The organism is bacterium, from assembly GCA_031082185.1.
Classification (GTDB): Bacteria; Sysuimicrobiota; Sysuimicrobiia; order Sysuimicrobiales; family Humicultoraceae; genus VGFA01.
The window spans coordinates 55452-109777 of sequence record JAVHLI010000005.1 but is presented as its reverse complement, the minus strand read 5'-3'; the positions used below and the strand labels follow the sequence as shown (position 1 = coordinate 109777).

The 54326-nt window shown below is 67.3% G+C and carries 61 protein-coding genes and 1 tRNA gene (2 of these 62 cut by a window edge); 46 read left to right on the top strand and 16 right to left on the bottom strand.

Annotation, left to right across the window (positions count from 1 at the left end; genetic code table 11):
- A protein-coding gene (gene hisIE / locus RDU83_06675; protein MDQ7840697.1) for a bifunctional phosphoribosyl-AMP cyclohydrolase/phosphoribosyl-ATP diphosphatase HisIE crosses the window boundary here: on the top strand, window positions 1-424 show its 3' portion. Its footprint begins 224 nt before the window's first position; the window shows 424 of its 648 coding nt (coding positions 225-648); its start codon lies off the left edge, out of view; the stop codon is at window positions 422-424.
- A 4-nt stretch (window positions 425-428) separates the two neighbouring features.
- On the opposite strand, the gene RDU83_06670 is transcribed toward hisIE, so the two are convergent.
- The 6 genes from RDU83_06670 to RDU83_06645 form a co-directional block, all read right to left on the bottom strand.
- Window positions 429-1580 (bottom strand): BMP family ABC transporter substrate-binding protein, encoded by a 1152-nt coding sequence (locus RDU83_06670; GenBank protein ID MDQ7840696.1) that lies wholly within the window; start codon window positions 1578-1580, stop codon window positions 429-431.
- Window positions 1581-1669: 89 nt separating this feature from the next.
- On the bottom strand, window positions 1670-2530 hold the full coding sequence (locus RDU83_06665; protein ID MDQ7840695.1) for an ABC transporter permease: 861 nt from the start codon (window positions 2528-2530) through the stop codon (window positions 1670-1672).
- On the bottom strand, window positions 2523-3626 hold the full coding sequence (locus RDU83_06660; GenBank protein ID MDQ7840694.1) for an ABC transporter permease: 1104 nt from the start codon (window positions 3624-3626) through the stop codon (window positions 2523-2525). The genes RDU83_06665 and RDU83_06660 overlap by 8 nt, the downstream gene beginning before the upstream one ends.
- Window positions 3623-5179, bottom strand: a complete 1557-nt coding sequence (locus tag RDU83_06655) for an ABC transporter ATP-binding protein (GenBank protein MDQ7840693.1) — start codon at window positions 5177-5179, stop codon at window positions 3623-3625. Before RDU83_06655 ends, RDU83_06660 begins: the two co-directional genes overlap by 4 nt.
- A 27-nt stretch (window positions 5180-5206) precedes the next feature.
- Window positions 5207-5767 (bottom strand): hypoxanthine phosphoribosyltransferase, encoded by a 561-nt coding sequence (hpt, locus tag RDU83_06650; GenBank protein MDQ7840692.1) that lies wholly within the window; start codon window positions 5765-5767, stop codon window positions 5207-5209.
- Window positions 5767-6111 carry a hypothetical protein gene (locus tag RDU83_06645; protein MDQ7840691.1) on the bottom strand — a complete coding sequence of 115 codons (345 nt, stop codon included), beginning with the start codon at window positions 6109-6111 and terminating at the stop codon, window positions 5767-5769. Before RDU83_06645 ends, hpt begins: the two co-directional genes overlap by 1 nt.
- A 150-nt stretch (window positions 6112-6261) precedes the next feature.
- Here RDU83_06645 and RDU83_06640 point away from each other — a divergent pair, with 150 nt between their 5' ends.
- From RDU83_06640 to RDU83_06565, 16 genes are all read left to right on the top strand, one after another.
- Window positions 6262-7425 carry a HEAT repeat domain-containing protein gene (locus RDU83_06640; GenBank protein MDQ7840690.1) on the top strand — a complete coding sequence of 388 codons (1164 nt, stop codon included), beginning with the start codon at window positions 6262-6264 and terminating at the stop codon, window positions 7423-7425.
- A gap of 2 nt (window positions 7426-7427) precedes the next feature.
- Window positions 7428-7778, top strand: a complete 351-nt coding sequence (gene cutA / locus RDU83_06635; protein ID MDQ7840689.1) for a divalent-cation tolerance protein CutA — start codon at window positions 7428-7430, stop codon at window positions 7776-7778.
- 1 nt (window position 7779) lies between these two features.
- Window positions 7780-8625, top strand: coding sequence for an AmmeMemoRadiSam system protein B (gene amrB, locus RDU83_06630; GenBank protein ID MDQ7840688.1), 846 nt, complete (start codon window positions 7780-7782; stop codon window positions 8623-8625).
- A gap of 29 nt (window positions 8626-8654) precedes the next feature.
- On the top strand, window positions 8655-9419 hold the full coding sequence (surE, locus tag RDU83_06625) for a 5'/3'-nucleotidase SurE (GenBank protein ID MDQ7840687.1): 765 nt from the start codon (window positions 8655-8657) through the stop codon (window positions 9417-9419).
- A gap of 101 nt (window positions 9420-9520) precedes the next feature.
- Complete coding sequence (gene ftsE / locus RDU83_06620) at window positions 9521-10207, top strand: cell division ATP-binding protein FtsE (protein MDQ7840686.1); 687 nt, start codon at window positions 9521-9523, stop codon at window positions 10205-10207.
- Window positions 10173-11126, top strand: coding sequence for a permease-like cell division protein FtsX (ftsX, locus tag RDU83_06615; GenBank protein ID MDQ7840685.1), 954 nt, complete (start codon window positions 10173-10175; stop codon window positions 11124-11126). The genes ftsE and ftsX overlap by 35 nt, the downstream gene beginning before the upstream one ends.
- On the top strand, window positions 11123-12265 hold the full coding sequence (locus RDU83_06610) for a peptidoglycan DD-metalloendopeptidase family protein (protein MDQ7840684.1): 1143 nt from the start codon (window positions 11123-11125) through the stop codon (window positions 12263-12265). Before ftsX ends, RDU83_06610 begins: the two co-directional genes overlap by 4 nt.
- Before the next feature lie 85 nt (window positions 12266-12350).
- On the top strand, window positions 12351-13568 hold the full coding sequence (locus RDU83_06605; GenBank protein ID MDQ7840683.1) for a S41 family peptidase: 1218 nt from the start codon (window positions 12351-12353) through the stop codon (window positions 13566-13568).
- Window positions 13569-14474 carry a divergent polysaccharide deacetylase family protein gene (locus RDU83_06600; GenBank protein ID MDQ7840682.1) on the top strand — a complete coding sequence of 302 codons (906 nt, stop codon included), beginning with the start codon at window positions 13569-13571 and terminating at the stop codon, window positions 14472-14474. It abuts the gene before it with no gap.
- A 56-nt stretch (window positions 14475-14530) separates the two neighbouring features.
- Complete coding sequence (locus tag RDU83_06595) at window positions 14531-15802, top strand: Glu/Leu/Phe/Val dehydrogenase (protein MDQ7840681.1); 1272 nt, start codon at window positions 14531-14533, stop codon at window positions 15800-15802.
- Between the two features lie 11 nt (window positions 15803-15813).
- Complete coding sequence (locus RDU83_06590) at window positions 15814-16728, top strand: proline dehydrogenase family protein (GenBank protein ID MDQ7840680.1); 915 nt, start codon at window positions 15814-15816, stop codon at window positions 16726-16728.
- A 106-nt stretch (window positions 16729-16834) separates the two neighbouring features.
- On the top strand, window positions 16835-18082 hold the full coding sequence (locus RDU83_06585; protein ID MDQ7840679.1) for a branched-chain amino acid ABC transporter substrate-binding protein: 1248 nt from the start codon (window positions 16835-16837) through the stop codon (window positions 18080-18082).
- Between the two features lie 41 nt (window positions 18083-18123).
- Window positions 18124-19239: a branched-chain amino acid ABC transporter permease gene (locus RDU83_06580; protein ID MDQ7840678.1), complete on the top strand. Its 1116-nt coding sequence runs from the start codon at window positions 18124-18126 to the stop codon at window positions 19237-19239.
- Between the two features lie 20 nt (window positions 19240-19259).
- Window positions 19260-20945, top strand: coding sequence for a hypothetical protein (locus RDU83_06575; protein ID MDQ7840677.1), 1686 nt, complete (start codon window positions 19260-19262; stop codon window positions 20943-20945).
- A 1-nt stretch (window position 20946) separates the two neighbouring features.
- Window positions 20947-21732 carry an ABC transporter ATP-binding protein gene (locus tag RDU83_06570; GenBank protein ID MDQ7840676.1) on the top strand — a complete coding sequence of 262 codons (786 nt, stop codon included), beginning with the start codon at window positions 20947-20949 and terminating at the stop codon, window positions 21730-21732.
- 21 nt (window positions 21733-21753) lie between these two features.
- Window positions 21754-22464, top strand: a complete 711-nt coding sequence (locus tag RDU83_06565) for an ABC transporter ATP-binding protein (protein ID MDQ7840675.1) — start codon at window positions 21754-21756, stop codon at window positions 22462-22464.
- A 21-nt stretch (window positions 22465-22485) separates the two neighbouring features.
- Here the strand turns inward: RDU83_06565 and RDU83_06560 are convergent, their stop codons facing one another.
- Entirely contained in the window at window positions 22486-22890 is a 405-nt protein-coding gene (locus tag RDU83_06560) for a DUF2231 domain-containing protein (protein ID MDQ7840674.1), read from the bottom strand.
- A gap of 110 nt (window positions 22891-23000) precedes the next feature.
- On the opposite strand from RDU83_06560, the gene tdh reads away from it, so the two are divergent.
- The 18 genes from tdh to RDU83_06470 all read left to right on the top strand — a co-directional run bounded on the left by tdh (window position 23001) and on the right by RDU83_06470 (window position 38506).
- Entirely contained in the window at window positions 23001-24032 is a 1032-nt protein-coding gene (tdh, locus tag RDU83_06555) for an L-threonine 3-dehydrogenase (protein MDQ7840673.1), read from the top strand.
- A complete protein-coding gene (locus tag RDU83_06550; GenBank protein MDQ7840672.1) occupies window positions 24022-25212 on the top strand; it encodes a glycine C-acetyltransferase in 1191 nt (396 codons plus the stop codon). The genes tdh and RDU83_06550 overlap by 11 nt, the downstream gene beginning before the upstream one ends.
- Window positions 25213-25225: 13 nt before the next feature.
- The gene (locus RDU83_06545; protein ID MDQ7840671.1) at window positions 25226-26464 is read left to right on the top strand and encodes a molybdopterin molybdotransferase MoeA; all 1239 of its coding nucleotides are present in this window, start codon (window positions 25226-25228) and stop codon (window positions 26462-26464) included.
- Window positions 26461-26967, top strand: a complete 507-nt coding sequence (gene moaC, locus RDU83_06540; GenBank protein MDQ7840670.1) for a cyclic pyranopterin monophosphate synthase MoaC — start codon at window positions 26461-26463, stop codon at window positions 26965-26967. Before RDU83_06545 ends, moaC begins: the two co-directional genes overlap by 4 nt.
- A complete protein-coding gene (locus RDU83_06535; protein ID MDQ7840669.1) occupies window positions 26964-27497 on the top strand; it encodes a MogA/MoaB family molybdenum cofactor biosynthesis protein in 534 nt (177 codons plus the stop codon). Before moaC ends, RDU83_06535 begins: the two co-directional genes overlap by 4 nt.
- 46 nt (window positions 27498-27543) lie before the next feature.
- Window positions 27544-29256: a succinate dehydrogenase/fumarate reductase flavoprotein subunit gene (locus RDU83_06530; protein ID MDQ7840668.1), complete on the top strand. Its 1713-nt coding sequence runs from the start codon at window positions 27544-27546 to the stop codon at window positions 29254-29256.
- A gap of 26 nt (window positions 29257-29282) precedes the next feature.
- Window positions 29283-29747 carry a succinate dehydrogenase, cytochrome b556 subunit gene (gene sdhC / locus RDU83_06525; GenBank protein MDQ7840667.1) on the top strand — a complete coding sequence of 155 codons (465 nt, stop codon included), beginning with the start codon at window positions 29283-29285 and terminating at the stop codon, window positions 29745-29747.
- A gap of 17 nt (window positions 29748-29764) precedes the next feature.
- Window positions 29765-30127 carry a hypothetical protein gene (locus RDU83_06520; GenBank protein MDQ7840666.1) on the top strand — a complete coding sequence of 121 codons (363 nt, stop codon included), beginning with the start codon at window positions 29765-29767 and terminating at the stop codon, window positions 30125-30127.
- A 13-nt stretch (window positions 30128-30140) separates the two neighbouring features.
- Window positions 30141-30989, top strand: coding sequence for a succinate dehydrogenase iron-sulfur subunit (locus RDU83_06515; protein MDQ7840665.1), 849 nt, complete (start codon window positions 30141-30143; stop codon window positions 30987-30989).
- Between the two features lie 51 nt (window positions 30990-31040).
- The gene (locus RDU83_06510) at window positions 31041-31529 is read left to right on the top strand and encodes an adenosine-specific kinase (GenBank protein ID MDQ7840664.1); all 489 of its coding nucleotides are present in this window, start codon (window positions 31041-31043) and stop codon (window positions 31527-31529) included.
- A 245-nt stretch (window positions 31530-31774) separates the two neighbouring features.
- Window positions 31775-31849: transfer RNA gene (locus RDU83_06505), tRNA-Ala, on the top strand.
- A gap of 113 nt (window positions 31850-31962) precedes the next feature.
- Window positions 31963-32889, top strand: a complete 927-nt coding sequence (locus tag RDU83_06500) for a branched-chain amino acid transaminase (GenBank protein MDQ7840663.1) — start codon at window positions 31963-31965, stop codon at window positions 32887-32889.
- A 16-nt stretch (window positions 32890-32905) separates the two neighbouring features.
- The gene (leuS, locus tag RDU83_06495; protein MDQ7840662.1) at window positions 32906-35359 is read left to right on the top strand and encodes a leucine--tRNA ligase; all 2454 of its coding nucleotides are present in this window, start codon (window positions 32906-32908) and stop codon (window positions 35357-35359) included.
- A gap of 44 nt (window positions 35360-35403) precedes the next feature.
- Window positions 35404-35994 carry a ComEA family DNA-binding protein gene (locus RDU83_06490; GenBank protein ID MDQ7840661.1) on the top strand — a complete coding sequence of 197 codons (591 nt, stop codon included), beginning with the start codon at window positions 35404-35406 and terminating at the stop codon, window positions 35992-35994.
- Window positions 35995-36058: 64 nt separating this feature from the next.
- Window positions 36059-36646, top strand: coding sequence for a sigma-70 family RNA polymerase sigma factor (locus tag RDU83_06485; protein ID MDQ7840660.1), 588 nt, complete (start codon window positions 36059-36061; stop codon window positions 36644-36646).
- Complete coding sequence (locus RDU83_06480; protein ID MDQ7840659.1) at window positions 36643-37140, top strand: zf-HC2 domain-containing protein; 498 nt, start codon at window positions 36643-36645, stop codon at window positions 37138-37140. The genes RDU83_06485 and RDU83_06480 overlap by 4 nt, the downstream gene beginning before the upstream one ends.
- Window positions 37137-38174, top strand: coding sequence for a sigma-E factor regulatory protein RseB domain-containing protein (locus RDU83_06475; GenBank protein ID MDQ7840658.1), 1038 nt, complete (start codon window positions 37137-37139; stop codon window positions 38172-38174). Before RDU83_06480 ends, RDU83_06475 begins: the two co-directional genes overlap by 4 nt.
- Window positions 38171-38506 (top strand): MazG nucleotide pyrophosphohydrolase domain-containing protein, encoded by a 336-nt coding sequence (locus RDU83_06470; protein MDQ7840657.1) that lies wholly within the window; start codon window positions 38171-38173, stop codon window positions 38504-38506. Before RDU83_06475 ends, RDU83_06470 begins: the two co-directional genes overlap by 4 nt.
- Here RDU83_06470 and speB read toward each other — a convergent pair.
- Genes speB through RDU83_06455 form a run of 3 tightly spaced genes read right to left on the bottom strand, consistent with a single transcriptional unit; the run spans window position 38408 to window position 40608 of the window.
- Complete coding sequence (gene speB, locus RDU83_06465; GenBank protein ID MDQ7840656.1) at window positions 38408-39271, bottom strand: agmatinase; 864 nt, start codon at window positions 39269-39271, stop codon at window positions 38408-38410. The two genes, RDU83_06470 and speB, sit on opposite strands and share 99 nt — an antisense overlap.
- Window positions 39272-39277: 6 nt before the next feature.
- Window positions 39278-40138, bottom strand: a complete 861-nt coding sequence (speE, locus tag RDU83_06460; GenBank protein ID MDQ7840655.1) for a polyamine aminopropyltransferase — start codon at window positions 40136-40138, stop codon at window positions 39278-39280.
- A 5-nt stretch (window positions 40139-40143) separates the two neighbouring features.
- A complete protein-coding gene (locus tag RDU83_06455) occupies window positions 40144-40608 on the bottom strand; it encodes an arginine decarboxylase, pyruvoyl-dependent (GenBank protein MDQ7840654.1) in 465 nt (154 codons plus the stop codon).
- A gap of 142 nt (window positions 40609-40750) precedes the next feature.
- Between RDU83_06455 and RDU83_06450 the strand changes: the two genes are divergently transcribed.
- From RDU83_06450 to RDU83_06400, 11 genes are all read left to right on the top strand, one after another.
- Window positions 40751-42415 (top strand): hypothetical protein, encoded by a 1665-nt coding sequence (locus tag RDU83_06450; protein MDQ7840653.1) that lies wholly within the window; start codon window positions 40751-40753, stop codon window positions 42413-42415.
- Between the two features lie 94 nt (window positions 42416-42509).
- A complete protein-coding gene (gene lysA, locus RDU83_06445) occupies window positions 42510-43850 on the top strand; it encodes a diaminopimelate decarboxylase (protein MDQ7840652.1) in 1341 nt (446 codons plus the stop codon).
- The gene (locus RDU83_06440; protein ID MDQ7840651.1) at window positions 43850-44467 is read left to right on the top strand and encodes a site-2 protease family protein; all 618 of its coding nucleotides are present in this window, start codon (window positions 43850-43852) and stop codon (window positions 44465-44467) included. Before lysA ends, RDU83_06440 begins: the two co-directional genes overlap by 1 nt.
- Window positions 44467-45210, top strand: coding sequence for a ScpA family protein (locus RDU83_06435; GenBank protein MDQ7840650.1), 744 nt, complete (start codon window positions 44467-44469; stop codon window positions 45208-45210). Before RDU83_06440 ends, RDU83_06435 begins: the two co-directional genes overlap by 1 nt.
- Complete coding sequence (scpB, locus tag RDU83_06430) at window positions 45211-45759, top strand: SMC-Scp complex subunit ScpB (protein ID MDQ7840649.1); 549 nt, start codon at window positions 45211-45213, stop codon at window positions 45757-45759. It abuts the gene before it with no gap.
- Complete coding sequence (locus RDU83_06425; protein ID MDQ7840648.1) at window positions 45756-46604, top strand: D-alanyl-D-alanine carboxypeptidase family protein; 849 nt, start codon at window positions 45756-45758, stop codon at window positions 46602-46604. Before scpB ends, RDU83_06425 begins: the two co-directional genes overlap by 4 nt.
- A 29-nt stretch (window positions 46605-46633) precedes the next feature.
- On the top strand, window positions 46634-47218 hold the full coding sequence (locus RDU83_06420; protein MDQ7840647.1) for a methyltransferase domain-containing protein: 585 nt from the start codon (window positions 46634-46636) through the stop codon (window positions 47216-47218).
- Window positions 47215-48090, top strand: coding sequence for a helical backbone metal receptor (locus RDU83_06415; protein ID MDQ7840646.1), 876 nt, complete (start codon window positions 47215-47217; stop codon window positions 48088-48090). Before RDU83_06420 ends, RDU83_06415 begins: the two co-directional genes overlap by 4 nt.
- Window positions 48080-49369, top strand: a complete 1290-nt coding sequence (locus RDU83_06410; GenBank protein MDQ7840645.1) for an ABC transporter ATP-binding protein — start codon at window positions 48080-48082, stop codon at window positions 49367-49369. Before RDU83_06415 ends, RDU83_06410 begins: the two co-directional genes overlap by 11 nt.
- Window positions 49366-50049, top strand: coding sequence for a (d)CMP kinase (gene cmk / locus RDU83_06405; GenBank protein MDQ7840644.1), 684 nt, complete (start codon window positions 49366-49368; stop codon window positions 50047-50049). The genes RDU83_06410 and cmk overlap by 4 nt, the downstream gene beginning before the upstream one ends.
- Window positions 50039-50662: a lysophospholipid acyltransferase family protein gene (locus RDU83_06400; protein MDQ7840643.1), complete on the top strand. Its 624-nt coding sequence runs from the start codon at window positions 50039-50041 to the stop codon at window positions 50660-50662. The genes cmk and RDU83_06400 overlap by 11 nt, the downstream gene beginning before the upstream one ends.
- 4 nt (window positions 50663-50666) lie before the next feature.
- Here the strand turns inward: RDU83_06400 and RDU83_06395 are convergent, their stop codons facing one another.
- The 6 genes from RDU83_06395 to RDU83_06370 all read right to left on the bottom strand — a co-directional run.
- Entirely contained in the window at window positions 50667-51083 is a 417-nt protein-coding gene (locus RDU83_06395) for a type II toxin-antitoxin system VapC family toxin (GenBank protein ID MDQ7840642.1), read from the bottom strand.
- Between the two features lie 2 nt (window positions 51084-51085).
- Window positions 51086-51325: a type II toxin-antitoxin system prevent-host-death family antitoxin gene (locus tag RDU83_06390; GenBank protein MDQ7840641.1), complete on the bottom strand. Its 240-nt coding sequence runs from the start codon at window positions 51323-51325 to the stop codon at window positions 51086-51088.
- 86 nt (window positions 51326-51411) lie between these two features.
- Window positions 51412-51903 carry a hypothetical protein gene (locus RDU83_06385; protein MDQ7840640.1) on the bottom strand — a complete coding sequence of 164 codons (492 nt, stop codon included), beginning with the start codon at window positions 51901-51903 and terminating at the stop codon, window positions 51412-51414.
- 82 nt (window positions 51904-51985) lie between these two features.
- Window positions 51986-53476: a hypothetical protein gene (locus RDU83_06380; GenBank protein MDQ7840639.1), complete on the bottom strand. Its 1491-nt coding sequence runs from the start codon at window positions 53474-53476 to the stop codon at window positions 51986-51988.
- 9 nt (window positions 53477-53485) lie between these two features.
- On the bottom strand, window positions 53486-53893 hold the full coding sequence (locus tag RDU83_06375) for a prepilin-type N-terminal cleavage/methylation domain-containing protein (protein MDQ7840638.1): 408 nt from the start codon (window positions 53891-53893) through the stop codon (window positions 53486-53488).
- Window positions 53893-54326, bottom strand: the 3' portion of a protein-coding gene (locus RDU83_06370; GenBank protein MDQ7840637.1) for a GspH/FimT family pseudopilin. It continues 7 nt past the right edge of the window; the window shows 434 of its 441 coding nt (coding positions 8-441); the start codon falls outside the window, past its right edge; it ends in the stop codon at window positions 53893-53895. Before RDU83_06370 ends, RDU83_06375 begins: the two co-directional genes overlap by 1 nt.

Below are 54326 nucleotides of genomic sequence, written 5' to 3'. Positions count from 1 at the left end.
ACTCGTGGATCTACGCTTGGACTGCGACGGCGATGCGCTCCTCGCTCTGGTGATTCCCAATGGTCCGGCCTGTCATACCGGGCAGCGATCCTGCTTCCACCGGACGCCTGATGGTGAGGCCAGACCGGTCGGAGGCCCCGTGCTCTCACGGCTCGAGGCGGTGATCGGAGACCGCCGCCGGGTGAGTCCCCAGGGTTCGTACACCGCCTCCCTCCTTAGCGCGGGTCTGGCAGTGGTGGGAGCCAAAGTCCGAGAGGAGGCGGAGGAGGTCGTCCGCGCAGCGGAGGGCGAAAGCGACTACCGCGTTGCAGAGGAGGCGGCCGACGTGCTCTACCACTTGATGGTCTTGCTGGCCGCGCGCGGCGTCCCGTTCGAGCGGGTGCTCGGAGTTCTCGCCGCGCGCGGCGCGCTGTCAGCGCTCTAGGCGGTTACGGCTCTTTGGGCCAGGGGCCCACGACGCCCGGTGCCGCCCACTCCATCGAGTTGAGCTCTCCCACGGTCATGCGCTTCCCGGATTGGACCCGGAGGACGCCCTTGCGGTCCTTGATCGGGCCGGTGAACGGCTCGAAGGTCACCTTGGGATCCGACATCTGGGCCAGCCGCTTCATGACCAGGTCGTAGACCGAGATCCGGCCCAGGTCGGGTGTGCCGACCTTGACCGCCGCCAGTCTGGCCTTCCACTCAGGATTGACCGGCATCCCGAAGTCGCCGCCCAGCTCTGCCGCTCCTTCGGCCAGAAGCCACCAGTAGTCCACGTTGGCCAGGTTCTCGGCCGTGTACTTGCCCGCGTACACCTTGGAGAGGAAGTCCACGTAGATCTTGTCCCAGTGCACGAGCTGGCCCGAGATCATGTGCTTGGGGGCGAACTTGTGCATCGGTGAGTAGTGGCCGAAGCTGGGCAGCCCGCGCTTCGCCGCCACCTGCACGACGGTTGGGGTGTCCTCGGTAAACCCGAACACGTCGGCCCCCTCGGCGATCAGGGCCTCGGTGGCTTCCTTGGCGGCCGTCGGACTGAACCACTCGTAGATCCAACGGACGTGCACGGTGGCCTTGGGGTTGACCGCGCGGACGCCCAGCGCGAAGGCGCCGATGTGGCGCTTCACCTCGGGGATCGGGAAGGCGCCCACGTAGCCGATCTTGCCGCTCTTGGTCGCCGCGCCGGCCATCAGGCCGTTCAGGTAGTACACCTGGTAGAAGTCGGCCATGTACGTCGCCACGTTGGGCGCGCGCTTGAAGCCCGACGCGTGCGCGAAGATCTGGTTTGGATACCGCTTGGCCGCAGCCAGCGTCCCGTCCATGAACCCGAAGCTGGTCGTGAAGATAACCCGCGCGCCCTGCTGGATCAGCTTGTCAATGAACGATTCCGTCTGGCCCTCGGGCACCTTCTCGACATAGAGGGTCTCCAGCCAGGGGAGCTTCTTCTCCGCGACCTTGCGGGCGAAATCGTGGGCGTGCGTCCAGCCGTAGTCACCGATGGGGCCGACGTAGATGAACCCGGCCTTGAGCTTCTGTTGGGCGATGCCTGGTGCAGCCAGGCTGCCCGCGAGCACGAGCACCACCAAGACGGTTAACCAGCGCATGGTCTCCCTCCTCATTGTCTTTCTTGATTGTCTTTCTTGGCTTCTCCTCGGCTATTCGGTGTGGTCGCGGGCTTCTCCCGCCTCCGGCGTCATCTCTCCCCGCCCGCGTACGGCAGCCCCAGCGCCTCGGGCGCTCCCTGTCCCCTGCGCCTGCCCGCGGTGGCCGCCAGCACCAGGATGGTGAAGGCGAACGGCATCATCCTGAGCGCCTCTGGCTGGACCCAGGCCTGGAGGCGGAAGGAGAGGTGGAAGAGGGCCCCAAAGAGGAAAGCCCCTGCGACCGCCCGGAGCGGGTCCCAGCCCGCGAAGATGGTTATTGCTATGGCGATCCACCCCAACCCCGCGGTCATGCCTTCAGTCCACGAGGGGCGGTAGGCCACCGAGAGGAAGCCGCCGGCCACGCCGGCAAGCACCCCGCCGAAGACCACGCAGAGGTAGCGTACCAGGTGGACGTTCACGCCCAGCGCGTCCGCGGCGGCCGGTGACTCACCGGTGGAGCGTATCACCATGCCCAGCCGCGTGTGGTGCAGGACCAGCCAGAGCCCTACCGCGAGCGCCAGCCCCATGTACGTGAGCCCGGAGATTTCCGGGAGGGTGTTGAGCAGGGGTATCCCTTCCCATCCCCGGCCGAGCACGCCGGCCAGGCCCAGGCCCAGCATGGTCAGAGCCAGCCCCGAGACGTACTGGTTGGCCCGGAGCGTCACGGATACGAAGGCGTGCAGCAGGGCCGCCAGGCCGCCGGCGACCGCCGCCGCCAGCAGGCCGGCCACCGGGTAGCCGGTTATGTGCGCGACGACGAAGGCGGACAGCGCGCCCAGAATCATCATCCCTTCAACGCCCAGGTTGATCACGCCACTCCGCTCGGCGTAGATCTCTCCCAGCGAGGCCCACAGGAGCGGGGTGCTGACGGCCAGCGCCCGGACGATCGCCGTCAGGATCCACTCAAGCATCCGCGGTCTCCCCGGGCCGCCTGCCGGGTTCCCATCGCAGCCGGTAGTTGAGCAGCCGCTCACTGCCGATGAGGAAGAACAGAATCAGCCCATTGAAGACGTCGGTCACACGGAACGGCATCTGCAACATTACCTTCATAACGTCTCCACTGGAGAATATGAGGCCGAGGAACAGCGCAGTAATGATGGCGGCGAGTGGGTTCCCGCGCGCCAGCCATGCCACAATGATGGCGGCGTAGCCGTAGCCCAAAGAGACCTGGCCGGGCGAGAGCAGCTTGTGGTGGATGCCCGCGACCTCGCCCACTCCCGCCAGCCCGGCCGCGCCCGCGGAGAACACCATGGCGAGCAGGACCGTTCGGACCGGGTCTATTCCCGCGTACCTTGCCGCGGTGGGGTTCTCGCCCAGCACCCGGATCTCGAACCCGAGACGCGCCCGCCCCAGGAAGAAGGCCAGCGCGCCGGAGAGGGCGATCCCCAAGGCCAGCGTGGGCCAGTGCACGCGCGTGCCCGGGATAAGGGCCAGTCGCGCGGCTTCGGGGAAGGCATCGGTATAGGCGAACCCGAACGCGGTCTTCCCTTTCCACGGCCCGTGGATCAGCCACTCCACGGAGAACAGGGCTATGTAGTTCATCATCAGGGTGGAGACGACTTCGTTGACCTCGAGCTTGAGGCGGAGCAGCGCAGGGATGAAGCCCCACACCGCGCCGCCGAGGAAGCCCGCCACGAACATCGCGGGCAGCAGCAGTGGAGCCGGGATGGGGGTGAACAGCGCCACTCCGGTCGCCGCGACAGCACCGGCGAGCAACTGGCCCTCAGCTCCGATGTTCCAGAACTGCGCCCGGAACGCCAGCACCAGCCCGACACCGGCAAGAAGCAGCGGGGTGGCTTGGCGCAGTATATCGGGCGCCGCCCTCCTGTCCGCCAGCGTGCCCGCGAAGATGATCGCGTAGGCCCGTATAGGGTTGATCCCGAAGGCCCAGAAGATCATGCCTGCCGCGACCAGGGCGGCGGCGACCGCGCCCAGGGAGACCGTCAGGACCCAGGCCCCGGACGGAACCAGCACCCGCTCCACCCGGAACGGACCCAGCCGCTTCATGCGCGCTGTCCCATCATCAGCAGTCCGATCCGTTCCCGATCAAACTGGGCCGCATCCACGACGCCCGCAATCTCGCCCGAAAACAGCACCGCGACGCGGTCGGACAGCGCCAGGATCTCGTCCAGATCCTCAGACACCAGGAGAACCGCTGCCCCTTCCCCACGGTGCCGCAGGAGCAGCCGGTGGATCTGCTCCGTGGCGCTGACGTCCAGCCCGGAGGTGGGGTGAGCCGCTACGATCACGTCGGGATGGCCCGACAGCTCGCGGCTGAGAATCAGCTTCTGGATGTTCCCCCCGGAGAGCAGCCGCGTCGGGGTGGCGGGCCCTGGGGCGACGATCTCGTACTCAGCGATCATCCGGCGTGCGAACTCCTCTATCGCCCTGCGGTCCATCACAGGCCCGCGGGAGAACGGCGGGTGGCGGTAGTCCCGAAGCGCCAGGTTCTCGGCGACCGACATGCCCGGCACGATTCCCATGCGCATCCGGTCCTCGGGGATGTGTGCCACGCCTGCCCCGTGCACCGCGCGCGCGGACAGGTTGGTGACGTCCTTCCCCCGTACCGTGATGCGGCCGCCGGTTGCAGGGCGCAGCCCGGTTACTACCTCCACCAATTCGCGCTGACCGTTTCCCGCCACGCCGGCGATGCCCAGGATCTCTCCCCGGTGCACGGTGAGGGAGATCCCCCGCAGGGCCGGTAGGCCGCGATCGTTCTTGGCCGCAAGATTCTCAACGACGATCGCCTCACCGTCGGGGGTGCGCTCCTCCTTGGTGAGCCGGAACTCCACGTCCCGGCCGACCATCAGCCGCGCCAGAAGGCGCCTGTCGGTCTCCGCGACCGGCAGCGTGGCCACTCCCCGCCCCTTGCGCATGACGGTCACGCGGTCGGCGATCTCGGCGACCTCATCCAGCTTGTGCGAGATGAAGATTACCGCGTGGCCCTCCAGCTTCATCCGGCGCAACACCTCGAACAGCGCGTGGGCCTCCTGCGGGGTGAGCACGCTCGTGGGCTCGTCCAGGATGAGAATCTTCGCTCCCCGGATCAGTACCTTGATGATCTCAACACGCTGCTGCTCACTGGGTGAGAGCTGCCAGATGTAGGCCCGGGGATCCACCGACAAGCCGTACCGGTCTGCCATTTCTCTTATCCGCGGTTCGACCTGCCGGGTCGGAGCGATGAAACCCACCCCCGGAAGCCCGAGAGCGACGTTCTCGGCGACGGTGTGCCTACGGACCAGGAGGAAGTGCTGGGGGACCATGCCGATGCCGAGCGCCAGGGCATCGCGGGGCGACCGAATGCACACCTGCCGCCCCCGCAGCCAGATCTCGCCGCCGTCGGGCTGATGGATTCCGTACAGTACGTTCATCAGGGTGGTTTTGCCGGCGCCGTTCTCGCCGAGCAAGGCATGGACTTCCCCGGCCCGTACCCGCAGTGTCACCCCGTCGTTGGCCACCACGCCCGGGAAGGTCTTCTTGATGTCCCGCAGGAGGAGCAATTCGGACAAACCGACAGGAGCGGTGTCGGCTGGAGTAGCGGGAGTTTGCTCTCGCGTCATACGTTTCGGCGTCCCCCAGTCGCCGATTCAGGAGGACGCGGGCTCGCGTCGCAGAAAGTCGTCTCCGATCACGCCGACGTACGGGAGGTTCCTGTGGAACTGCCGGTAGTCCAGGCCGTAGCCGACCAGGAACAGGTCGGGCACCTCGAACCCGCGGTAGCGGATCGGCAGTGTGTGGGCTATCCGCCGTGCGGTCTTGTCAAGCAGCGTGCAGATCGCCAGGTCGGCCGGGTCGCGCGCCTGGAGGGCTCGCAGGATGTAGGAGGCCGTGAGGCCCGTATCAATTATGTCCTCTACCAGCAGCACGTGCCGGCCGGTTAGGTCCTCGTCGAGGTCCTTGATGAGGCGGACGGCGCCCGAGGGGCCCTTGCCGCCCCGGTAGGAGCTGATGGCCATGAAGTCAATGGCCAGCGGTATCTCCATCGCCCGGGTGAGATCGGCCAGAAAGTAGAGCGCGCCTTTGAGGACCGTCACCATCAGCAAGGCGCGCCCCGCGTAGTCACGGTCTATTTCGGCCGCCAGGTCGCGCACCCGCACGCGGATCTGCTCCTCGGTTAGGAGCACCTGGCTGATCTCGGGCGTCGCCATCAGGGCGCTGCGCTGGGGTGCAGGTCGTACTTGACCAACAGGTTCCGGAAGTCTCTGCCGTAGAACATCTTGACCCGTACGTTGGGGTAGAGGTCGCGCAGCCGCCGCAGCTTACGATTCTTCCTGGTTACAAGACTCTGCTTCAGGGTGGTCAGCTCGATGTACAGGTCGAAATCGGGGAGGTAGAAGTCCGGGCTGAAGCTCTCGACCACGCGCCCCTGTTCATCCCAGTCCAGAGGGAAAGAGCGGGGCTCGTACTCCCAGCGAATGCCGTAGAAGTCTAGGATTCGCGCCAGTTCCTCTTCGCTCTCGTGGGCAAAGCGTAAGATGGCTCTATCACCCATTGGCATCAGTATACGGGAGCACGGCCGGAGACGCAAGCAGGGCAGGGGCTTCAGCCCATGAGCAGGACCGTGGTGCGTTGCCGCAGAATAGTACATAATAGGCGCAGAAGGTGCCACGCAGTACCCCTGCGTCCAACAGGAGGAATGTTCATGCCGGAGGCCGGCAAGGCCGACGAGCTACAGCGCTACCTGCAGCAGCTCGAGAGCCACGATGTGACCGTTCGCAGCGACGCGGCGCACGCGCTCGGCAAGCTCGGCGACGAGTCCGCCGTGCCGGCGCTGGCGCGCGCCCTGCAAGACTCCGACGAATACGTGCGCAAGAGCGCCGTCGTGGCCCTCAAGCGCATCAGCGGGTCCGCCGCCGGCGAGGCCCTGCGTGCCGCGCTTGCGGACCGAAGCGAGCAGGTGGTCCTCCAGGCCGTGAACGGCCTGCGCGACCTGCGCGACCGGGGCGCGGTGGAGCCGCTGATCCGCGTTCTTGCCCGCCGTGAGAGGTCGCTGCAACTGGCGGCCACCGAGGCCCTCATGCGGATTGGGCCAGATGCGGTTGGACCGCTGCTGGCCACCTGTGAGGACAAGGTGTTGCGGCGCAAGATCGGCGCACAGGTCATGAAGATCCTTATCGAGGTGGGGCCACGCGCGATTGAGACGCTCCTCGAGGCAGTGGAGCAGGAGAGCCAGAGCATCAGGGCCACGGCGATCTCGGTCCTGGGGCGCGTCGGGGATCAGCGCATCATACGGCCCCTGGTGGACCTGTTCCTTCGCGATCAGCGCATGCAGGAAGCGGTGGTGGCCACCTTGGCCCGTCTGGAGGAGCGCGGTGTCCAGGACGGCGGCGAGGGCGTCCATGTCGACCGCGAGGTCAGCCCCACGCGCATGGTAGTGGAGGCTCTGGGGGGTCGCCCGCGTAACGAGGTTATCGAGCAACTGCGCGTGGCGCTTGAGAACCCCGTGCCCAAGGTGCGGCGATTCGCTCTGAGAGCCCTCTTTGCCCTCTTCGGCGACGGTGCCTTGGATCAGTTCATTGCCTCGCTTGAGGATGAGGACGTTGAGGTAAAGCGGCTGGCGATACGCATCCTTGGCAAGCTTCGCAACAAGCGTGTGATCGAGCCGCTCGTGTTGCTGGTGCAGCGCGAGGGCGGCGAGCACCTGGAAGAAGCCGTCTGGAACACGCTGAAGGTTCTGACCGACCTACGCGAGTTCGAACAGCTTCGCGCGCGGGTGGCCAAGGAGCGGACCGGTACGCGCCCCGCCCCCCGAAAGGCCAGGTCGCTGCGTGACGTGTCGCCGGATTGGTGGCGCGAGCAGGACTAGCGATGAGCGAACCTCTGGTTGTGCTGGTTACCGCCGGCGGCCGTGATGAGGCGGATCGCGTGGCAGCGGCGTTGGTGGAAGAACGGCTGGCTGCCTGCGTGAACGTGGTGCCCGGGGTGCGCTCGGTGTACCGCTGGCAGGATCGGGTCGAGCGCGCGGACGAACTGCTGCTCGTGATCAAGACCGCCCGTCACCTCCTGACCGACCTGGTGGCGCGCGTGGCGGGCCTCCATTCGTACACGGTGCCGGAGGTGGTTGCTCTCCCCATCAGGGGAGGGTCGGCTGCCTATCTCGACTGGCTGGCAGGTGCCGTGCTACCGGAGGCCGGCGCCGGGGAGCCTCCGGGGGAGTAGCTTGGCCGGCGGGCGCGCTCGCCCTGCCGCCGTCAGTGGCGTGTTCTACAGCGCCGACCCCGGCGGGCTGCGCCGACAGGTGGAGTGGTGCTTCAGGCACCCGCTGGGCCCCGGGCGCCTTCCGGAACCCTGGGGCACGGGTCGCGTGGCGGCACTCGTGGTTCCCCATGCCGGACTGACCTATTCGGGGCCGGTTGCGGCCCACGCCTACCTGCGCCTGGCAGAGGCGCGCCGGCCGGGGGTCATCGTGGTGATAGGTCCCGATCACAGCGGCGCCGGTTCGCCATCGGCGCTGTCCCCGGAGGAATGCTGGCAGGGTCCGCTGAGGGAGATCCCCACCGACCATCCCGTCAAGGAGGCGCTGCAGCGCGGAGGCATCCCGCTGGATGCCCGAGGCCACCGCCAGGAGCACTCCATCGAGGTCCAACTTCCTTTCCTGCAGTTCATGGGCTATGATGGACCGGTCGTGCCGATCGTGATGGCCGACCAGGATGCGGCCACAGTGGAGCACCTGGCCTGCGCGCTCGTTACGGCCCTGGCGGGCCGCGACGCGGTTCTCATCGCCTCGACTGACCTGAGTCACCAGCTACCGCATGAGCGCGCTGTTCTGGTGGACCGAATCGCCATCGAGGCGCTGGCTTCCGGTGATGGGGGTCGCCTGCTGCGGGAAGTGCGGCACCGAGGGATCACGATGTGCGGGGTGGGTCCGGCCGCGGCGGTACTCGAGGCCGCGCGCCGCCTTGGATGCGGCCGCGTCGAGATCCTTCAATACTCCACTTCCGGAGAGGTCTCCGGCGAGATGGGTGCGGTAGTGGGCTACGTGGCCGCGGCGGTCGAAGCCGCCTAGCAGAGTCGTGCTGATGGAAACGAGGGAAGATGCGGATCCTGCTCACCAACGACGACGGAATCCACTCACCGGGCCTGCACGCCCTGGCCGAGGCCTTTGCGCCACATCACGAGACCGTGGTTGTGGCCCCTGAGCACGAGCGCAGCGCCACCGGGCACGCGGTCACGCTGCACAAGCCGCTGCGCGCCTGGCGCTCAGGGGTTTTTCCGGAAGGGGTGACCGCCTGGGCAACCAACGGCACGCCCGCGGACTGCGTAATACTCGGCGTGCTCGATCTCCTGGGCTGGAGGCCGGACGTGGTGGTCTCGGGCATAAACGTCGGTCCAAACCTGGGCCGCGACCTCACCTATTCAGGCACCGTTTCCGGCGCGATGGAAGGCGCGATCATGGGGATTCCCAGCGTGGCGGTCTCGGTGGCGGCCTTCGTGGAAGTCCGGTTCGAGGTGGCCGCCGGGTTCGCCGAACGGCTGTCGCGGCTGGTCGTGGAACGCGCGCTGCCCGCGGATGCGCTGATCAACGTGAACGTACCGAACCTCCCGCCGGAACGGCTGAGAGGGGTGGCGGTTACCCGTCAGGGTTCGCGTCGCTACCTATCGCAACTGGAGAGGCGCACGGACCCGCGAGGGAGGCCGTACTACTGGCTGGCCGGGGAGCCCGGACCCCTGGGCGATGAGGAAGGGACGGACAGTTGGGCGGTGAAGGCCGGGTACATCTCGGTGACGCCGATCCACCTCAACATGACAAGCGAGCGCCTGCTGGGGGATCTCGCGGCCTGGGACCTAACCGTGTCCTGATCGGGCGGCAGGACCGCCGTGCCGCGGCGTAGAAGCATTAGTAGAAGCATTGCAAGAAGGAAACGTCGAAGCACTGGACGCACCTTTTCGTCGGAGCAGCTATGATCAACCTCGACGGCGTCGGAAAGCGATATCCCACCGGCGTGGTCGCCCTGCAGGATGTCTCACTGCGGATAGAGCGCGGTGAGTTCGTATTTCTGGTGGGTCCCACGGGCAGCGGGAAGTCCACAGTTCTCAGGCTCATCCAGCGGATCGAGCGTCCCACGGCCGGGGGGGTGGAGGTGGACGGGCTAGACCTCTGCTCGCTACCCGACTCCCAGGTGCCCTTACTGCGACGCAGGTTGGGCGTCGTCTTTCAGGAGTTCAAGCTGCTGTCCGACCGTTCCGTGGCCGACAACGTGGCGTTCGCGCTGCGGGTTACCGAAACCGACCGGGTGGAGATCGCGCCGCGCGTCCGGTGGGCGCTGGAGACCGTTGGTATGGCCCACCGTGCGGACGACCCGCCGGCCAGACTCTCGGGGGGAGAGCAGCAGCGCGTCTGTCTGGCCCGTGCGATCGTAACACGGCCGCCGATAGTGTTGGCGGACGAGCCCACCGGCAACCTTGATCCCGAGGCGGCCTGGGAGATCATGCAGCTCCTCGGCGCCGTCAATCTGCGAGGGACGACCGTCTTGATGACCACCCACAACAGCACGCTAGTGGACGTGCTGCGACGGCGCGTGGTCGAGTTGCACGCCGGTCGTGTCATGCGCGATGAGTCAAGAGGCCTCTACCAGACAGCCCGCTGAGACGGAGGCCGCCCGTCGCGCGCTCCGGGCGCGCGGGTGGCCCTGGGCGCGGGGGGAAGCCCTGCGCGATGCTATCGGCGGCCTGCGCCGCAACGGCCTGATGGCCGTGGCTGCGACCACCACCATCGCCATCGCGCTTATGGTAGCCGGAGGCGGCGTCCTGGCGTCTGTCAACCTGGCGCACCTGGCCTCCGTCCTTGAGTCGCAGGTCGAGATAGTGGGGCTCTTCCGGAGGGATCTCACCCTCCAGCAACAGCACCGCGTGCTGGCCGCTGCCAAGGATCTACCAGGGGTTCGCGCCGCCGAGCTGGTCGGGCGCGCCGAAGCCCTGCGGCGGTTACAGAAGACCTACGGATCGCTGGCTTCGGTGGGCTCGCACCTCAAGAGGAACCCGTTGCCGGATTCGATCGAGGTTCGCGCCAGCGGCGCCGGGCAGGTACGCGCGGTCGCCGCTTCGCTGGAGCGGATTGCGGGCGTCGAGGAGGTGCTGTACGGGACGCCGGTGGTGGATCGAATCGTGGCGCTGACGCGCGCCGTCCGGATCACCGGAGCCGCCTTGGCCGGGGCGCTGTTCGCCGCGGCGCTGCTGATTGTCCTGAACACGATCCGGCTGACGATCGCGGCCAGGCGTCAGGAGATCGAGATCATGACGCTGGTGGGCGCCACGCCGGGATTCATCCGGGGCCCGTTCGTTCTGGAAGGCGTGTTGCAGGGAGCCGCCGCGGCCCTGGCGGCAACCGCGGTTCTGGTAGCGGTCTACGCCTACCTGGCGGTCCAGATCGCGGGCTCACTGCCGTTCCTGCCGGTTCTGCCGCCCCGCGACGCTCTGCCGGGAGCCTTGGCCGTGGTTTGGTTACTGGGCATTGCCGTCGGGATAGCGGGAAGCGAGATAGGCATGCGTAGGTACCTCCGGGCATGAGCGGACCTACTGGGATCCGGCTGGTGACGGCGGCGCTGCTGCTGGCGGTTGCCGTGGGGGCCGGGATGCAGGAGGCCATCGCCGCCTCGTCCGCGCCCCTATCGTCCCGGCAGGAGGAGCTGTCGCGCCTTCGGCGGCAGCTCGAGAACGAGCGCCAGCGGCTGCGGCAGGTCAGACATCGTGAACGGCGGATGGCCGACGAGGTTCAGGGGCTGGACCGCCGGCGCGAGGCGACCGAGGAACAGTTGCGGCACCTGGCCATCCGGTTGCGTCGCGTGCGGCTCCGCACCCGGGCCGCGGCCGTCGATCTGGCCCGAGCTGAGGCGGCACTGGCGCAGCGCCGGGATCTGCTGGCCAGCCGGGTCGTGGATCTGCACCGGTATGGGCGCGCCGGCTACCTGGACGTTGTGTTCCAGGCCACCTCGTTCCCGGAATTCGTGGCGCGCTCGCGGTTGGTGGGGGCCGTCATGCGGGAGGATACCAGGCTGATCAGCGCCTACGCCCGAGACCGCGACCGGACCGCGGCGCTGCGGGAGGAGTTGATCTCGCAGCAGGCGCAGTTGCAGGAGGTCGCCCGCCAGACCCGTGAGCGCGAACTGGAGCTATCGGAGCAGGTGGCCGCGAAGCGCAAGATCTTGGAGTCGATTATCCACGAACGGGCCGCCGCAGAGCAGGCCGTCCGCGAAACAGAGGAGGACTCAGCCTCGGTAGCGGCCCTGATTCAGCGACTCCAGGGAGGCGCCGCGCTTGACCGGAATAGCACAATGGCAGCCCTCATCTGGCCGCTGAGGGGGCCGGTTACGTCCCGCTTCGGTTTCCGCCGTCACCCCCTGTTTCGACGCCACCACTTCCACACGGGCATAGACATATCGGCGCCGAGGGGCACCCCGGTGCCCGCGGCGCACGCCGGGAAGGTGCTGTTCGCCGGGTGGTACGGAGGGTATGGCAAGCTGGTCATCCTGGACCACGGCGACGGCGTGAGTACGCTCTACGGCCATCTATCCCGAATCAGGGTAACAACCGGTCAGACCGTGTCCCGAAGACAGGTAATCGGGTACGTTGGGAGCACCGGTTACAGCACCGGACCGCACCTTCATTTCGAGATCCGCCGGAATGGCCGCCCCGTTGATCCGGACTGAAGGAAACGTGCTTGTTCACATCCCAAAGCCGGGGTAAGCTACAGCCGGCAGCTGGTGATACTCCGCGGAAAGGCGGTGGACTGTGGTGATTCGGGGTAGGTTGACCGGCGCGCTTCTGGTGGTGGTACTGGCAGCCGGCGTGTTTCTGGCCGGTTACGGGATAGGGCAGCGCGCGGTGGTGGCGCGGTCGGCCGACGACCAGGGGTTTGCACTACTGCGTGAACTGCTCGTGCAGGTTCGAAGGGAGTTCCTGACCCCAGTCCCTGAGGCCTCTAGGCTCTTTGACGGCGCCGCAAGAGGCATGCTCGATGCGCTGGGGGATCCCTACACGCGCTACATGGACGCCCGGGTCTTCAAGGAATTCTCGCAGGACGCGCAGGGGTACTTCTTTGGAGTAGGGATCTTCATAGACATCCGGGACCGGCATCTGATCGTTGTCCAGCCGATCGAGGGCACGCCTGCCCACCGGGCAGGTCTCCGGGCCGGAGACCGCATCCTGCGCATCAACCAGGTGCCCACGGATGGAATGGCGCTGCAGGAAGCGGTGACCCGCATCCGCGGGCCGGCCGGGACCAAGGTAACGCTGCGGATGGGCCGCGCGGGCCAGACCAACGACGTTGAGATTACGCGCGCCCGCGTGCAGATCGTCACCGCGCAGGGACCTGGAACCCTCGAACCGGCGGTGCAGAAGGACCTCTCGGACGCCCGCCTGGGCTATGTGCGCGTGCTCACCTTCAACGAGCAGACGCCGAAGGAGGTCGGCTCAGCTCTCGATCGAGTGATGACGGAGGGGGCCCGCGGGCTGATCCTCGATCTGCGGAGTAACGGCGGCGGGCTCCTGGGTGCGGCCACGCAGGTCGCGGACCGGTTCGTGGCGGACGGCCGGCCCGTCGTGCACATCGTTGACCGGGACGGCCGCCGAAAGACGGACCGAGCAGGCCCGGGCGCCAAGTTGACGCTGCCCGTTGTCGTGTTGGTCAACGAGTTCACGGCCAGCGCATCCGAGATTCTGGCCGGGGCGCTGCGCGATTCCGCAGGCGCTGTCCTGGTGGGCCAGCGGACATTTGGCAAGGGCGTGATCCAGACCCTGTTTCCCCTTACCGGGGGTGGAGCCGCGGCCGTCACAACAGCCAAGTACCTCACCCCGGCGGGCCAGGACATTCACGGCAAGGGGATTCCGCCCGGCGTGGCCGCGGGAGATCGCCTCGAGGGCAAGACGGAAGCTGAGGTGAATCGGATCCAGGCACAGCAACTTCGGCGAGGAATAGAAGTGCTCAAGCAGCGCGCGGCACAGCGACGCTAGATGGCACCATCCGCACGGCGGCAGAAGCGGGGACGGTCCGGGGGCGTCCTGCGAAAGGCCTGGTGGGCCGCAGCCATCCTGTTTCTGGGGATCGCGGCAGGATGGTGGGTGGCCTGTGAACGGCGGCCGGCCCCGCCCGGTGAGACTCCGACCCCTCCCGCGGTTCGGACTCCGCCTTCAGTTCCGCCGCCGCCGATCCGGCCCGGTCGGCTTCCGACGCCTGCGCCGACCCACCCGGCCGCCCCGTCTGTCCGGGTGGCAATTGTCTTCGACGATGCAGGCGGGGCTCTGGCCGACGTGGAAGAGATCATTGCCATTGGGCGACCGGTGACCGTGGCCGTGCTTCCAGGCCTGCGGTACTCCGCCGAGGTTTCCCAGAGGGCCCAAGCTGCGGGCTTGGAGGTGATCCTGCATCTTCCACTGGAACCCATGGATGGTACCAAGGCGCTGGGTCCGGGCGGGGTGACGGTGACGATGGGCGAGGCCGAGATCCAGGCAGCGGTGCGTGCCGGACTGGCGTCGGTCCCAGGAGCCACCGGCGTGAGCAACCACATGGGATCGCGAGCGACGGCCGACCGGCGCGTAATGCGCGCGGTCATGGAGGTGGCCCGGGAGCGCGATCTCTTCTTCCTGGACAGCAAGACCACCATCCACTCGGTGGTCGGATCGGTCGCGGCAGAGGCCGGTATCCGGAGCGCCGTCCGAACCGTGTTCCTGGACAACGAGAACGATCCCGCGGCAATCCGCCGCGAGATCCGGCGTCTGATCGAGACCGCCCTCCGCCACGGCGAGGCGGTTGCCATCGCGCACGCTCAGCGCCTTACCCCGCGCGTGATGGCGGAGATGCTGCCCGAGTTCGACCGCGCCGGCATTGTGCTTGTGCCGGTATCGGCACTCACCCGTTGATGACGGGACGGGCTGCGATGCCCGTCCCGGGGCCGACTGAGAAGGGGAGGGGATACATGAACACGCAGGGCACGGTGACGCTACCGAACGAGGATCTGTGGGGTGCGGTGCTCCAGCAGTTCAACCGCGCCGCCGACCACCTGCCGTTGAAGAGGGGAGTCCGCGAATTCCTAGCGTTTCCCAAGCGCGAACTGGCCGTGAACTTTCCGGTGAAGATGGACGACGGGTCCGTGCGCATCTTCGCCGGCTACCGAGTGCACCACAGCACGGTGCTCGGTCCCAGCAAGGGCGGCATCCGGTACGACCAGGGCATCACGCTCAGCCAGATAAGGGCGCTGGCGATGCTGATGTCCTGGAAGTGCGCCGTGGTCGGCCTGCCCTTTGGAGGAGCCAAAGGCGGAGTGGTGGTCAACCCCAAATTGCTGTCTCCGAGGGAGCTGGAGCACCTGACGCGGCGGTACGCCACCGAGATATCCATCCTGATGGGCCCGGAGTCGGACATCCCGGCCCCGGACATGGGAACGACCCCGCAGGTTATGGCCTGGATTATGGACACCTACAGCATGCACCGGGGCTACTCCACGCCGGCTGTGGTGACGGGCAAGCCGATCGCTATCGGCGGATCGTATGGCAGGCTGGAAGCCCCCGGCCGCTCGGTGGCCATCGCCGCCCGAGAGGCGACACGGCGTCTCGGCATGAGCATTGAGGGCGCGACCGTGGCCATTCAGGGGTTTGGGAAGGTCGGTTCGGTAGTATCAGCGCTGCTGGCCCAGCAGGGCTGCCGGATCATCGCGACAAGCGACAAGCAGGGCGGGGTGTTCAACCCTAACGGGCTAGACCATGCCCGACTCGTGGAACACAAGAAACAGGCAGGCACCGTGGCCGGGTTCCCCGGAGCAGAAACCATCAGCAACGCGGAGCTGCTTGAACTCCCCACTGATATGCTGGTCCCAGCGGCCACTGAAGGGCAGATCACCGCGGACAACGCGGCGCGCGTTAGGGCGCGCGTGATCGTGGAGGCGGCCAACGGCCCGGTTACCCCAGGCGGGGACGCGGTGCTGGCCGAGCGCGGGATCAAGGTCATCCCCGACATCCTCGCCAACGCCGGCGGGGTGATCGTGTCGTACTTCGAGTGGGTCCAGGGGCTGCAGCAGTTCTTTTGGACCGAGGAAGAAGTCAACGCCAACATGGACAGGATCATGGTCCGCAGCTTCGAGGCCGTGGAGCAGATTGCCGAGAGCCGGGGCGTTGACCTGCGGACCGCGGCGTTGATAAAGGCCATTGACCGCGTGGCCCAGGCAGTGCTCATCCGCGGAATCTATCCCTAAAGGGCGGGCCTATGATCCGACAGTTACTGCTTGCGCTCTCCGAGAACGAGCGCGTCCACGCGTTCGTCCTTAGGCAGCGGATGGCGCGCCGCGCCGCGCGGAGGTTCGTGGCAGGCGAGACGCTGGACGAGGCGCTGGGGGTCGTGGACCGGCTGGCCGCGGAGGGGTACTCCCTCTCGCTCAACCTGCTGGGGGAGAAGACCACTTCGCCTCAGGAGGCCCGGGCGGCGACCGACGTCTACGCGGAGGCCGCAACCCGGCTGCGCGGCCGTCCCGTGGACTGCTACATCTCGGTCAAGCTCACCCAGCTCGGCCTTGACCTCGATACCGACCTGGCCGCGGACAACCTGCGCCGGTTGCTCGAGGCGACCCGAGCGGACGGGCGGTTCGTGCGCGTTGACATGGAGCACTCACCCTACATTGACCGGACCCTTGAAATCATCACGCGACTCAAGGCGGAGGGATACGACGCGCTGGGCGCGGTCATCCAGGCGTACCTCTACCGGAGCGAAGACGACGTTGATCGTCTGCTGAAACTGGGTATCCCTATCCGACTGTGCAAGGGGGCCTACGCCGAGCCACCCACGGTTGCCTATCCCCACAAGCGTGACGTGGACGCCAACTTTATCAGGATCCAACAACGACTGTTGCGCGATTCCGTCAGCCATGCCATCGCCACCCACGACGAGCGGTTGATCCAGGCGGCCGTTTCCCAGGTGGAGAAGGAAGGCATCCCGCGGGATCGATGTGAGTTCCAGTTTATCTACGGCATCCGCCGGGATCTTCAGGAGCGGCTTCACCGCGGGGGGCACCGGGTGCGGATCTACGTTCCCTACGGCACCCACTGGTACCCGTATCTGATGCGGCGCATGGCCGAGCGCCCCGCAAACCTCGCGTTCATACTACGCAACCTGCTCAGGGGCTAGGAGGAGGAACCCGCGCCCACGACGGCGAAACGTTACCCACTTCGGCTCGGAAGACGCGGAGGATTGCAGATCCCAAGCCAAGGGAGGGAGAGAGAGGATGAAGCGCATGAGGATTCCGATTGCTCTCGTTGTTGCCCTGATGGTCGCAGGCGGCCCGTACTTTGTTCCGGCGGCTCCTGCGGCGACGGTTGGACCCGTTACGGACCCGGTCGGCGTGGTGAAGATCGCCAAGGGCGCAGCGCTCACCATCGCCTACTGGATGGTCGTCGCCGGCCCAGACGCCAGCCTCGGCATTGACACCCGGCGCGGCGCCGAGATCGCCATCGCCGACAAGGGCGGCAAGCTGCTGGGCCATCCCATCAAGCTGATCGGTGAGGACACCGGCTGCAACGCAGAGGGTGGCCAAACCGCAGCGACCAAGCTGGCCGCCAACAAAGCGATCGTGGCCGCGATTGGTTCCAACTGCTCCAGCGAGGCAGTGCCCGGGGCTCCCATTCTCTGGAAGGCCGGGATCGTCACGGTGTCACCCTCCAACACCGCGCCCAAACTTACTGCTCCTGACAGGGGCCCGACCTACGATGGGTACCTGCGCACCGCCCACAACGACAAGGTGCAGGGCCGGGTGGCCGCGGAGTTCGCCTACAAGGTTCTCAAGCTCAAGAAGGCCGCAACGGTTCACGACGGAAGCCCGTACGCCGAAGGGCTGCAGGGCGTCTTCGCAGAGGTGTTCAAGAAGCTCGGCGGCACCATCACCGCGCAGGAAGCCGTCGGGCCCACCGACACTGACATGAAGCCGATGCTGACCAAGATCGCCGCAGGCAAGCCCGAAGTCATCTACTACCCCATCTTCATCTCTGCCGGCGGCCACATTACCCGCCAGGCGAAGGAGGTCTCCGGCCTGGCGAACGTCAAGCTGATGGGCGCCGACGGGATGTTCTCACCGGACTTCATGAAGGCCGCCGGAGAGGCGGCGGTGGGCGTGTACCACACGAGCCCTGACCTTTCCCCTGAGGCCCTGGGGCCGGCCTACAAGGTGTTCCAGGAGAAGCACCAGAAGAAGTACGGGGAGAAGCCGCTCGCGCCGTTCCATGCCCACTCCTACGACGCCGCCTTGATGATCTTTGCCGCCATCGAGAAGGTGGCCAAGAAGGACTCGGCGGGCAACACTTACATCGGGCGAAAGGCGCTGCGCGACGCGCTCTTCGCGACCAAGAACTTCAAGGGTCTGACCGGCACCCTGACCTGCGACAAGTACGGCGACTGCGCAGATCCTAAGATCGCCGTCTACCAGACCCTGTCGGCTGACACGGCGAAGTGGGATCCAGGGAAGAATCCGAAGAAGATCTACCCGTAGTCGGCGGAGGCTATCTGTAACCAACGAATCAACGTGGGGGGATGAGCCTGAAGATTCCATCTGGCTCATTCCCCCTGTTCAACTGGGAGGCGAGCGTGCAGAGCAGTCTGATGCGGAGGTTCACGGTCGTTGACCTCTACCTGTGGGCCTTTCGGATCGTGGTCCTCGCGGTGGTGGTCTGGGGGACGATCGGCACGATCATGGCTCGAAGGTACCCGGGCGAGGTCTGGATTGACTTCGTGGTGTATGGGCTGTCCCAGGGGAGCATCTATGCCCTGATCGCCCTTGGGTACACGATGGTGTACGGCATCCTCCGAATGATCAACTTCGCCCACGGCGAGGTCTTCATGAGCGGGGCGTACACGGGCTACTTCGTGGCCGCGGCCTTTGGGCGGTCCGGCTACCTGGATCGGAATCCCGTGGTGAGCCTTCTGGTGGTTCTGGCAGTGGCGATGATCACCTCGACGGCGATCGCGCTGCTGCTGGAGCGCGTTGCGTACCGGCCGCTGCGAGGTTCGCCGCGCCTCGTGCCGCTTATCGCGGCGATCGGGGCGTCGTTCTTCCTCCAGTACGCGTTCCGCGGCTTCTTTGGCTCCGGGTTCCAGGCTTATCCCGAGACCCAGGTCCTCAAGGGTACCTGGGCCATCGCGGGCATCAACATCCTGCGGACGCAGGCCGTGGTGATCGTGGCGGCCGTGCTGATGATGTTGGGCCTCTACGCATTCGTGATGCGCACCAAGACCGGAACCGCGATGCGGGCGGTTTCCGAGGACAGGGAAGCGGCGGCGCTGATGGGCATTGACGTGGACCGCGCGATCGTGATCGCCTTTGCCGTGGGAGCCTCAATGGCCGGGGCGGCGGGTTTCCTGTACGCGCTGGTCTTCAAGCAGGTACACTTCTTCATGGGCTTCATTCCCGGCATCAAGGCGTTCACCGCCGCTGTGCTGGGCGGCATCGGCAACATACCGGGCGCGATGCTCGGCGGGCTGTTCCTAGGCCTGTTTGAGTCGGTCGGGCCGATCCTGTTCCTCGACGGGCTTGGGATCGTGGCGCCCTATCAGCTCAAGGACGTGATCGCCTTCACCATGCTGGTCATGGTCCTGATCTTTCGGCCGTCGGGAATCATGGGCGAGCGCCTCGTGGTCAAGAAGGCATAGCCGGGATGGAGCGCGCACCGGTGAGCAGATACCGGCGACCCTGGATTGTGGCAGTCCAGAAGGGCCTGCTCTGGGGAGGAGTGGCCGTCTTTCTCGCCCTCGTGGGCATGGTCGAGACTTTCGCAGGGCGACAGCTCATCGTGGGAGTGTTCTCGCTCGGCCTTGCGCTACCGGTTCTCACCGCCGTCGTGGCGGGGTACCAGGGCGCGGCGGGCCAGGCGGGCGGCGCACACGGTGCGCCCCTGGTGCGCGGCGCCCTGGCCGGGGCGGCGGTAGGGGCGGTTGTGTCCGCGCTCGTCGTGCTGGGCGGCCTGGTCAACATGCGGAGTATGTTCGTTAGCGCCTCGCCCGCGATGTTCGCGGCGCTGTCGTTCGGCCGGGGTACCTCCGGGATTCCCCTTGTCCTGCTGGGCGCTGCCGCGGTGGGGGCGGTCGGGGCGGCTGCCTCGTTTCTGTCCGCCGGCGTTCGCCGACCGCTGGTCACTGCCCTGTCATGGACCCTGGGCGTCGGTCTCTTCCAGGAACTGCTGCAGATTCTCTTGCACGCGGAGGGCGCCCGGTCCGCGGTTCGGGAGCTGCTGTTCATCGAAGACGGACTCTCGATACGCGGCGCGACAATCGTGTTTGCCCTGTCCTGGGGTTCGAGCACCGTGTGGGCCCGCCGGGGCGGTGCCGTGCGGCAGTGGCATGGGCGGCTGAGTGCACCGCAGCAGCGTGTACTGCGCCTGGGTTCGCTGGGCGGCGCCGTGGCCTTGCTTCTGCTTGTGCCGTTGGCCGCGGGGCCATTTATCTCCCAGGTGCTTGTGCTCGTGGGGCTCTTCGCCCTGCTGGGGCTGGGGCTCAACATCGTGGTGGGCTTTGCCGGCCTGCTCGACCTAGGCTACGTCGCGTTCTTCGCTATCGGCGCCTACACCGTGGGCCTGCTGACCTCGGTGGGGGAATACGGTATCGTGGGGCTCTCGTTCTGGGCGGCCGTGCCCGTCGCGGTGGCCGTCTCCCTGGTCGCCGGCGTGCTGCTGGGCGTTCCGGTGCTGGGAATCCGCGGAGACTACCTGGCCATCGCCACCCTGGGATTCGGTGAGATCATCCGGATCCTGGTTCTGTCCGACTTCCTGCGGCCGTGGCTGGGAGGATCCCAGGGAGTGCTCGGCATCCCCAAGCCGATGATAGGCGGGTTTGAGTTCCGGGGTCCCGAGCAGCTCTTCTACCTGACCCTTGCCAGTTGCGCCCTGGTCATCTTCGTCGCCATGCGGCTGCGCGACTCGCGCCTTGGGCGGGCCTGGATGGCGGTGCGCGAGGACGAGGACGTGGCCGAGGCCATGGGGATCAACCTGGTGAACGTCAAGCTGATGGCCTTCGCGATGGGTGCTGCTTTCGGCGGCCTGAGCGGCGCGATCTTCGCGGTAATGTTAGGCTCGGTCTTTCCGCACAGCTTCCAGCTGCTCATCTCGATCAACGTGCTGTCTCTTATCATCGTAGGAGGGATGGGGAGCATGCCCGGGGTCATCGTGGGTTCGCTCTTCCTTGTCGGGCTACCCGAGCTGCTTCGCGAGTTTGCCGAGTATCGGTTCCTGATCTATGGGGCGGCCCTCGTCTTGATGATGCAGCTCCGGCCGGAGGGGTTGTGGCCGGCGGAGGCGGTGAAGCGCGAGTTGCATGCCTCCGAAGAGGCCGGTGCCGCCTCCGGGCTCCGGGGTGGTGTGTAGCATGTCCATTTTGGCCTCGCGTGGTCTGACCAAACGCTTCGGTGGCCTGGTTGCACTCAACCGGCTGGACCTGCAGGTGAGGGAGCAATCCATCCACAGCATCATCGGGCCCAACGGGGCGGGCAAGACCACCTACTTCAACTGCGTGACCGGTTTCTACAGGCAGGAAGAGGGAGAGATGATCTTCCAGGGCGTGGCCATTGACGGGCTGTCCACGGACCGCATCGCCCGGCTGGGCATCGCCCGCACCTACCAGAACATCCGGCTCTTCGCAAACATGACCGGCCTGGAGAACATCCTGGTGGGGATGCATACGCATCTGCGATCGACATGGGTCGGGGCCGTTCTGAACACCGCCTACACCCGGCAGGAAGACCAGGAGTCCACAGCGGCAGCCCGCGACCTCCTGCAGTTCGTTGGGCTCAGGGGCAAGGGCGATTTCCTGGCCAAGAACCTCCCCTATGGCGATCAGCGGCGCCTCGAGGTGGCCCGTGCGCTGGCCAGCCGGCCGGTGTTGCTGCTGCTTGACGAGCCGACGGCAGGCATGAACCCGCGCGAGACCATGGAGATGATGACCTTCATCCGGCGCCTGCGCGACGAGAAAGGCATAACCATCCTGCTGATCGAGCACCAGATGCGCGTGGTAATGGGTATTTCCGAGATCGTAACCGTGCTCGACTACGGCACCAAGATCGCGGAGGGAACCCCGCAGGAAGTGCAGAACGACCCGCGGGTGATAGAGGCGTATTTGGGCACGCGCAAGATCGGCGCGTACGCGACCCACTGATCCGACCGGGCGGGGGCCTCCATGGCGCTTCTGGAAGTTGAAGACCTGCACGTCTACTACGGGAACATCCACGCCCTCAAGGGCATCTCCCTGAAGGTGGACCCCGGCGAGATCGTCACGCTGATCGGCGCCAACGGCGCCGGGAAGAGCACCACGCTGAAGACGATCAGCGGGTTGCTGCGTCCCCGCGGCGGGCGGATAACGCTGGCCGGCGAAGCCCTGAGCGCAATGAGCCCGCACGAGATCGTAGCCAAGGGCGTTGTCCACGTACCCGAGGGCCGTAGGATCTTCGGCCGCCTGACCGTAACGGAGAACTTGGAGATGGGCGCGTTCACGCGCACCGACAGGAACGGCATAGGGCAGGATCTCGAGAGGGTGTTTGGAATGTTCCCCCGCCTCAGAGAGCGCCGCGCCCAGGTGGCAGGAACCCTATCAGGCGGCGAGCAGCAGATGCTGGCTATCGGACGGGGGCTAATGACCCGACCCAAGGTCCTGCTGCTGGACGAGCCGTCCATGGGGTTGGCGCCGGTGCTGGTGGACCTGATCTACGACTCCATCAAGGAGATCAACGCTTCGGGAACCACGATTCTGCTCGTGGAGCAGAACGCCTTCATGGCGCTGTCGGTCGCCGGCCGCGGGTACGTGCTCCAAACCGGCGAGGTAGTGCTGCAGGGTTCTTCGTCCGACCTGCAGGCCAACGAGGAGGTCCGGAGGGCATATCTGGGGGGCTAGAGGTGCCCTTCTGGAGGCCCCTCACATTGCCAGCCGGAGCTCGCCCCCAAGCCACCCCGTTACCGCGATGAGCACGGCGCCTGCCACCATCAGCGCGGCAACGACGGCGCCTCCCACGCTCGGCCGCCGCCAGCGGATCAGGAAGCTGACGGTGTACAGCAGCGTCGCAAGATAGGCGAAGACCTGGTGAACCCTGTGGCGGTCCACGAAGACTTGTCCTACGCCCTCTGCTACGAGCGGCAGCGCGTCCGCGAAGCCTGTGGCGACCGAGACCAATGCTCCCAACAGCCCCAATCCTATGAGTCCCCGCGCGGCGCGGAAGTGGAAGAGGTCCCTCGTGCGAACGTAGAGCAGGTCGAGCAGGGCGCTCGTGAGCCAGAGGGCCACGGGGAAGTGGACTGCCAGCGGGTGTAACAGATACTTCATGTCGGCCTCCAAGGGGGGGCGTTTGTGCGCCTTCCTTCGCCGCGGTGCCGGGAGCCCTCCTGCCGTCCCACGCAGGAGTGGTGTGCGCGTCGTGTCGAAGTCATTGAGTAATGCGAGCGTTGGTCAAGACGAAACCCGGGCCAGGCTGCGAACTCGTAGAACTACCGGTCCCGGCCCCCGGCCCGGGCCAGGTACTGATTCGGGTTGCCGCTGCCGGCATCTGCGGCACCGACCTGCACATCTACAAGTGGGACCCCTGGGCGCAGTCGCGCATTCGGCCCCCTCGCGTGATAGGGCACGAGTTCTGCGGCACGGTCGTGGCGACCGGCGAGGACGTGAACACCGTCAAGGCAGGCGATCGGGTGGCGGGCGAGTGCCACGTCGCCTGCGGGTGCTGCGCCCTTTGCCTCGGAGGCCAGCCGCACATCTGTCAGCGGCTCGAGATCATCGGGATCGATTGCGACGGAGCGTTCGCAGAGTACGTGGTGCTGCCGGCCGGCAACGCCTGGCCACTGGATCCAGGGATCCCATTCGAAGTGGCCGCGATAATGGATCCGCTCGGTAACGCGGTCCATACGGCTATGGCGACCGAGCTGGCCGGCCGGACCGTTCTCATAACCGGCTGCGGTCCCATAGGGCTGATGGCGATTCCCGTCTGCAAGATGGCAGGCGCCGGGGTGGTGATCGCGTCCGACGTTACTGAGAGCCGCCTGGCACTGGCCCGCAGGATGGGCGCCGATCTGGTGCTGGACGCGCGCGATGGCGGCGTCGCCGAGCGCGTCCGCGAGCGGACCGGCGGCAGCGGTGCCGATGCGGTCTTGGAGATGTCGGGCCACCCGTCCGGCATCCGGGATGCGCTGCAGGCGGTGCGGGGCGGCGGTTGGGTGGGGCTGCTGGGCCTGCCCGGAGCGCCGGTCGAGCTGGACCTGGTCAACCTGGTGATCTTCAAGGAGGTACGTTTGAAGGGTATCTTTGGTCGCCTGATGTGGCAGACCTGGGAGCAGATGAGCGCGATGCTCCGCCAGGGGCTGGACATCAGGCCCATCATCACCGACCGACTTCCGCTGGAACGGTTTGAAGAGGCCTTCGAGCGGTTGGAGTCGGGAGCGGCGGGGAAGGTGATATTGACCATTGAGCGCTGACCCGGGACATCCCCTTGCGTTTGTGGACAGCGAGCTTCAGGAGCTCCGCTCGAAGGGTCTGTGGCGCTGGCCCCGGCTCCTTGAGGGCGCACAGTCCGCGGTCGCGCGTTACGACGGGCGCGAGCTCATCAACCTGGCCTCCAACAACTACCTGGGTCTGGCCAACCATCCTGCCCTGAAGGCTGCAGCTCTGGAGGCCATCGCCACCACCGGCGTGGGGTCTGGCGCGGTACGAACCATCGCGGGCAACATGGCGATCCACCAGCAACTGGAAGCGGAACTGGCCGCCTTCAAGCACACCGAGGCCGCGCTGCTCTTCCAGTCCGGTTTCACGGCCAACGCCGGCACCGTTGCCGCGCTGCTGGGCCGGGAGGATGTGGTGGTGAGCGACGAGCTGAATCACGCCAGCATCATTGACGGCTGCCGGCTCTCCGGCGCGGACAAGAAGGTCTTCCCACACGGGGACGTCGGGGCCGCGCGCCACATGTTGGATGAGTGCCGCGGCGCCCGCCGGGTGCTCCTTATTACAGACGGCGTGTTCAGCATGGACGGTGACATCGCGCCGCTGCGGGCGCTGGTTGAGGCCGCCGAGGAGTTCGGCGCCATCATGATGGTGGACGACGCCCACGCCAGCGGCGTGCTGGGACGAGACGGCCGCGGCACCGTGGACCATTTTGATCTGCACGGTCGGGTGCACATCCAGGTGGGCACGCTCTCCAAGGCGTTCGCCGGCCTCGGGGGCTACGTGGCCGGCAGCCGGAATCTCGTGGATCTGCTGATGCACCGCGCCCGGCCCCTGCTCTTTTCCACCTCGCACCCCCCGTCGGTGGCCGCCTCTGCCCTGGCCGGCGTGCGGCTGGTGCAGCGGTGCCCTGAACTGATATCCCGGTTATGGGAGAACGCCCGGTACTTCAAGGAAGGCCTGCGTGGGTCGGGGTTCGATATCGGGATAAGCGAAACGCCGATCACACCGGTTATCGTTGGGGATGAGCTGCGCGCCCTCCAGTTCTCCGACCGGTTGTTCGAAGAGGGTGTTTTCGCGGTGGGGATCGTCCATCCGACCGTGCCTCGAGGCCGCGCGCGGGTGCGCACGATCGTGACCGCAGAGCACACCAGGGAGCATCTGGATCGGGCGCTGGAGGCGTTCGCGCGGGCCGCCCGCGCCGTGGGGGTGGCCTGATCTGACGCTTCACGTGAAGGCGTTCACCCGGTTGATTGGGCCGGACGATGCCCGCGCCCGGTACGCGGCCGTCCTGCGGCCGGGTCCGCGCGGCACCGAGCGCGTGCCCCTGCGGGCGGCGCTCGGCCGCGTACTGGCCGAAGACGCGGTTGCATCCACGGACCTGCCGCCCTTCGACCGTTCTACCATGGATGGGTGGGCGGTGCGCGCTTCCGACCTGGCCGCCGCGGCTCCAGGCCGGCCGGTGTTCCTGCAGCCCTCTGGCGAGGTTCATATGGGCGTCGCCGCGGATGTCTCTGTGCCCCCGGGCGGAGCGGTGCGGATTCCCACCGGAGGGATGTTGCCTGCCGGCGCCGACGCGGTGGTTATGCAGGAGCACGCGACGGCGGAGGGGGAGGGTCTGCTCGTATCACGCCCCGCCTTCACCGGGGAGAACGTGGTGGCACGCGGAGCCGACATCCGCGCCGGCGAGCTCGTGCTGCGCCGCGGGTGGAAACTCCGACCGGCCGACCTGGGGCTACTGGCCGGCCAGGGACTGGAGTCCGTTAGGGTCTTTCTGCCCCCGCGCGTGGCGATACTCGCCACCGGCGACGAACTGGTGCCGGCCGGAGCTCCGCTGACGTCGGGCCGCGTGCGCGACATGAACACGGCGGCACTTGCCGGTGCGGTGGAAGCGGCCGGCGGTGTGCCCACGGTCTGCGGGATCGTGGGCGATGACCGCCCGGCGATCGTGGCCGCTCTGCGCAGCGCGCTGGTGGGCCATGACATGCTGCTGGTTTCCGGTGGCTCATCGGTGGGAGAGCATGACCTTGCGGTGGAGGCCATAGAGGCTCTAGGCCCACCTGGGATCGTGGTGCACGGCATCGCGGTGCGGCCCGGCAAACCCACGGTGCTGGCCGCGGCCGGAACCGTCTCTGTGATCGGCCTGCCCGGCAACCCGGTCTCGGCGCTCGTGATCTTCGACCTCTTCGCGCGTCCGGTGCTGGAAACGATGCTGGGGATGGATCCCGGATCCCGCCCATGGGGCCTGGTGCGGGCACGGCTCTTCGAAGGGCTGCCCTCGGCACGGGTGAGGGAGGACCACCGGCGCGTCAGGCTGGAGTCGCGGCCGGACGGAATCTGGGCCGTGCCCCTGCCCGCCGGATCCCAGATCCTTACCTCCATGGCGCGCGCGGATGGGATCGTCGTCGTCCCTGCTGGTGAGATAGGACCAGGAGAGGGCGAGGAGGTCGAGGTCCGGCTTCTGACATGAAAGGTTCCCCCAGGAGGCGCGCGCTCACGCACGTGGATCGGGCCGGCCACGCCCGCATGGTGGATGTTTCTGCCAAGCCGGCGACCGCCCGCGTGGCCGTGGCGCGCGGCGAAGTTCGAATGCTGCCGGCGACCCTCGATCTCATCGTGGCCGACCGCATGACCAAAGGCGATGTGCTGGGACTGGCGCAGGTGGCCGGCGTCATGGCCGCCAAGCACACCTCGGATCTGATCCCGCTCTGCCATCCGATTGCGCTCACCGACGTGGCGGTGCGCGCTGTCCCGGACGCCTCCAGGTGTCTGGTTGCCATAGAGGCAACGGCCCGCTCTGTCGGACCCACCGGCGTGGAGATGGAGGCCCTGGCCGCGGTGGTGGGGGCGGCCCTTACAGTCTACGATATGTGCAAGGCGGTTGACCGTGGGATGACGATTGAAAACGTGCGCCTGGTGCACAAGCGCGGTGGGCGCAGCGGTACGTACCGGCGAGCTGGAGAGCAGCCGTGACCGGAAGGGCATCGCTGGAAGGAGTTCCGGTCGCCATCCTGACCCTCTCCGATACGGTGGCACGCGGTCATGGCACCGACACCAGCGGAGAGGCGATCGCCTATGCGCTGGTCGCGCTTGGAGCCCTGGTTGTGCGCCGAGAGGTCCTGGAGGACGATCGGGAGGCCATCAGCCGCGCCCTGATTCGGTACGCCGATGAGGACAGGGTGGCGTTGATCTTGACCACGGGAGGCAGCGGGTTCTCGCCCCGGGACGTGACGCCTGAGGCCACGCTCGCGGTATGCGACCGGCTGGCGCCTGGACTGGTGGAAGCCGCGCGGATCCGCACACTGGACCGCACGCCGCTGGCAATGTTGTCGCGGGCCGCGGCCGGGATCCGCGGCAGAACCCTCGTAATCAACCTCCCTGGAAGCCCTGCGGCCGTGCGGGAGTGGCTGGAGATACTGCTTCCGGTTCTCCCTCACGCTGTGCAGATGGCAGGAGGAGATGCGGGGGTCTGGGGAAAGGATCACCGCATGGGCTCCCACTAGGACGAGCTCCGGCTAGAGGACAAGATGGACGAACTGGAGGCAAAGCGTGCAGACCTATACCCATGACGTGCTGATCCTGGGAAGCGGACTGGCCGGTCTTCGAGCGGCCCTCGAGGTCCTGCGCGCCTCGCGCGGAGACCTGGACCTGGCGATTCTCTCAAAGGGGCAGTTCATGCGGGCCCACTCCGTGTGCGCCGAGGGCGGCACAGGCGCGGTGCTGCACCCCGAAGAAGGGGACAGCCTGGAGTTGCACGCCTGGGACACCATCAAGGGCAGCGACTTCCTCGCCGACCAGGACGTTGTGTCGCGATTCGTGGAAGCCGCCCCGCAGGAGATCCTGCGCCTCGATCATTGGGGGACGCCGTGGTCCAGGCGGCAGGACGGTCGCCTCGACCAGCGGGCCTTCGGCGGCCATACCTTCCCCAGGGCCACGTTTGCCGCCGACAAGACCGGGTTCTTTGAGATGCAGACCCTCTACGACACGATACAGCAGTATCGCAGCGTCGCACGATACGAGGAGTGGATGGCGACGCGCATGATCGTGCACAACGGCGTCTTTGCCGGGCTGACTGCCTGGGATCTCACCACCGGCGAGTTCGCCCTGCTGCGGGCCAAGGCCCTGATCATTGCCACCGGAGGGTGCTGCCGGCTCTACGGCTTCACCACGTACTCCCATGCGGTGACCGGCGACGGGATGGTTATGGCCTACCGGGCCGGTCTCCCGCTGAAGGACATGGAGTTCGTGCAGTTTCACCCGACCGGTCTGGTGCCTTCGGGGATTCTGATCACCGAGGCCGCCAGGGGAGAGGGTGGCCACCTGATGAACCGGGACCGGCGCCGTTTCCTGGAGGACTACGCCGCCAAGATGATGGAGCTGGCTCCACGCGACATCATCTCGCGGGCCGAGATGACCGAGATCGAGGCCGGGCGGGGCTTCATGCACGCCAGTGGCCTCGAATACGTGGAGCTGGACCTGACGCACCTGGGACGCGATCGCATCCTCGAGAGGCTGCCCCTGATCCGCGAGGTGGCCATAAAGTTCAACGGCATTGACCCTATTGACGGGTCGTTGCCTGTGAGGCCGGCGGCGCACTACTCGATGGGGGGCATCTCTACCGACATCAATGGCCAGACGCCGGTGGCAGGGGTCTGGGCTGCCGGCGAGGCGGCCTGCATGTCGCTCCATGGGGCCAACCGGCTGGGAACCAACTCCACCGCCGAGTGCCTGGTGTGGGGCGCCATCACCGGCCGAGAGGCCGCCAACTGGGCCAACAAGGAGCGCACCCTGCCCGATCCGCCGCTGTCCGAGGCCGCGGAAGAGCGGGCCAGATTGGCGGGTCTGCTGGAGGCGTGCGGACCGGAGAACCACCATCAGATCCGCGCGCGCCTGCGGCTTCTGATGGACGAGAAGGTGGGCGTCTACCGCGACGCGCAGGGTCTGGGGGCGGCGCTCAACGAGGTGCGGGAGCTCCGCGACCGGATGGGCCGCATCCACCTGGACGACCGTAGCTGGGTATACAATACGGACCTGAGCTCCGCAGTTGAAGTGCAGAACCTGTTGGACCTGGCGGAGATGGTCATAATGGGGGCGCTTGAGCGGACGGAGTCCAGGGGGAGCCACGCCCGTCGTGACTACCCTGATCGCGATGACGAGCGCTGGCTAGCGCACACGCAGGCGACCCACAGCGAGGCCGGGCCGCGACTCGCCTACACACCGGTCACGATCACGACCTGGAAGCCCGTGGAGCGCAAGTACTGATGTCGTCTATCAGGCAGGGTGGAGCCATGGCAGCTGAGGCACAGACCCCGATACGGACTCCGACACCATCACGACTGAGCATGCGGCTCGGTCTGCGGGGTTGGGTTTACGCCGGCCGGTATCCGGCAGAAAGGTACCTGTACATCCTCCATCGCCTCTGTGGGCTGGGGCTGATTCTGTACCTGCCGCTGCACGTCTGGGTTACCGGCCGGCGGCTGCAGGGTCCGGATGCATGGCAGCAGACGATGGCCATTTTGTCACGCCCGGTCTTCGTCGCAGGCGAGATCCTGGTGCTCGCCGCGTTCGTGTTTCATGCCATCAACGGTTTCCGGCTGCTGTTCGGCCATCTGGGCTGCGCGCTCGGCAGGCCCGGGCACCCGGTCTACCCCTATCCGATGGCACTGCACCGCCAACGCAGGATGGTGGTAGTGTTGATGGTCCTGGCTGGAGCTTTGCTTGCGGCCGGGGTGTGGGATCTGTTGACCAAGTAGGTGGGGGAGGAAGGGCCGTGAGGGAATCCAGGCTGTGGGCGTTACACCTGATATGCGGTGCGGGCCTGCTTGTGCTCCTTTCCCTGCACATGGGATTGATGCACTATGCCGGCATCCTTGCTCTCCTGGGGTGGGCCAGGGAGCCGGCGATGTCTTTCTCGTCGGTGGTCGAGCGTGGCCGGGGTGCGGCCTGGGCGAGCATGTACGTCTTGCTGCTGGGTTTCGCCCTCTACCACGGTCTCTACGGCCTGAGGGGCGTCCTGGGGGAGATCTGGGGCACCCCGAGGGCGGTGCGATTCATCAACACGGGCGTGGTGATCTTCGGGCTGGCGGTGCTTGTCTACGGCGTAGCGGTGGCAGTGCAGGCCGCGCGCCACTGAGGGGTAGGGTGAGATGGCGGAGATGACCGGCAATCCCGAAGGCGGCGTTCCCGAAGGTGGCATCCTGACGCTGAGGGTGGCGCGCTACGATCCCGAGCGGGACAGAGCGGCGCGGCCGCAGGAGTGGAAGGTGAAGATCCTGCCGGGCATGACCGTGCTGGACGCGCTGTTCGCGGTCAAGGAGGAGCAGGACGGATCGCTGGCGTTCCGATGCTCGTGCCGAATGGGCGTCTGCGGCTCGTGTGGAATGTTCATCAACGGGAAGCCCCGCCTGGCATGCAACACCCAGGTCAGCGAGCTGGGACCCGTAGTTGAGGTGGCGCCGCTCCCCAACCACGATGCAATCAAGGACCTGGTGCCCGACCTGGCACCGACCTTCCACAGGCATCGGGCCGTGCTCCCCTACATCATGCGGGGCGACGAGGCGGAGATGGAGTCGCCGACGCGTGAGTTTCAGCAGACGCCGGAGGAACTTGCACGCTACGTGCAGTTCACCTACTGCCTGAAGTGCAGCCTCTGCCTGGCGGCATGCCCCACGGTTGGCACCACCGAGCAATTCCTGGGGCCACAGGCGCTGGGTCAGGTCTACAGGTACGTGGCTGACAACCGCGACGAGGGCCTGAGCAAACGGGCAGGTGTGGTGGACGCGTCCCACGGAGCCTTCGGCTGCCATCTGGCCGGGGCGTGCAGCGAGGCGTGCCCCAAGGGTGTGGATCCGGCGCTGGCCATCCAGCTTCTCAAACGCAGCCTGTTTGTGGGGCCTCCGCACCGCGCGCCGGCGCAGGTGGTGCCCGCGTTCCCCGAAGGTTACCGAACGCCGGAGGCGGCAGAGCGCCCCAAGGCGCCCCCTCCGTCGGTCTAGGCCCGGGCCTGTGGGTTCACAGGCGGCAGGGCCGTGGTCTACAATGTGCCCATGGAGCTCATACTTGTCCCCATCGAGAAGCTTGAGAGCCACAACGTCATCCTGGGCCAGTCCCATTTCATCAAGACTGTTGAGGATCTTCACGAAGCCCTGGTCACCGCGGTGCCGGGCATCAAGTTCGGCCTGGCTTTCTCGGAGGCCAGCGGGAAGCGGTTGGTGCGGAAATCCGGCACGGACGAAGGGCTCATCGCCCTGGCGGTGCGGAACGTGCTGGCGCTGGGCTGCGGTCACATCTTCGTCATCGTGCTCGGCGAGGGGTTCTTCCCGATCAACGTGCTCCACGCTGTCAAGGCCTGTCCAGAAGTAGTGCACCTGTTCGCGGCCACGGCGAACCCTCTTCAGGCGATCGTCGCCGAGGAAGGGGATCAGCGCGGGGTCGTGGGAGTGCTGGACGGGTTCAAGCCGCTGGGCGTGGAGGACGACGCAGAGATCTCGTGGCGCAAGGATTTGCTACGGCGTTTTGGCTACAAGCTGGCTTGACCCCACTCTGATGGGTGATATAATCGCGCTGTCGGGCAGAGAGCCCGGCTGTCAAAGCGGCGAAGACCGGAAGCAGTAGGCAGTGGCCCGCCGGCGCCACTAGGCGCACGAGAGATTCGGGGGAGGGTGTGACCCGAACGGCGGAGCGGCCGAACTCGTCCGGGAGCCGTGGAAACGAGGGATCCCGGACGGATCCGTAGTTTCCACCGTCAGCCCGCGATAAGGGCTCAAGCGGACAGGTGCGTGGGGCAGTAGCTCAGGGGGAGAGCGCCTCTTTGGCGTAGAGGAGGTCGCGGGTTCAATTCCCGCCTGCTCCACCAATCGCCCGGCGATCGTGTGATTTCCGGCGCGCCTGTCAACCGGGGTGGTACCGCGGAGGCCGTCTTCGTCCCTATGGAGGAAGGCGGCATTGCTGTTTCTGGAGGTGCGGGGAATGAAGGCATCTGGCCGGATATGGTTAGATGGGGCGCTGGTTCCGTGGGACGAGGCCCGCATCCATGTGGCCTCGCACGTGGTCCATTATGGATCCAGCGTCTTCGAGGGCATTCGCGCCTACCAGACGCCGGGCGGGCCTGCGGTGTTCTGTTTGGGCCAGCACGTGCGACGGCTCCTGGACTCGTGCCGGATCTTCCGCATGACGCCATCCTATTCCGGCGACGATCTCACCCGGGCGATTCTGGAAACGGTGAGGGTCAACGGTCACGGGGACTGCTACATAAGGCCCGTGGTTTTCCGCGGCGTGGAGTCCCTGAGCGTGGACCACCGTAGGTGTCCGCTGCACGTGGCGGTCATAACCTTTGAGTGGGGGCGCTATCTGGGCGAGGAAGCCATCGAGCATGGCGTGGACGTCATGATCAGCTCCTGGCGGCGCGTTGCTCCCGACACCCTGCCCGGAATGGGCAAGATCGGCGGCAACTACGTGAACTCGGCGTTCGTCATCATGGAAGCGGTGGACAACGGATACGTGGAGGGCATCGCCCTGGACGTGGCGGGCTATCTGAGCGAGGGCAGCGGCGAGAACCTGTTCCTAGTCAGGGACGGCGTCGTATACACTCCTCCGCTGGCCGCCTCGATCCTAGGGGGCATAACCCGGGGCGTGGTCATGACCCTCTGCCGCGAGGCCGGCGTCGAGGTGCGCGAAATGACGATTCCCCGCGAGATGCTCTATATCGCGGACGAAGCCTTCTTCACGGGAACCGCGGCTGAGATCACGCCCATACGGTCGGTGGACCGGCAACCCGTTGGGCCGGGCCGCCGCGGACCGCTGACCGAGCAATTGCAGGAGCGGTTCTTCGGCATCACCTCGGGCCGCCTGCCCGACACCCACGGCTGGCTGACGCCGGTCCGGGAAGCCAGTTAGTCTCAAGGAGAACCCGATGCGCTACGACCCCGCCAGTATTGAGGCCAAGTGGCAGGCGCGATGGGAAGAGGACGGCCTGTACCACGCGCCCGACGGTGATCCGAGACCCAAGTTCTTCTTCCTGACGATGTACCCCTATCCCTCGGGCGACTACCTCCACATCGGCCACTGGTACGCCATGGCGCCCACGGACGTCGCCGCGCGGTACAAGAGGATGCGGGGCTTCAACGTGACGCTCCCCATGGGGTTTGACGCGTTCGGACTGCCCGCGGAGAACGCCGCGATCGAGCGGGGCATCCATCCCCACCGCTGGACGATGAGCAACATCGAGGTGATCCGGCGCCAGCTTCGTTCAATGGGCGCGATGTGGGACTGGCCGCGCGAGGTGGTCACCTGCGACCCCAGGTACTACAAGTGGAACCAGTGGTTCTTCCTCAAGATGCACGAGAGAGGCCTTGCCTACCGTGCGCTTTCGCCCGTGGACTGGTGTCCTAAGGACAACACCACGCTTGCCCGTGAGCAGGTGGTCGGCGACGACCGAGTGTGCGAGCGGTGCGGCACGCCGGTGGTCAAGAAGAACCTGGAACAATGGTTCCTGAAGATCACCGCCTACGCCGAGGAGCTGCTGGACTTCTCGAAGATTGAGTGGCCGGAGCGCGTCCGCACACTGCAGACCAACTGGATCGGTCGCAGCGAGGGCGTCGAGTTCGCGATCCCGCTCAGGGATCACCCAGGCCTGGAGTTCAGGGTCTTCACGACCAGGCCCGATACCGTCTTCGGGATGACTTTCTGCGTGCTGGCTCCCGAGCACCCGTTGGTGGATCGCCTGACCACGCCGGACCGGCGTGCCGCGATAGAGGCCTACAAGTTCAAGGCCGCGCGCGAGTCCGACATCGAGCGGCTTTCGACCGAGCGGGAGCACGACGGTGTCTTCATTGGGGCGTACGCCACCAACCCGATGAACGGCGCAGACGTGCCGGTGTTCATCGCCGACTACGTCCTGCTGAGCTACGGCACCGGAGCGATCCAGGGCGTCCCGGCTCACGACGCGCGCGATTTCGAGTTTGCCGGGAAGTACGGTCTGCCGATTCCGGTGGTTGTGGCGCCGCCGGGATGGGATGGCGGACCGCTGCCCGAGGCCTACCTGGAAGAAGGCACGATGGTTAACTCCGGGTCTTTCGATGGCCTGCCGTCCGCCGAGGGCTGGCATCGGATCGCGGACGCGATGATCACGCGCGGAGTCGGTGAGCGGAAGGTGCACTACCGCATCCACGACTGGCTGATCAGCCGGCAGCGCTACTGGGGCACCCCGATTCCGATCATCTACTGCGACGACTGCGGCGTTGTTCCGGTGCCCGTGGAACACCTGCCGGTTATCCTGCCGGAAGACGCCGAGTTCCGGCCCACCGGCGAGTCCCCGCTGAAGTATCACGACGGCTTCCGAAACGTCGCCTGCCCGCGCTGCCGCAGGCCGGCCAGGCGCGAGACCGACACGATGGACACGTTCGTTGACTCGTCGTGGTACCAGTACCGGTACCTTAGCCCAGATTACGACCAGGCCCCCTTCGATCCCCAGAAGGGGGCGTACTGGCTGCCGGTTGACCAGTACACCGGCGGCATCGAGCACGCGGTCATGCACCTGCTCTACACGCGGTTCTGGACGAAGGTGATGCGCGACATGGGTTTGGTGTCCTTCGACGAGCCGATGAAGCGGCTGTTCAATCAGGGGATCATTCTGGGCACGGACGGCAACCGGATGAGCAAGTCCCGGGGAAACGTGGTGAATCCCGACGAGTTCCTGCGCCGGTACGGTGCCGACGTGCTGCGCGCCTACCTCATGTTCATCGGACCGTGGGACGAGGGCGGCCCGTGGAACAGCCGGGGCATTGAGGGAATCTGGCGCTTCCTGGCGCGGGTTTGGTCGCTGGTGACCGTGCCGGCCGGGGAGGCTTCAGGTTCGCCGGTTCAGCCCATCGAGGCGTCCGAACTGGAGTACTGGATGCACCACACGATCAGGCGCGTGACCGAGCAGCTGGAGGGGTATAGGTTCAACACCGCGATCGCGGCGTTGATGGAGTACTCCAACGTTCTGCAGCAGGCCAGGAACTCGCCGCTTTCCGGCACGCCGCGCTGGAGCGAGGCGCTCCGGACGCTGGTGCTGCTGCTCGCGCCGCTCTGTCCCCATACCTCCGAGGAGCTCTGGGTCGAGCACCTCGGGGGCTCCTACAGCGTGCACACCCAACCCTGGCCGTCCTTCGATCCCGCCAAGGCGACCGCCAAACAGGTCACGTTGGTTTTGCAGGTGGACGGGCGCGTGCGCGACCGGGTCCAGGTGGCCGCGGAGATCACCGATGCCGAGGCCCGGGAGGTCGCGATGGCAAGCCCGCGCGTCCACCAGTTCCTGGCGGGCAAGACCGTGGCCGATGTTATCGTGGTCTCAGGCCGATTGGTCAACATAGTCGTGAGATAGCCCGCAGGACGCCCCATTCCCTGCCGATGAGATGGCAGGAGGGGGTGACGACCATCGAGCGATCCGACCAGTTGGCGCTCGCCGGGCTGGCCGCGGCGCTGGTCCTGGCCGGCGGTGCTGCGATCCGGGCCGGCCGGCCTGCGGCTCCCCTGCCGGTCAGCGGGCCCTCGCTGCCCGCGCAGATCAGCGTGCACGTGGTAGGCGAGGTGACTTGGCCTGGGATGTACGTGCTGCCCTCCGGCGCCCGCCTCCAGGACGCCATACTTGCGGCCCACGGCCCCACCTTGATCGCGGATCTCCGGCGTGTGAACCTGGCCTCTCAGCTTCGGGACGGTGACCGGGTGGTCGTGCCGCGGATCATTCAGCCAACCTACCCATTTCCTCCGGCCCGGCGCCCGGGAGTCCGGGAAGAGGCGGCGCCGTTAGAAGGGGAGAGGGCTTCCACGGTGAACGTGAACACCGCGACCGCGGCGGACCTTGAACGCCTGCCCGGCATCGGCCCCGTCCTGGCGCGCCGTATTGTGGAGCATCGCGAGGCCAAGGGGCTGTTCCGGCGCCTGGACGACCTCCTCGAGGTCCAGGGCATAGGGCCCAAGCTCTTCCGCCGTTTGGAGCCCTTGCTCCGGCTGGAGTGAAGGAACCTCGACGACCCTCCGTTCGTAGATCATCAGGAGGGGACGCCGCGGTCGCAGGTGGTGCGTGGCGCAGGTCAAGGAATCGGAGCGGTCGGCGGATCCCCAGGACGATCAGGCGCGGTTCGAGGCGCTGATGGAGAAGTATGGGCGGCGTGTGTACGGGATGGCCTATAGGATGGCCGGTCACGAGGCCGACGCCAAGGACCTTGCGCAGGAGGCCTTCATACGCGTCTGGCGATCCATGTCGCGGCTGCGACCCGGTGTTCCGCTGGAGGGCTGGCTGTATCGGATCGTTACGAACCTGTTCATTGACCTACTGCGGCGCCGCCGCGGAGTGCGGGTTCAGTCGCTCGATGAGCCGCTGGCGACCGCGTCAGGGGAGTTGGCAAGGGAACGGCCGGATCCCTCAGCCGACGTCGAGCGTGCTGTGCTCGGTTCGATGTTGGACCGGCGCGTGCAGCAGGCGCTCTTGTCGCTCCCGCCCGAGATCCGCATGGTTGTCGTGCTGGCCGATGTGGAAGGTTACGCGTATGAGGAGATCGCCTCGATGATGGGGATTCCCGTGGGGACGGTGAAGTCGCGGCTGCACCGAGCACGCCTGGCGCTGCGAGGCCATCTGGCGCCCGTCCGCGACAGCCTCGAGGGCCGATGAACCACCGACGCGCTGCGCGGCTGCTGAGTGCCTACCTTGATACGGAGCTCTTCCCCGAGGAGATGGCTGAAGTCCGGAGCCACCTGGCGGGCTGCCCTGACTGCCGTGCCGAGATGGAGGATCTGCGAGCAACGAGGCGCCTCTTGAGTTCTCTGGAGCCGCCCGACCTACCCCGGGAGTTTGCGGCGGACCTATCGTTGCGCCTGGAGCGCCGGGCGCCCGGTCTGTGGGGATGGCGCCCCCCGTTCTGGGGACCGCGCCCCGCGATGGTGTTCGCCGTGCTGGCGTTGGTTCTGGTCCTAGTGGCCGTGCCTGCAATCCGGGGCCACCAGGACCGTCTTCGCGCCGCGGAGGTCGGCCCTGATCTGTTGCTGCGCAGGGCGGCGCAGGCGCAGGCGAGGGATCCGCTCCTGGACCGTGCTTTTATGGGCCTGGTGTTCACCGACGCCAACCTGCGCCTGATCGGCGAGGATCCACGGGGGCCGGCGCGATGATCCGGCGCGCCGCCACGGGGTTCGTTATCTGGATGGTAGTCGCGATGCCGGCCCTGTCGCAGGGCTCGCCGGAGCCGCTGCTGGATGGGGTGACGCTGCAGGAAGTCGCCCGCCATGCCGCCATCGCCTCGCAGATCGTGGACTACGAGGGCACCAAGGTGCTCTCCGTGCTCCGCGGCGACGCCATGGAGACCGTCACGCTGATCGAGACCCGCAAGCGGCCCGGGAGGACGCGTCTGGAGTTCCTCTCCCCTGAGGGCGTGGCCGGGCGACTGGTCGTTGACGACGGGCAGCAGACCTGGCACTACGAGCCGCGCCTCCATACGGTCTTCCTGGGGCCGTCCCTGGCGCCGCCAGCCGAAGCTCCTTCTGATGGGTGGCTGGCAGAGTACCGCCTGAGTCTGCTCGGTGTTGAGGAGGTTATCGGCCGGCGCACCGCGGTGCTGAGTCTAAGGCCCCGGTCCGGCCAGGGCGAGCGCCGCCTCTGGATTGATAGGACCACCGGTGTGGCACTGCGGGCAGAGGAGCGCGACCCTGACGATGGTCTCGTGATGGTGGCCTACTTCACCCGGATCAGCTTCGGTCTAAACGTCCCGTCAGCACTGTTCCAGATGCGCCCTCCCGCGGGCGCCCGGATCATCGGTCAGGGTGGCCTGCCTGAGCCGCTCCTTGCTCTTCCCGATCTGGAGCGGGCCGTGGGGTTTGCGATGGGCGTTCCCCAGACGCTTCCCGGAGGTTACTCGCTGCGGGGCGGGACGCCGGTGCGTCATGGTCCGCTTCTCACCGCCTCTCTGGAGTATTCGGACGGCGCCCGGAGCCTGGTTCTCTTTGTCGTGCCTGCCGGTCGTGCGGGTCCTCCCGGCCGTGGCGACGCTGTGCCGCTCCTGGGCCCTGGGGCACGGGCGTTTGGAGCCGGTGCCTTGAGAATCGTCACCTGGGAGGACCAGGGCCGTCGGCTGGCGCTGGCAGGGACTCTGCCGATGGCGGACATGCTGGGCATCGCAACCGCCCTCTCGAAGGGGAGCGGGCCTTGAAGCTGCGCGAGTTCCAGAACCGCATCGAGGCCCACTACGGCGAGCGTGACCGCTCGCGCGGCGTGGACGCGACCTTCCGGTGGTTGGTCGAGGAGGTTGGCGAGCTTGCCCGTGCCCTGCGCGAAGGCGATCCCAGGCGGCTCGAAGAGGAGATCGGCGACGTGCTTGCCTGGACCGTGACCGTGGCCTCGCTTTGCGGCGTGGACGCGGCTCAAGCCGCGGAGCGCTACGCCTCAGGATGCCCGAAGTGCAGTTCCACCCCGTGCGCGTGTCCCTCCCGGACGCACGAACGCCAGCAGCATCTCGCGCAGCAGCCAGGCAGCCAGGATTGAGGTTCGCCCCGACGGATCGCAGGGCGGGCTGACCTCAACGAGGTCGCATCCGACGATCCGGTGTTCCGCCAGCACCCCCAGCAGCGAGGCGAACTCACCGATGCTTATCCCCAGCGGCTCGGGATTCCCGGTGCCAGGGGCTATGCTGGGATCGAAGACATCAATGTCCACCGACAGGTAGATCGGGCGATCCCTCATGGCTGCTCGTGCCGCGGGAGGCAGATCGCCCGTACGGACTGCGGCGGCAAGTGAGGCCGCGGCGGCCCACTCATCGCGGGTTCCTGATCGAGCGCCGAGCACCGCGCACCGTTCCCATCCCAGGCGGTCGGTAATCCTGCGCAGAACGGTGGCGTGCGACCAGTGCGCTCCCTCGTATTCATCGAGCAGGTCCAGGTGGGCGTCCAGGACAATGATGCCCAGGTCGGGGTGTCGTTCGGCCAGCGCGGCCACCGCTCCGAACGTCACGGCGTGATCGCCCCCGATGACCACGGGCAGGCCTGATGTCGCCGCGACCCGCGCGCGGACGCGCTCGACCATCGCCTCCGGCGAGCAGCCGGCCAAATCGAGGTCGCCCGAGTCCGAGAAGGCCAGATCGGCGAGGTCGCGCTGCTGGAATGGGCTGTAGGTCTCGACGCTCTCCGAAGCCCAGCGGATTGACGCCGGCGCGTGGGCGGAGCCCGCGCGGTAAGTGGAGGTGGCGTCGTAGGGCGCTCCGATCAGCACCGCCGCAGGCCGTGCATGCACTCCGGCCCCAAGGAACGGCACGGCCGTCTATCTCGCCGACATCGCGTCTTGCAGAAACGGCGGAGGCATGAAGAGGCTCTGGTGCTCCGCAGGGAGGTAGTAGCGGGTGGGTATGTGGCGCATCCTCCCGACCAGTTCCTCCGGGCCCACCTCGACCGGATCGCGTGCCTGAGAGCCTACGGTAAAGGTCCAGAAGACACCCGGGTATGTGGGTACCGCGCCCAGGTAGGTGCGCACCCACTTGAAGTGAGGAGCCATGTGCCGCCGCACCATCGCAATGAGGTCCTGCTGATACAGGGGCGATCCGCTCTGCACCGACAGCACTCCGTTTTCACCCAGGAGGCCTGCTATTTGGCCGTAGAACTCGCTGGAAAACAGCCCCAGCGACGGCCCTTTCGGATCGGTGGAATCCACCATTGCCACGTCGAAGTGCTCGCCGCCCTCGCGCACGAACCGGATGCCGTCGTCCACCAGGAGCCGCGCACGCGGGTCGTCGTAGCAGTTTGCCGGGATCGAGGGGATCCACCGGAGCGTTGCGTCAATGACCGCGCGGTCTATCTCGACCATCGTCGCGTGTTCGATCGGGTGCCGCAGCGTCTCGCGCAACAGCCCTCCGTCGCCGCCCCCGATGATCAGTACCCGCCGGGGCGCGGGATGCGTGCACAGCGGGACGTGCGCCAGCAGCTCATGATAGATGAACTCGTCCCTCTCGGTTGTCTGCACCGCATCGTCGAGAATGAGCATGCGGCCAAAGTCCAGGTTCTCGATGACCCGGACCCGCTGAAACTCCGAACGCTCGTCGTGCAGCACGGCGTCCACCCTGTAGATGTGGGCGAAGGCCTCGCCGCCCTGATCTGTGATCCACTCTGGCTCTTGGGGCGATCGCATGGCGCCTACTCCGGCCAGAACAGCACTGCGGCAACCACGCAGCCCGTGCGCTGGACCACGTGCTCCCCGGCAGCAACGACGATCTCCGCTGTCTTCAGACCCCGGGTGGCCATGGCCTCTTCGACCATGCCCCGAACGATCTGCTCCGCGTTCTCGGCCGAACCCGTGTGGGCGTACTCCATTATCACGCCGTAGCTGCCTACGCCAATCCCGATTCCCACGGACGCCGCGATGCGCTCTCCGGGCGTGTGACCGTTGATCCGGGTGTAGACCGCGGGCATGAGCATGCCCGGTGTGTACGGCCGCATCGGGACGACGCGGGCGCCCTCGGGGCAGATGCTGGTGACCCTGAGGAAGTTCAGGTCGGCGATTCCGGCATCCATGAGGGCGTGATCGAACGCATTGAGGTCGGTGCCGCCTTCGCCCGCGCCGGCCACGGCGGTAAGTGCCCGCGGGATTGTCCACATCATCTTGTCTCCTCCGTCTGTTTGATGCCTAAGACATGATAAGGTGTTTCTATTCCACCCGGACAAGTGCCTTCCTCCTGTTGGTGGAGGGAGGGCCGTCTGGGCGCAGAACACACCATCCATGTTTCGGGTTTCCCGCCGAGGGATGTGGGCAGCGGCTGCCGCGTGCACGGTGGTCCTCGTCTGCGTCCATCTGAGTTTGGGGCAGACTGCGCCGCCCGGACCCGTGCAGCTGGGATTGACCAGACCGGACCCCGCTGTCTACGCTCTTGCACGCACCGCCGGCATCCGGTCGGTCAGGATCACAGCAGACTGGAGCATGATCGAGCCGCAGCGGGGCCGGCCCGCCTGGACCGATTTGGACCGCGCGGTAGATGCGGCCCACCGCGAAGGTATGGTCCCGCTGCTCGTGCTCGCGTTCACTCCCAGATGGGCCAGCATCGGGATCGGTGTGGATCTTACGCGGCATGAGATCTACTCCCGCCAACCGCCGCGGGACCTCCGCGACTGGGACCGCTTCGTGGGCGCCGTGGCAGCCCGCTACCGCGACCGGGTGCGCGAGTGGCAGGTGTGGACACAGCTCGGGCTGCCCCACTATCGCGGCACCGGCAACGAGTATGTGGCTCTCCTTCAGACCGCGCACGCGCGCATCCGGGCGCTGGACCCCTCTGCTAGGGTGGCATCGGCCACTCCCGAGGGGATGGACGTGGGGTTCGGCGTGCGGATGCTGGCGGCCGCGCCCCAGCAGTTCGACGTCCTTGTCGTATCATCGAGGAGCGTAGCTCCCGAGTCACTTCTCCGTCCGCTGGGGATACTGGCCGGCCGCGCGCGGGCCGCCGGGAAGGCACTCTGGTTGGACTGGGCGCCGGAGCGTTCCGGCGGTGCCGACGCCTTCGGAGGACTGCTGGCCCGCGCTCTGGCAGTGGCCCAGGCCACCGGTGTAGAGAGGGTCTTCCTGACCGACCCAGGCCTGGCAGAGACCGACCTCCGCCAGGCCGCCGCGCCTCTGGCGGGCCGAGCCTATGCTGGGCACCTGGCGCGCGACCCAGACGTGTATGCCGTGCTCTTCGGCGCCGGCGCCGATGCCGTCCTCCTGGCATGGGCGCTGGCAGAGGGAAGGAGTCTTGATCTCCCGGCCTTTCCCGGGACCCGCGTAGCTACGCTACAGGGACGGCCTGTTGCGGCAGAGATCCGTGACGGCCGGATGGTGCTACGGCTTGCCGCCTCGCCGCTGGTGGTCACGGGCATTGCCCCGGCGCTTCTGGAGGAGGCGCGTGCCACGGCCGGCGCCAGAGGTGCGCTACTGCCGGTGGTTGGCGCCGACCGCGACTTCAGCCGCAGCCCCGAGGTCTTTGCCCGGCTCGGACGGACCGGCGAGGAGCGCGGGCTCTACAACCTACCCTACCGCGCCCGTTCCAACGGCGCCGTGGAGCCGGTTGAGACCGCCGGGGGCGAGGGTGTACGAACGGTCATTGCGCGCGGGGTGGTCTATGTCTACTTCGATCTCGATGACACGTTTGCGTTCTTCCTGGAGGGCCGCACACCCCTCGAGATAACGGTGGAGGTCTGGGGCAGCAGCGCGCCCGGAGGGGTGGGATTCAACCTGCTGTACGACTCCACCGGCGGTTACCGGTTTACGCCCTGGCAGTGGGTGGGGGTCGCCGATGGTTGGGTGAACCACACGCTGCGCCTGACCGATGCCTCGATGGCCAACACCTGGGGATGGGACTTTGCCATCCACGCTGGAGGCAACCGCTCGGAGGACCTCGTCGTGCGCAGCGTTACCGTGCGAAAGATCCCGCCACCATAGATCTGGCGCGCGTTGACACCCCTCGGTACCCGTGCTAGATTTGCATCGGTTTTCAGCGCGTCCCGCGTGCTTCGCTGAACGGGTCCTGAGGTTTATGCGTCTCTCCCAACGCCACGGATTCGATCTGGACGGTCAGGGCCACCTCGTCATCGGCGGCGCTCGCGCGGCCGATCTGGCGGAGAGGTTCGGCACACCGCTGCATGTCCTCGACGAAACCCGCATGCGGGCTAACTGCCGCGCCTACGTCCGGGCGATGCAGGAGGCGTACCCAGGGCCGGGCCGGGTGCTCTTTGCGTCCAAATCACTATGCACCGTCGCGTCGTGCCAGGTCGCACATGAAGAGGGCCTGGGCATTGACGTGGTCAGCGCCGGCGAGATCCTAACCGCGCTGACCGCGGGGGTACCGGCGGGCGAGCTCTTCTTCCACGGCAGCAACAAAACGCCGGAAGAGATCGCCTACGGCCTGGATGCCGGCGTTGGCCGGTTCGTGGTTGACAACGACCACGAGTTGGGTTGGCTTGACCGTCTGGCGCGCGAACGAGGCCGCCGGGTCGACATCCTGCTGCGCGTCACCCCGGGGATCGAGCCCCACACGCACAAGGCCATCCAGACCGGAGGCGTGGACTCCAAGTTCGGGTTTGGGATGCTGGGGCCGTCCGCGGAAGGCGCGGTGCTGCGGGCCCTTGACCTTCCCGGAGTGCGCCTGCGTGGACTGCACTGTCACATCGGATCCCAGATACTGGATCTGGATCCCTTCGTGATGGCAGCACGGTCATTGGTGTCGTTTGCGGCCGAGATGCGCGGGAGTGGGTTTGTGCTCGAGGAGCTCAACCTGGGCGGCGGGCTGGGCATTCGGTACCTGGCAGATCAGGAGCCGCCGACCCCGGGCAGCCACGTGCGGGCGATGGCGGAGATGGTGCGGGACCTCACTTCGCGGTACAAGATGCCCCTGCCGGTGATGATGGTCGAGCCCGGCCGTGCGATCGTGGGCAACGCGGGTGTGACGCTCTACACCGTGGGCGCCATCAAGACCGTTCCAGGCGTGCGCAAGTTCGTGTCCGTGGACGGAGGGATGTACGAGAATCCACGCCCCGCGCTCTACGGGGCGCAGTACGAGGCCCTGGTGGCGACGCGGGCGGGCGAGGAGCCCACGCAGAGGGTGTCCATCGCCGGGCGCTGTTGCGAGTCGGGGGACGTGCTGATCTGGGACGCCCAACTGCCGGAAGTAGCAGCGGGAGATCTCCTCGCGGTGTTCTCCACGGGCGCCTACAACTTCTCGATGGCCAGCAACTACAACCGCTATCCGCGGCCGGCGCTAGTCTTCGTGCGTGACGGCGAGGCGCAGATCGCGGTCGAGCGCGAGACTCCTGCCGATCTGGTGCGGCTTGATCGAGCCCTCCCGCGGCGCGACGGCACCTCGCTGGGTGACGGTTGATGCTGCGGGGTGACCCCCAGGTTCTGCTGCTGCGCGTGATCGCGATTCTGGTTGCCGTCACGGTACACGAGTTCGCGCACGCATGGGCCGCCGACCGGCTGGGCGATCCCACACCCCGCACCCGCGGCCGCCTCTCGCTCAACCCGGTTGTGCACCTGGACCCGATGGGGTCATTGCTGCTCCTGCTCGCAGGGTTCGGGTGGGCGAAGCCGGTCGAGGTGAACCCCAGGTACTTCCCCGACCCGCGCCGGGGGATGCTGGTGGTGGCGGCTGCCGGCCCGCTCGCGAACGTGGCAACGGCGCTCCTGCTGGGGCTGGTCTACCAGCTCGGCCTGGTAGAGCCGGGCGCCTGGCCGGGGAGCCTGCTGCTGACCGTGATCTTCATCAACGCGGTGTTGGCCATCTTCAACCTGCTGCCCGTTCCCCCGCTGGACGGATCGAAAATCATCTCCGGTCTTCTGCCCCCGGCCCAGGCTCGATCCTACGACCGGATGGCCCAGTTCGGCCCGCTGCTGTTGCTGGCCTTGATCCTGCTGCCCGGCCGCTTCATCGGTCTCCTGCTGGATCTGCCCGTGCGATGGTTGGTCGGGCTGGCGATTGGCGCAGGCGGCCTCTGATGACGACCGAACCGTCCGGCCCACTTGCCCGCACCGCCGCACCTGCCTACACGGTAAGCGTACCCGGCTTCGAGGGCCCGCTTGACCTGCTGGTAACGCTCGCCAACCAGGGGAAGATAGATCTCAACGAGATCCCGCTGGCTGAGATGGCAGACGAGTTCCTGCGGCGCTCTAAGGAATCGCTGGACCTCAATCAGGCCGTCGAGACGCTTTGGCTGCTGGCCGCGCTTGTGGAGATGAAGGCGAGGTCGCTCCTGCCCAAGCCCCCTCCGCCTGAGCTCATCCAGGTTCCCGAGGACAGTGACCTGCCGGAGCGCCTGGAGGAGCAGCTCGCAGAGTACCGAGCCTTCAAGGAAGCCGCCGAGGCGCTTCGGGTGCTTGAGAGTCTCCAGCAGCAGGTCTTCGTGCGGCCCCGGCAGGGGGAGCCGGCAGACGTCCTGTTGGAGGGAGTGACGGTCGAGGATCTCTTCCGGGCGTTCGCAGAGGTGCTTGCACGTGCCCGGGAGGAGCGCGCCGCCGAGGTGGTGGATGAGCCGGTCCGGGTTGCCGATCGCATGGCGGCCATCCTGGGTGCGCTGGATGACGCGCCGCAGGGCCTGGAGTTCTCGGCGCTGTTTCCGCGGCGGGCGACCACCGTCGTCGTGGTGGTGACGTTCCTGGCGTTGCTGGAGTTGATCATGGGCCAGAAGGTGCGGGTGCAGCAGGCTTCCCCGCTGGCGCCGATCATGGTGAAGAGGGCCTAGATGGTATCCTCTGCTGAGATCGGGGAACTGGCGCGCTCGGTTGAGAGCCTGCTGTTTGTCGCCGACCGGCCGGTACCACTCGATCGCCTGGCAGCCGTGTTGGACGCCCCAGCGGACCGCGCTCGGGAGGCGGTAGAGCACCTCGAGACGCGTCTGGCCGACGGCGGCCTCCAGGTGCAGGCGGTCGCCGGCGGCTATCAGCTCTGCACCAGGCCCGAGCACGCCGACCTTGTGCGCCGGTTTCTGCAGTGCGAGCACGGCGAGTCGCTGTCCAAGGGAGCCCTCGAGACCCTGGCGATCATTGCCTACAGGCAGCCGGCAACGCGGGGCGACATCGAGCAGATCCGCGGAAGCAGCAGCGATTGGCACATCGAACGCCTGCTCGAACGCCATCTGATCCGCGTGGTGGGCCGGCGCGAGACGGTGGGACGCCCCATGCTGTTTGGGACCACGGAACGGTTCATGCGGTACTTCGGCCTCCGCAGTCTGTCGGATCTGCCGCCCGCGGGTGAGCGAGGTGTGCAGGTCATGCTCGATCCGGCGGGGTGAACGCCGTGCTCCGGCACGCCCTGCTCGCGGGTCTGCTGCTGGCGGTGTGCGCGGTGGAACCGGCGAGTACGGCGCCGGCCTATGCCGGACCCACCGCACCCGATGGACCCACCGCCGCGATCGTCATGGATGCCAGGACCGGCCGCATCCTGCACGCGCGCGAGGCGCACCGCCGGTGGCCTCCGGCGTCCACCACGAAGATCCTAACCGCGATCATCGCCCTCGAGCGCCTGCCTGCCGGCGCGGTCGTCACGGTGAGTGCCCGCGCTTCCGCCCAGCGTCAGGGAGCAGTCATTGGTCTGGAGGCCGGGGAGAAGTGGCCGATCAGGGATCTGCTGCTGGCGATGATGCTCCGCTCGGCGAACGACGCAGCGGTGGCGGTGGCTGAAGGGGCCTTCGTCAATACCGAGCGCTTTGTCGAAGAGATGAACGCCAGGGCGCGACAGTTGGGCGCCCACGAGAGCCAGTTTGTCAACCCGCACGGGTTTGAGGCCTCGGGGCACCACAGCACCGCCCTCGACCTTGCCCTGATCGCGCGGCACGCACTGCGCAACGCGGATCTCGCAGCGCTCGTGCGCACCGAGACCTGGGACCTGATACGGCCTGGCCGACCGCCCCAGCGCCTCGTCAACACCAACCAGCTTCTCGGTCGCTATCCTGGGGCCGATGGGGTGAAGACCGGGTGGACCGCGGCGTCAGGGCCTTCGCTGGTTGCCTCGGCCACGCGGGACGGCCGGCAGATCCTCGTGGTGGTGCTCAACAGCCGCAACGTTTTCGGTGACGCGGAGCAGTTGCTGGACCTGGGGTTTCGATCCGTCCGTCCGGGCGCGCTGTCGGGGCGCTAGAGGCTGGAGGGGCGCTGAGGGGATGCGGGATGAAGGTTGATCGCGGAAAGTGGGAAGCCAGGTACATCGCGGGCGAGCGCGTGCACGACGGGCCGCCGTCGGGCCTGCTGAGGAGGTGGCTGCCGCTATTGCCGCGGGGCCGCGCGCTGGACGTGGCCACCGGCTTGGGGCGCAACGCCCTGCTGCTGGCATCGGCCGGCTACGACGTATGCGCCGTTGACATCTCACCGACCGCGCTGGCAGTAGCGGCCCGCCGGGCTGCACGGAGGCGCCTGCGCGTGCGGTGGGTCGAGGCGGATCTCGATACCTACCGGTTTCCGAAGGCGCGGTACCATGTGGTCGTGAACACGTTCTTCCTGAAGAGGAAGCTGCTCACGGCGATGCAGGAGGCGGTGCGGCCCGGTGGGGTTATGATCCTGGAGACCCACCTGGAGTGGCCCGAGCCGGATCCTGGCCCACGCGGGCCCGCACACCGGCTCAGAAAGGGCGAGTTGCAGCGCCGGTTCCGGAACTGGGAGGTGCTCTATCTTCAGGAGGGCCTCTTCCGTGAGGGCGGGCGCTCCCGCGCACTTGGCAGGATTGTGGCCAGGAAGCCGAGGGGGGCCCGGCGGTGAGTTTCGCGGCGGCATCCACCTGCCTCGCGCTGGCCTTGCTGGGCTCTGTTTCTGGCGGCGTCCAGGCCGCCGCAGGCGCCGGCGCCTATCCGATGACGCTCACGGATGCCTCCGGGGTCCGCGTCACGATCCGGGCCAGGCCGGTCCGGATCGTCTCAATGGCTCCGAGCGTGACAGAGGTCCTCTTCGCCCTGGGCTTGGACCGGGAGGTCATCGGGATCAGCGACTCCGACGACTACCCGCCGGAGCGGGTTCGTGGCAGGACGCGCGTGGGCGGCGCGGTGGTCAGCCTGGAGCGCGTTGTGGCCCTCAAGCCGGATCTGGTTGTCGGAATGCCGAGTCTGCAACACGACCAGCTTGTTCGCCTGCGGGCGCTCCGCCTGCCCGTGCTGGCGGTGGACGCCGCCTCGGTTGACGGGACGGTTGATCTGGTCAGGCTGCTGGGCCGGGTGACGGGCCGCATCCGGGAGGCCGAGGGACTGGCGCTGCACCTCCGGCGCCGGGCAGCAGCCGTTCGCCCGGTCATCCGGCGCACCGCCTACATCGAGGTGTGGCATGAGCCCGTGCTGGCTGCGGGCGGCTCGACGCTGGTGGATGATCTGGTCACCCGCGCCGGGGGCGCCAACATCTTCGGCAATCGCCGCGGGTACGTTCCGGTGCCGCTCGAGGATGTCCTCAGCCGGAACCCACAGGTGATCCTGCTGCTCTACCGCGGAGGAGACCGTCTGCGCGGGAGACCCGGCTGGGCCGTCCTGGACGCGGTGCGGGCGGGCCGCGTGTACGATCTGCCGACCTCGCTGGTAGCTCGGCCCGGCCCCCGCGTGGTGGAAGGCCTGGAGCTGATCGCCAGGCTGCTGGGCAATGGACGGTAGGCTTTCCGCCGCAGGTGGGTGTCGGGTCGAGATCGCTGGACTGGTCTGCCGGCTGGCGGGTATCACGGCGCTGGGTGGTGTCTCCCTGGAGATACCATCCGGGGCGTTCTTTGGTATCGTTGGACCCAACGGCGCGGGCAAGACCACACTCCTGCGCGCGATAGCAGGCGCGGTGGGCCCGGATGCGGGCAGCGTGCTCGTGGAGGGCTTCGCCCCGCACGAGACGCCCATAGAGGTGCTGGCCCGGCAGATCTCGGTCCTGCCGCAGCACCCGGTCGTGCCGGTAGGTGTCACCGTACGCGAGGCCGTGGCGTGGGCGAGAGCGCCACATCTGGGAAGGCTGGCGCGACCCGGCGCGGCCGATCTGCGGGCCGTTGACGAGGCCCTGGAGCAGACCGGTGCTATGGAACTGGCCGACCGCGCCATAGAGGCCCTGAGCGGCGGAGAGCGACAGCGAGTGCTGATCGCCAGGGCCCTGGCCCAGCAGCCGCGTCTCCTGCTTCTGGACGAACCCACGGCCCACCTTGACCTGGGGCGGCAGCTTGAGATCATGGAGCTGCTGAGGACCCTGGCTGGGCGCGGCCTCACCGCGGTGGCGGCGATCCACGACCTGAACCTGGCGGCCAGCTTCTGCGATCGTGTGGCGCTGCTGAGCCATGGCCGCCTCCTTGCCAGCGGTCGGCCGGCTGACGTGGTCGCTCCAGACCTCATCCGTGAGGCGTTCGGCGCCGGCGTGGCCGTTCGGGTAGATGCCAGAACCGGGCGTCCATACCTGACGGTGGCTCCGGGGCCGGCGGTTAGGGGCACCGGTCCTCGGGTTCACGTGATATGCGGCGGTGGAAGTGGTATTGAAATCCTGAACCGCTGTGCTGAGGCGGGCTGCCGACTGAGCGTGGGAGTGGTGCACGTAATGGATGCCGACGACGAAACGGCGCGTGCCGTGGGAGCCCAGGTGATCGAGGAGGCGCCGTTTTCGCCGATCGGCAGCGCGGCTGCCGCCGAGGCCACCGCGGCTGCCCTCGCCTCTCGCGCGGTGATAATCGCGCCCACCCCCATCGGTCCGGGGAACCTGCGCAACCTGGAGGTAGCGGAAGCGGCGCTGGCTGCCGGGGTTCCGGTTATCATGGTGGAGGGGCAGGAGGCGCGGGACTTTACCGGCGGCGCCGCTGCGGCGGCCGCGTTGCGTCTGGCCGCATCGGGTGCGCACGTGGTCCCTGACGTGCCGTCGGCGATCGAGGCGCTCAGCCGGTTGCTGGCCCGCAGGGGAGCCCACCCATGAGCCGGAGGCGCCCGGTGGTGGCGATAGACGGTACTACCGCGTCAGGCAAGTCCACCGTGGCAAGGGCCGTGGCCGACATCCTGGGGTTCCGGCACATAGACACCGGCGCTATGTATCGCTCGGTGGCGTTGGCATCCATGAAGCGTTGCGTTGACCTGGGCGATGCCGCCGCCCTCACCGCCCTGGCCGCCTCGCTGGCCATCGAGTTCCACCCAGCGCCAGGTGGGGAGAGAGTCGTCTTGGACGGCGAAGACGTGACCGAGGCGATCCGCGCCCCGGAGGTCAGCACCGCGGCCTCCATCGTCAGCGCCGTGCCCGGAGTGCGCGTCGCGCTGGTCGCGCGGCAGCAGGCGCTCGGGTCCGCGGGTGGAATCGTGATGGAGGGGCGTGACATCGGTACGGTCGTCTTCCCCAATGCCGAGGTCAAGGTGTTCCTCGGGGCCAGCCTTGAGGCGAGGACCCTGCGGCGGCACGACGAACTGAGGGCAAGAGGGGTGGAGGTGGGCTTGGACGAGGTCCGGCGCCAGGAGGCCGAGCGGGACGCGCGCGATGAGACGCGGTCACACTCACCGCTGCGGCCGGCAGATGACGCCGTGATCCTCGACACTACCCTCTTGACCTCAGAACAGGTGGTTGCCGCGATCGTACAACTCGTCAGGGAGCGCACGGATGTGGTATAGCTTCTGGAAGCTCCTCTTCAGCTTCTACTTCTTCCTGCATTTCCGGCTGCGGGTGGAGGGCCGCGAGAACGAACCGGCGGAGGGTCCGGTCCTGGCCGTCTGCAACCATGTCAGCGCCGCGGACCCGCCGATCGCCGGGGTGGCGCTCAGGCGCCGCGCCCGCTTCATGGCCAAGCACGAGCTGCTGCAGATACCCGTTCTCGGCTGGCTGCTGCGTACCGTGGGCACCTTCCCTGTTCGGAGGGGTCAGGCGGACCGGCGCTCGATCCGCACCGCGCTGGACGCCCTTTCCCACGGCGAACTCGTTCTGATGTTCCCGGAGGGCACGCGCAGCGCCGACGGACGGTTGATGCAGGCCGAGCCCGGCGCCGCGCTCCTGGCGCTGCGCGCCGGCGTCCCGGTATTGCCGATGGCCGTGATCGGTACACAGCACGCTATGCCCAAGGGCACGCGACTGCCCCGCCGGCACTCGGTCATCGTCCGGTTCGGTCCGCCCATCGCGGTCCCGCGGCACGACGGCCGCATCACGCGGGCAGACCTGGAGGCATGGGGTAGGCGCTTCATGGACGGGATCGCGGCGCTCCTGCCGTCCGACCAGAGGCCGAGGGTCTGAAGTATCAGGCAAGCTGGACCATCTTCACACCGATGGCGGCCGCCGCGGTGACAATCCTCTCATCCCGCGTGGCCAGCGGCAGCCCATGCCGGGCGGCCAGTTCCAGATAGGCGGCGTCGTAGGCGGAGAGGGCGTGTTGCCTGCCCAGTAGGAGGACCGCGCCGAGGACGCGGTCTACGGAGGGCTGCTCCATGACGATCGGGAGGGCACCCAGGAGTTCGATGAAGCGTGTGCTCTGGGCCTCCGTCAGCCGTCCCCGCCGCTCGGCAGAGAGCAGAACATTGGCGACCTCCAGCGGCCAGATCGAAGGGACAACGGCTGTGGCGCCCTGCAACCGGTCGAGTGTGGCCTCGGTGTACGGTGTCGCCTCATCCTCGAAGCACCAGGACATCGTGACGGACGTGTCCAGGACGAACTCCATCCTCAGCGGCGGCCTTCCTCAATCAGGTCACGCAGCAAGAGAGGCCTCAAGGTGATCCCCTTCCGGAACGTGCGCAGGGCGCCAATCACCCGGCCGGGATTCCGTCGGCGAGATTCCGGGACCGGTACCAGCATCGCCACAGGGACGCCGTGCTTGCTGATGATGATGGCCTCTCCCTGCTGGACTTCCTCCAGAAGTCTGGGAAGATGCGTCTTCGCCTCATAGGATCCGATCGTTCGCATGGAGATCCCCAAAACAACCAGTCTGAGACCAGTCTAGCGCGTACGCTACGGCCGTCAAGATCTTTGTTTCCGACCAGAGGCCGTCGTCAGGGGCAGGTGGGTGAGGCGCGCAGGTCTTCCTCCCAGCGCAGGGTCGTGACCCTGAGCGGGGTTCCGTAGAGCGGCGAGGCCCCCCCGTAGGTGATGTCCACCTCGGCGCGGATCGTGCGGGTCTGCAGGACTACGAAGGTTGCGCCGGTGTAGCGGCGGATCTCACCCGTGGACAGGATGCACCAGCGGCGGGCGGCGATATCGGCGGCGACGATGCTGGTGCAGTCGGCCGGGGTGGAGAGCAGGCACCGCCGCGTGGTGATGTACCAGGTGCGCTGATCCAGCGTGACAGGGTAGTTGGTGTACGGAACCGCCGCGGCCGTCTTGTCTGCTTTGAGCAGGTATATCTGGTGCTCCAAGCCTGCCTGGGCCAGGTATTGCGCCTCGGCGTCCCACCGCGTGAGTCGGCCCATCTCCATCTCGGCGATCATCAACTGCGCGATGCCTGCCACGATCAACGCCAGGATCATCGTCACCACGACTGCCATGACGAGGGCGACGCCCGCCTCGCCCGATCGCGCTGGCCGAAATGGGGCCGCCGAAGTCCGCAACGAGGCCGCGAGGTGCCTGCTACGGGGCCTGTCGGTATGCACGCGAGGTGACCACAATGTCCGCGACCTCTCCTGTGGGATCCATGGCTGTCAGCGAGATCTGCACCGACCTGACGGCGGCGGCGGCCGCGCCGGGGCCCGCCGGGCACGCGACCACGCTGCCGGCGGCGTTGAAGCACTGGACACTCATGGCGCGGAACGGGCCGGCCAGGGGCTGCCAGGCGCCCGGGGCCGGCGCAGCCTCCTCGGCGGCCAGCGCCGTGGTGGGCTCGGGATCGGCGACGCGACGCCTGACGATGACGTACCGGTGCTTGTGGTTCTGTGGCGTGGAGTAACCATCAACCTGCCCGTAGTGCGGTCCGGAGGCGACCGTGGAGTTGGTTACCTCGAGCCTCCAACCAGGCTCAGCCGCACCAACGGCCCAGTACTTCACCTTGAGCGCTGAGCCGACCAGATAGAACCTGCCGTAGTAATCGGTTCCCGGGGTCACGCTCGCGGCAACCGAGCCGATGGCACCGCCGGTAGTACTCCACACGGTCCAATACCTAACTCTCAGCGTGGCGTTGACCTCGTCGGCCAGGGTGACGATGTACCCCACGCCCGTGTCGCTGCGCCGGGCGCTCATTCCGGTCTGGTGACCGTCCGCGGCACCTACCGCCGAACTCCAGAACCCCCAGAAGATCTCCACATCGCTGTGAGAGAGGCTCTTGCTGAACTGGTAGTGACAGCTTCCGCTGCTCGCCGTGAAGACGAACCCGTCTGCGGAGGCGGAGTGCGTACCGGCACACCCGTCCCTTCGCGTCCACCCGGTCAGGCTGGAGCCGTCCTCGTAGTCCAGGAAGACGTAGTCCGCATTTGCCGGGGGTGAGCCCGCCGAGAGGTCTCCGTGGTGGAGGTAGTAGTTGGTGTCCGACGCTCCTGCCGCGATCGGCGCCTGAAGCCGGAACCACAGGCGCACGGCCGTCGTGTTCCAGGCGGTGGGTGTGGTCGTGAAGTTGAAGTTGAAGCGGTCGAGCTCCTGCCACCGGGAACCCGTCCAGTAGACGATCCGCACGTCGTTCCCGCTGGGCAGGCTCTTGCCCGCGGTGACCAGCGCCGCGTGGTCGAGGACGATCGGGACGGAGTAGCCCGCCGGAACCGCGGTCCCGGCGGTGACAGTTATGCGCCGGCGGAAGAAGAACCCCCCGCTTTGACGGTACTCCAGCTCATTCGTCCCTGCGTTAAGCTGGAACTCCACTGAGGGCGCCGCGCCGCTGCCGTCGCCGGCAGCCGCGGTGAATCGGACCAGCGAGTCGCCCACGACCTGGAAGCTCTGCGCCGTACGCACCTCGCGCACGAGCTTGTCCAGCGCCCGGCGGGCGTTCTGCGTGACCTCGGCATGCCGGTCAACGCGGTTCCAGGTATCCCGGCCGATCGCCAGCAATGGTACCAGCGCGGCGAGCACAAGCGTGAACATGGCCGCGACTGCCAGGAGTTCGGTCAGGGTGGCGCCGTGTTCGCTACGCCGCATCGCGGGCTCCTATGGGCGCGAGGTGACCTTGGTGTCGTATCGCACCTGCGCCTCGTCCGCGTCGCAGGCGCTGTTGGCGTTCGCGTCCCGGCATGCGGTGGTGGCGATGGTTCTGAGTGATCCCACACCTGGGGCGGCGCTCGAGAGCTCGACCGCGATCGTCCACTGCAACCGGCAGTTGGGAAGGTCTGCGCAGGCCTCGGCGCCCGAAGTCACGCTGTTGACGTCCGCGCGCAGTCGGCCGATGATCTCCTCGGTCTTCCGCGTGGCCGCCGCTCCCAGGCGCATGTCTGTCTCTGTGACCTGCGCGGGCGCGAGCGTTCCGGGAATGACCTGCAGCAGTGGGATGATGGCGATACCAAGGATCAAGGCCGCCACCAGAAGCTCGACGAGCGTGAACCCGTGCTGCCCGCGCATCACGGCCCGGTTACCTTCACGTACCCGGTGGCCGCGGTGATCTCCACCGTGGCAGTGGCCCCGCTGGCCGTGAGCGTAACCGCCCCGCCAGGGGCGGCGCTGCCGTTCGAAGAGAAGGCGAACTGCAGCGGCCCGGACACGGTAACCTCCTGAGGCAGATCCTTGGGGAAGTCGGGCTCGTCGCCGCCGCTCTGCGCCCTCACTGTGTAGCGGGTGTAGGGCGGCGCAGACGGGCTGAACTCCAGCAGGACGTTCGCGCGCCGGGCGATCGCCAGCCGCTGCGCCAGCCGCAGGTCGGCCGCCAATTGCCGGGCGGATGAGCGCGCGTGGAGGGTCTCGGGGACCATCAGCCGCGGCACCGCGACGACCACCAGGATCGCCAGCAGTGCCGCGACCACGAGACCCTCCACAAGGCTGAACCCGCGTTGCTGGC

Coding starts and splice junctions, on each gene's coding strand:
- lysA (MDQ7840652.1), top strand. CDS start 42,510: ATGCGTCTCTCCCAACGCCACGGATTCGATCTGGACGGTCAGGGCCAC.
- RDU83_06665 (MDQ7840695.1), bottom strand. CDS start 2,530: ATGCTTGAGTGGATCCTGACGGCGATCGTCCGGGCGCTGGCCGTCAGC.
- RDU83_06450 (MDQ7840653.1), top strand. CDS start 40,751: ATGTGGGCAGCGGCTGCCGCGTGCACGGTGGTCCTCGTCTGCGTCCAT.
- RDU83_06475 (MDQ7840658.1), top strand. CDS start 37,137: ATGATCCGGCGCGCCGCCACGGGGTTCGTTATCTGGATGGTAGTCGCG.
- RDU83_06375 (MDQ7840638.1), bottom strand. CDS start 53,893: ATGCGCGGGCAGCACGGGTTCACGCTCGTCGAGCTTCTGGTGGCGGCC.
- speE (MDQ7840655.1), bottom strand. CDS start 40,138: ATGCGATCGCCCCAAGAGCCAGAGTGGATCACAGATCAGGGCGGCGAG.
- RDU83_06515 (MDQ7840665.1), top strand. CDS start 30,141: ATGGCGGAGATGACCGGCAATCCCGAAGGCGGCGTTCCCGAAGGTGGC.
- RDU83_06570 (MDQ7840676.1), top strand. CDS start 20,947: ATGTCCATTTTGGCCTCGCGTGGTCTGACCAAACGCTTCGGTGGCCTG.
- cmk (MDQ7840644.1), top strand. CDS start 49,366: ATGAGCCGGAGGCGCCCGGTGGTGGCGATAGACGGTACTACCGCGTCA.
- RDU83_06565 (MDQ7840675.1), top strand. CDS start 21,754: ATGGCGCTTCTGGAAGTTGAAGACCTGCACGTCTACTACGGGAACATC.
- RDU83_06610 (MDQ7840684.1), top strand. CDS start 11,123: ATGAGCGGACCTACTGGGATCCGGCTGGTGACGGCGGCGCTGCTGCTG.
- RDU83_06385 (MDQ7840640.1), bottom strand. CDS start 51,903: ATGGCAGTCGTGGTGACGATGATCCTGGCGTTGATCGTGGCAGGCATC.
- RDU83_06410 (MDQ7840645.1), top strand. CDS start 48,080: ATGGACGGTAGGCTTTCCGCCGCAGGTGGGTGTCGGGTCGAGATCGCT.
- cutA (MDQ7840689.1), top strand. CDS start 7,428: ATGAGCGAACCTCTGGTTGTGCTGGTTACCGCCGGCGGCCGTGATGAG.
- RDU83_06660 (MDQ7840694.1), bottom strand. CDS start 3,626: ATGAAGCGGCTGGGTCCGTTCCGGGTGGAGCGGGTGCTGGTTCCGTCC.
- RDU83_06455 (MDQ7840654.1), bottom strand. CDS start 40,608: ATGATGTGGACAATCCCGCGGGCACTTACCGCCGTGGCCGGCGCGGGC.
- moaC (MDQ7840670.1), top strand. CDS start 26,461: ATGAAAGGTTCCCCCAGGAGGCGCGCGCTCACGCACGTGGATCGGGCC.
- RDU83_06480 (MDQ7840659.1), top strand. CDS start 36,643: ATGAACCACCGACGCGCTGCGCGGCTGCTGAGTGCCTACCTTGATACG.
- RDU83_06655 (MDQ7840693.1), bottom strand. CDS start 5,179: ATGACGCGAGAGCAAACTCCCGCTACTCCAGCCGACACCGCTCCTGTC.
- RDU83_06400 (MDQ7840643.1), top strand. CDS start 50,039: ATGTGGTATAGCTTCTGGAAGCTCCTCTTCAGCTTCTACTTCTTCCTG.
- surE (MDQ7840687.1), top strand. CDS start 8,655: ATGCGGATCCTGCTCACCAACGACGACGGAATCCACTCACCGGGCCTG.
- RDU83_06420 (MDQ7840647.1), top strand. CDS start 46,634: ATGAAGGTTGATCGCGGAAAGTGGGAAGCCAGGTACATCGCGGGCGAG.
- RDU83_06670 (MDQ7840696.1), bottom strand. CDS start 1,580: ATGCGCTGGTTAACCGTCTTGGTGGTGCTCGTGCTCGCGGGCAGCCTG.
- RDU83_06560 (MDQ7840674.1), bottom strand. CDS start 22,890: ATGAAGTATCTGTTACACCCGCTGGCAGTCCACTTCCCCGTGGCCCTC.
- leuS (MDQ7840662.1), top strand. CDS start 32,906: ATGCGCTACGACCCCGCCAGTATTGAGGCCAAGTGGCAGGCGCGATGG.
- ftsE (MDQ7840686.1), top strand. CDS start 9,521: ATGATCAACCTCGACGGCGTCGGAAAGCGATATCCCACCGGCGTGGTC.
- RDU83_06595 (MDQ7840681.1), top strand. CDS start 14,531: ATGAACACGCAGGGCACGGTGACGCTACCGAACGAGGATCTGTGGGGT.
- RDU83_06395 (MDQ7840642.1), bottom strand. CDS start 51,083: ATGGAGTTCGTCCTGGACACGTCCGTCACGATGTCCTGGTGCTTCGAG.
- RDU83_06440 (MDQ7840651.1), top strand. CDS start 43,850: ATGCTGCGGGGTGACCCCCAGGTTCTGCTGCTGCGCGTGATCGCGATT.
- RDU83_06510 (MDQ7840664.1), top strand. CDS start 31,041: ATGGAGCTCATACTTGTCCCCATCGAGAAGCTTGAGAGCCACAACGTC.
- RDU83_06645 (MDQ7840691.1), bottom strand. CDS start 6,111: ATGGGTGATAGAGCCATCTTACGCTTTGCCCACGAGAGCGAAGAGGAA.
- ftsX (MDQ7840685.1), top strand. CDS start 10,173: ATGAGTCAAGAGGCCTCTACCAGACAGCCCGCTGAGACGGAGGCCGCC.
- hpt (MDQ7840692.1), bottom strand. CDS start 5,767: ATGGCGACGCCCGAGATCAGCCAGGTGCTCCTAACCGAGGAGCAGATC.
- RDU83_06580 (MDQ7840678.1), top strand. CDS start 18,124: ATGAGCCTGAAGATTCCATCTGGCTCATTCCCCCTGTTCAACTGGGAG.
- RDU83_06640 (MDQ7840690.1), top strand. CDS start 6,262: ATGCCGGAGGCCGGCAAGGCCGACGAGCTACAGCGCTACCTGCAGCAG.
- RDU83_06380 (MDQ7840639.1), bottom strand. CDS start 53,476: ATGCGGCGTAGCGAACACGGCGCCACCCTGACCGAACTCCTGGCAGTC.
- RDU83_06435 (MDQ7840650.1), top strand. CDS start 44,467: ATGACGACCGAACCGTCCGGCCCACTTGCCCGCACCGCCGCACCTGCC.
- RDU83_06590 (MDQ7840680.1), top strand. CDS start 15,814: ATGATCCGACAGTTACTGCTTGCGCTCTCCGAGAACGAGCGCGTCCAC.
- sdhC (MDQ7840667.1), top strand. CDS start 29,283: ATGGCAGCTGAGGCACAGACCCCGATACGGACTCCGACACCATCACGA.
- RDU83_06585 (MDQ7840679.1), top strand. CDS start 16,835: ATGAGGATTCCGATTGCTCTCGTTGTTGCCCTGATGGTCGCAGGCGGC.
- RDU83_06390 (MDQ7840641.1), bottom strand. CDS start 51,325: ATGCGAACGATCGGATCCTATGAGGCGAAGACGCATCTTCCCAGACTT.
- RDU83_06500 (MDQ7840663.1), top strand. CDS start 31,963: ATGAAGGCATCTGGCCGGATATGGTTAGATGGGGCGCTGGTTCCGTGG.
- tdh (MDQ7840673.1), top strand. CDS start 23,001: ATGCGAGCGTTGGTCAAGACGAAACCCGGGCCAGGCTGCGAACTCGTA.
- RDU83_06600 (MDQ7840682.1), top strand. CDS start 13,569: ATGGCACCATCCGCACGGCGGCAGAAGCGGGGACGGTCCGGGGGCGTC.
- scpB (MDQ7840649.1), top strand. CDS start 45,211: ATGGTATCCTCTGCTGAGATCGGGGAACTGGCGCGCTCGGTTGAGAGC.